Origin of the sequence: Propionimicrobium lymphophilum DSM 4903 (assembly GCF_000423485.1) — a bacterium.
Lineage (GTDB): Bacteria > Actinomycetota > Actinomycetes > Propionibacteriales > Propionibacteriaceae > Propionimicrobium > Propionimicrobium lymphophilum.
Window position 1 is genome coordinate 346029 of record NZ_AUIB01000001.1, and the last position, 57370, is coordinate 403398.

The 57370-nt window shown below is 57.7% G+C and carries 54 protein-coding genes, 1 tRNA gene and 2 pseudogenes (2 of these 57 only partly in view); 46 read left to right on the top strand and 11 right to left on the bottom strand.

Going from position 1 to position 57370, the window contains the following annotated elements; genetic code table 11:
• Positions 1–148 carry the 3' portion of a phosphoribosylamine--glycine ligase gene (purD, locus tag G556_RS0101480; protein ID WP_028821506.1) on the top strand. 1121 nt of this gene lie to the left of the window's left edge, so only the last 148 of its 1269 coding nucleotides appear in the window; its start codon lies off the left edge, out of view; it ends in the stop codon at positions 146–148.
• 15 nt (positions 149–163) lie between these two features.
• Positions 164–1594, top strand: coding sequence for an adenylosuccinate lyase (gene purB, locus G556_RS0101485; RefSeq protein ID WP_028821507.1), 1431 nt, complete (start codon positions 164–166; stop codon positions 1592–1594).
• Here purB and G556_RS0101490 read toward each other — a convergent pair.
• On the bottom strand, positions 1591–2562 hold the full coding sequence (locus G556_RS0101490; protein WP_016456635.1) for a DUF2207 family protein: 972 nt from the start codon (positions 2560–2562) through the stop codon (positions 1591–1593). The genes purB and G556_RS0101490 overlap by 4 nt on opposite strands.
• Before the next feature lie 82 nt (positions 2563–2644).
• Here G556_RS0101490 and G556_RS0101495 point away from each other — a divergent pair.
• The 3 genes and pseudogenes from G556_RS0101495 to purL all read left to right on the top strand — a co-directional run bounded on the left by G556_RS0101495 (position 2645) and on the right by purL (position 6794).
• A pseudogene (locus tag G556_RS0101495) lies at positions 2645–3853 on the top strand (phosphoribosylaminoimidazolesuccinocarboxamide synthase).
• Entirely contained in the window at positions 3850–4527 is a 678-nt protein-coding gene (gene purQ, locus G556_RS0101505; RefSeq protein WP_028821510.1) for a phosphoribosylformylglycinamidine synthase subunit PurQ, read from the top strand. Before G556_RS0101495 ends, purQ begins: the two are co-directional and overlap by 4 nt.
• Positions 4528–4532: 5 nt before the next feature.
• Positions 4533–6794, top strand: coding sequence for a phosphoribosylformylglycinamidine synthase subunit PurL (purL, locus tag G556_RS0101510; protein ID WP_420806054.1), 2262 nt, complete (start codon positions 4533–4535; stop codon positions 6792–6794).
• 56 nt (positions 6795–6850) lie between these two features.
• Here the strand turns inward: purL and G556_RS0101515 are convergent, their stop codons facing one another.
• Positions 6851–7921 carry a polyprenyl synthetase family protein gene (locus tag G556_RS0101515; protein WP_028821512.1) on the bottom strand — a complete coding sequence of 357 codons (1071 nt, stop codon included), beginning with the start codon at positions 7919–7921 and terminating at the stop codon, positions 6851–6853.
• A 29-nt stretch (positions 7922–7950) separates the two neighbouring features.
• On the opposite strand from G556_RS0101515, the gene G556_RS0101520 reads away from it, so the two are divergent.
• Positions 7951–8847 carry a methylenetetrahydrofolate reductase gene (locus G556_RS0101520; RefSeq protein WP_028821513.1) on the top strand — a complete coding sequence of 299 codons (897 nt, stop codon included), beginning with the start codon at positions 7951–7953 and terminating at the stop codon, positions 8845–8847.
• A 49-nt stretch (positions 8848–8896) separates the two neighbouring features.
• On the opposite strand, the gene G556_RS0101525 is transcribed toward G556_RS0101520, so the two are convergent.
• From G556_RS0101525 to eutS, 4 genes are read right to left on the bottom strand one after another with little or no spacing between them, the layout of a single operon-like run.
• The gene (locus G556_RS0101525; RefSeq protein ID WP_028821514.1) at positions 8897–9994 is read right to left on the bottom strand and encodes a 1-propanol dehydrogenase PduQ; all 1098 of its coding nucleotides are present in this window, start codon (positions 9992–9994) and stop codon (positions 8897–8899) included.
• Positions 9987–11336 (bottom strand): PocR ligand-binding domain-containing protein, encoded by a 1350-nt coding sequence (locus tag G556_RS10900; protein WP_028821515.1) that lies wholly within the window; start codon positions 11334–11336, stop codon positions 9987–9989. Before G556_RS10900 ends, G556_RS0101525 begins: the two co-directional genes overlap by 8 nt.
• The gene (locus tag G556_RS0101535; RefSeq protein ID WP_028821516.1) at positions 11324–11758 is read right to left on the bottom strand and encodes a EutP/PduV family microcompartment system protein; all 435 of its coding nucleotides are present in this window, start codon (positions 11756–11758) and stop codon (positions 11324–11326) included. The genes G556_RS10900 and G556_RS0101535 overlap by 13 nt, the downstream gene beginning before the upstream one ends.
• A complete protein-coding gene (eutS, locus tag G556_RS0101540; RefSeq protein WP_016456625.1) occupies positions 11758–12114 on the bottom strand; it encodes an ethanolamine utilization microcompartment protein EutS in 357 nt (118 codons plus the stop codon). Before eutS ends, G556_RS0101535 begins: the two co-directional genes overlap by 1 nt.
• 159 nt (positions 12115–12273) lie before the next feature.
• Between eutS and G556_RS0101545 the strand changes: the two genes are divergently transcribed.
• From G556_RS0101545 to G556_RS0101605, 13 genes are all read left to right on the top strand, one after another.
• Positions 12274–12555: a BMC domain-containing protein gene (locus tag G556_RS0101545; RefSeq protein WP_231376348.1), complete on the top strand. Its 282-nt coding sequence runs from the start codon at positions 12274–12276 to the stop codon at positions 12553–12555.
• 3 nt (positions 12556–12558) lie between these two features.
• Positions 12559–13338: a propanediol utilization microcompartment protein PduB gene (pduB, locus tag G556_RS0101550; RefSeq protein ID WP_028821517.1), complete on the top strand. Its 780-nt coding sequence runs from the start codon at positions 12559–12561 to the stop codon at positions 13336–13338.
• A 12-nt stretch (positions 13339–13350) separates the two neighbouring features.
• Positions 13351–15012 carry a propanediol/glycerol family dehydratase large subunit gene (locus G556_RS0101555; protein WP_028821518.1) on the top strand — a complete coding sequence of 554 codons (1662 nt, stop codon included), beginning with the start codon at positions 13351–13353 and terminating at the stop codon, positions 15010–15012.
• A 7-nt stretch (positions 15013–15019) separates the two neighbouring features.
• Entirely contained in the window at positions 15020–15700 is a 681-nt protein-coding gene (locus tag G556_RS0101560) for a propanediol/glycerol family dehydratase medium subunit (RefSeq protein WP_028821519.1), read from the top strand.
• Between the two features lie 8 nt (positions 15701–15708).
• Positions 15709–16248 (top strand): diol dehydratase small subunit, encoded by a 540-nt coding sequence (locus tag G556_RS0101565; protein WP_028821520.1) that lies wholly within the window; start codon positions 15709–15711, stop codon positions 16246–16248.
• 9 nt (positions 16249–16257) lie between these two features.
• The gene (locus G556_RS0101570) at positions 16258–18069 is read left to right on the top strand and encodes a diol dehydratase reactivase subunit alpha (RefSeq protein WP_028821521.1); all 1812 of its coding nucleotides are present in this window, start codon (positions 16258–16260) and stop codon (positions 18067–18069) included.
• Entirely contained in the window at positions 18070–18438 is a 369-nt protein-coding gene (locus G556_RS0101575; RefSeq protein WP_016456618.1) for a glycerol dehydratase reactivase beta/small subunit family protein, read from the top strand.
• A complete protein-coding gene (locus tag G556_RS11930) occupies positions 18438–19196 on the top strand; it encodes a BMC domain-containing protein (protein WP_051176527.1) in 759 nt (252 codons plus the stop codon). Before G556_RS0101575 ends, G556_RS11930 begins: the two co-directional genes overlap by 1 nt.
• Positions 19197–19248: 52 nt before the next feature.
• Positions 19249–19530, top strand: a complete 282-nt coding sequence (locus G556_RS0101585) for a BMC domain-containing protein (RefSeq protein WP_269146548.1) — start codon at positions 19249–19251, stop codon at positions 19528–19530.
• A 91-nt stretch (positions 19531–19621) separates the two neighbouring features.
• A complete protein-coding gene (locus G556_RS0101590; RefSeq protein ID WP_016456615.1) occupies positions 19622–20353 on the top strand; it encodes a flavoprotein in 732 nt (243 codons plus the stop codon).
• A gap of 2 nt (positions 20354–20355) precedes the next feature.
• A complete protein-coding gene (locus G556_RS0101595; RefSeq protein ID WP_016456614.1) occupies positions 20356–20625 on the top strand; it encodes a EutN/CcmL family microcompartment protein in 270 nt (89 codons plus the stop codon).
• Positions 20626–20627: 2 nt separating this feature from the next.
• A complete protein-coding gene (locus G556_RS0101600) occupies positions 20628–21674 on the top strand; it encodes a cob(I)yrinic acid a,c-diamide adenosyltransferase (RefSeq protein WP_016456613.1) in 1047 nt (348 codons plus the stop codon).
• Positions 21671–23089 carry an aldehyde dehydrogenase family protein gene (locus G556_RS0101605; protein WP_028821522.1) on the top strand — a complete coding sequence of 473 codons (1419 nt, stop codon included), beginning with the start codon at positions 21671–21673 and terminating at the stop codon, positions 23087–23089. Before G556_RS0101600 ends, G556_RS0101605 begins: the two co-directional genes overlap by 4 nt.
• Positions 23090–23141: 52 nt before the next feature.
• Here G556_RS0101605 and G556_RS09820 read toward each other — a convergent pair whose 3' ends face one another.
• Together G556_RS09820 and G556_RS10910 are read right to left on the bottom strand one after the other, a co-directional pair.
• On the bottom strand, positions 23142–25412 hold the full coding sequence (locus G556_RS09820) for a HelD family protein (RefSeq protein ID WP_051176528.1): 2271 nt from the start codon (positions 25410–25412) through the stop codon (positions 23142–23144).
• A gap of 116 nt (positions 25413–25528) precedes the next feature.
• A complete protein-coding gene (locus G556_RS10910) occupies positions 25529–27466 on the bottom strand; it encodes a glucosaminidase domain-containing protein (protein ID WP_051176529.1) in 1938 nt (645 codons plus the stop codon).
• A 308-nt stretch (positions 27467–27774) separates the two neighbouring features.
• Between G556_RS10910 and G556_RS0101620 the strand changes: the two genes are divergently transcribed.
• From G556_RS0101620 to pyk, 21 genes and pseudogenes are all read left to right on the top strand, one after another.
• Complete coding sequence (locus tag G556_RS0101620; protein WP_024111390.1) at positions 27775–28146, top strand: DUF3040 domain-containing protein; 372 nt, start codon at positions 27775–27777, stop codon at positions 28144–28146.
• Between the two features lie 187 nt (positions 28147–28333).
• Positions 28334–28783: a division/cell wall cluster transcriptional repressor MraZ gene (mraZ, locus tag G556_RS0101625; protein WP_028821523.1), complete on the top strand. Its 450-nt coding sequence runs from the start codon at positions 28334–28336 to the stop codon at positions 28781–28783.
• Positions 28784–28932: 149 nt separating this feature from the next.
• Positions 28933–29901 (top strand): 16S rRNA (cytosine(1402)-N(4))-methyltransferase RsmH, encoded by a 969-nt coding sequence (gene rsmH / locus G556_RS0101630; RefSeq protein WP_028821524.1) that lies wholly within the window; start codon positions 28933–28935, stop codon positions 29899–29901.
• Complete coding sequence (gene ftsL / locus G556_RS09830) at positions 29898–30437, top strand: cell division protein FtsL (protein ID WP_036915370.1); 540 nt, start codon at positions 29898–29900, stop codon at positions 30435–30437. The genes rsmH and ftsL overlap by 4 nt, the downstream gene beginning before the upstream one ends.
• 10 nt (positions 30438–30447) lie before the next feature.
• The gene (locus G556_RS09835; RefSeq protein ID WP_051176531.1) at positions 30448–32265 is read left to right on the top strand and encodes a peptidoglycan D,D-transpeptidase FtsI family protein; all 1818 of its coding nucleotides are present in this window, start codon (positions 30448–30450) and stop codon (positions 32263–32265) included.
• A 20-nt stretch (positions 32266–32285) separates the two neighbouring features.
• On the top strand, positions 32286–33710 hold the full coding sequence (locus tag G556_RS0101645) for a UDP-N-acetylmuramoyl-tripeptide--D-alanyl-D-alanine ligase (RefSeq protein WP_028821526.1): 1425 nt from the start codon (positions 32286–32288) through the stop codon (positions 33708–33710).
• A 17-nt stretch (positions 33711–33727) separates the two neighbouring features.
• Positions 33728–34798, top strand: coding sequence for a phospho-N-acetylmuramoyl-pentapeptide-transferase (gene mraY / locus G556_RS0101650; RefSeq protein ID WP_028821527.1), 1071 nt, complete (start codon positions 33728–33730; stop codon positions 34796–34798).
• Complete coding sequence (murD, locus tag G556_RS0101655; protein ID WP_028821528.1) at positions 34780–36264, top strand: UDP-N-acetylmuramoyl-L-alanine--D-glutamate ligase; 1485 nt, start codon at positions 34780–34782, stop codon at positions 36262–36264. Before mraY ends, murD begins: the two co-directional genes overlap by 19 nt.
• A 15-nt stretch (positions 36265–36279) precedes the next feature.
• Positions 36280–37554, top strand: coding sequence for a putative lipid II flippase FtsW (ftsW, locus tag G556_RS0101660; RefSeq protein WP_155941712.1), 1275 nt, complete (start codon positions 36280–36282; stop codon positions 37552–37554).
• A complete protein-coding gene (gene murG, locus G556_RS0101665) occupies positions 37551–38651 on the top strand; it encodes an undecaprenyldiphospho-muramoylpentapeptide beta-N-acetylglucosaminyltransferase (protein ID WP_028821530.1) in 1101 nt (366 codons plus the stop codon). Before ftsW ends, murG begins: the two co-directional genes overlap by 4 nt.
• On the top strand, positions 38648–40081 hold the full coding sequence (murC, locus tag G556_RS0101670) for a UDP-N-acetylmuramate--L-alanine ligase (RefSeq protein WP_028821531.1): 1434 nt from the start codon (positions 38648–38650) through the stop codon (positions 40079–40081). Before murG ends, murC begins: the two co-directional genes overlap by 4 nt.
• Positions 40078–40794: a cell division protein FtsQ/DivIB gene (locus tag G556_RS09840; protein ID WP_051176533.1), complete on the top strand. Its 717-nt coding sequence runs from the start codon at positions 40078–40080 to the stop codon at positions 40792–40794. Before murC ends, G556_RS09840 begins: the two co-directional genes overlap by 4 nt.
• 210 nt (positions 40795–41004) lie before the next feature.
• Positions 41005–41952, top strand: a pseudogene (gene ftsZ, locus G556_RS0101680) (cell division protein FtsZ); the annotation flags it as partial.
• Between the two features lie 306 nt (positions 41953–42258).
• Positions 42259–42984 carry a purine nucleoside phosphorylase YfiH/LACC1 family protein gene (locus tag G556_RS0101685; protein ID WP_338048830.1) on the top strand — a complete coding sequence of 242 codons (726 nt, stop codon included), beginning with the start codon at positions 42259–42261 and terminating at the stop codon, positions 42982–42984.
• Positions 42985–43080: 96 nt separating this feature from the next.
• On the top strand, positions 43081–43536 hold the full coding sequence (locus tag G556_RS0101690; protein WP_028821534.1) for a cell division protein SepF: 456 nt from the start codon (positions 43081–43083) through the stop codon (positions 43534–43536).
• Between the two features lie 8 nt (positions 43537–43544).
• Positions 43545–43835 carry a YggT family protein gene (locus G556_RS0101695; protein WP_028821535.1) on the top strand — a complete coding sequence of 97 codons (291 nt, stop codon included), beginning with the start codon at positions 43545–43547 and terminating at the stop codon, positions 43833–43835.
• A 117-nt stretch (positions 43836–43952) separates the two neighbouring features.
• Positions 43953–45047: a DivIVA domain-containing protein gene (locus tag G556_RS0101700; protein WP_028821536.1), complete on the top strand. Its 1095-nt coding sequence runs from the start codon at positions 43953–43955 to the stop codon at positions 45045–45047.
• A gap of 205 nt (positions 45048–45252) precedes the next feature.
• On the top strand, positions 45253–45675 hold the full coding sequence (locus tag G556_RS0101705) for a TraR/DksA family transcriptional regulator (protein ID WP_016456591.1): 423 nt from the start codon (positions 45253–45255) through the stop codon (positions 45673–45675).
• A gap of 12 nt (positions 45676–45687) precedes the next feature.
• Positions 45688–46245: a signal peptidase II gene (gene lspA / locus G556_RS09845; RefSeq protein ID WP_051176534.1), complete on the top strand. Its 558-nt coding sequence runs from the start codon at positions 45688–45690 to the stop codon at positions 46243–46245.
• Complete coding sequence (locus tag G556_RS0101715) at positions 46242–47159, top strand: RluA family pseudouridine synthase (RefSeq protein WP_028821537.1); 918 nt, start codon at positions 46242–46244, stop codon at positions 47157–47159. The genes lspA and G556_RS0101715 overlap by 4 nt, the downstream gene beginning before the upstream one ends.
• Positions 47156–48619, top strand: coding sequence for a pyruvate kinase (gene pyk, locus G556_RS0101720; RefSeq protein ID WP_028821538.1), 1464 nt, complete (start codon positions 47156–47158; stop codon positions 48617–48619). The genes G556_RS0101715 and pyk overlap by 4 nt, the downstream gene beginning before the upstream one ends.
• 50 nt (positions 48620–48669) lie before the next feature.
• Here pyk and G556_RS0101725 read toward each other — a convergent pair.
• Positions 48670–48753 (bottom strand) — tRNA-Leu (locus tag G556_RS0101725).
• 242 nt (positions 48754–48995) lie between these two features.
• Here G556_RS0101725 and G556_RS0101730 point away from each other — a divergent pair.
• The gene (locus tag G556_RS0101730; protein ID WP_028821539.1) at positions 48996–49634 is read left to right on the top strand and encodes an ANTAR domain-containing response regulator; all 639 of its coding nucleotides are present in this window, start codon (positions 48996–48998) and stop codon (positions 49632–49634) included.
• Positions 49635–49636: 2 nt separating this feature from the next.
• Here the strand turns inward: G556_RS0101730 and G556_RS0101735 are convergent, their stop codons facing one another.
• Complete coding sequence (locus G556_RS0101735; RefSeq protein WP_028821540.1) at positions 49637–50014, bottom strand: PaaI family thioesterase; 378 nt, start codon at positions 50012–50014, stop codon at positions 49637–49639.
• Positions 50015–50065: 51 nt separating this feature from the next.
• On the opposite strand from G556_RS0101735, the gene polA reads away from it, so the two are divergent.
• Positions 50066–52717, top strand: a complete 2652-nt coding sequence (gene polA / locus G556_RS0101740) for a DNA polymerase I (RefSeq protein WP_028821541.1) — start codon at positions 50066–50068, stop codon at positions 52715–52717.
• Positions 52718–52763: 46 nt separating this feature from the next.
• Here the strand turns inward: polA and G556_RS0101745 are convergent, their stop codons facing one another.
• Complete coding sequence (locus G556_RS0101745; protein ID WP_028821542.1) at positions 52764–53408, bottom strand: class F sortase; 645 nt, start codon at positions 53406–53408, stop codon at positions 52764–52766.
• A 284-nt stretch (positions 53409–53692) separates the two neighbouring features.
• Between G556_RS0101745 and rpsA the strand changes: the two genes are divergently transcribed.
• From rpsA to uvrB, 4 genes are all read left to right on the top strand, one after another.
• Positions 53693–55156 (top strand): 30S ribosomal protein S1, encoded by a 1464-nt coding sequence (rpsA, locus tag G556_RS0101750; protein WP_024111597.1) that lies wholly within the window; start codon positions 53693–53695, stop codon positions 55154–55156.
• A gap of 80 nt (positions 55157–55236) precedes the next feature.
• On the top strand, positions 55237–55824 hold the full coding sequence (gene coaE, locus G556_RS0101755; RefSeq protein ID WP_036915375.1) for a dephospho-CoA kinase: 588 nt from the start codon (positions 55237–55239) through the stop codon (positions 55822–55824).
• 49 nt (positions 55825–55873) lie between these two features.
• Positions 55874–56476: a mycothiol-dependent nitroreductase Rv2466c family protein gene (locus G556_RS0101760; RefSeq protein ID WP_036915377.1), complete on the top strand. Its 603-nt coding sequence runs from the start codon at positions 55874–55876 to the stop codon at positions 56474–56476.
• An 83-nt stretch (positions 56477–56559) separates the two neighbouring features.
• Positions 56560–57370, top strand: the 5' portion of a protein-coding gene (gene uvrB / locus G556_RS0101765; RefSeq protein WP_028821545.1) for an excinuclease ABC subunit UvrB. The gene runs 1271 nt beyond the window's last position; only the first 811 of its 2082 coding nucleotides appear in the window; the start codon lies at positions 56560–56562; its stop codon lies beyond the right edge, outside the window.

Consider the following 57370-nt stretch of genomic DNA (forward strand, 5'->3'; position numbering starts at 1 on the left):
CGTGGTGGGCCTAGGAAAGGACGTCCCCGCAGCCCGGAACGCCGCCTATAATCAGCTAACCGAAATCGAATACGCCGACGCAATCTGGCGCACGGATATCGCCAGCGACAAGAAACTGAGCGGCGCAGCCAGCAACCGTCCGGTCTAGAAACTAAGGGAACCAATGTCTATCGAAAACGTACTCGCGAGCCGTTACGCAAGCGCACAGATGATCAACGTCTGGGCGCCAGAAGCTAAAATCATCGCTGAGCGCAAGCTCTGGATCGCTGTTTTGCAAGCGCAACGCGATCTGGGCGTCGACTTTGGTGGCGACGATCCGAACAAGGTGATCGATGCCTACAGCGCGGTCGTTGAGCAGGTGGATACGGAGTCCATCGCCAAACGGGAGCGCGTGACTAGACACGACGTGAAGGCGCGAATCGAGGAATTCAACGCGCTTGCCGGCTACGAGCACATTCACAAAGGCATGACTAGCCGCGACCTGACGGAGAACATCGAGCAGCACCAGGTGCTGGAGGGGCTGAAGATCGTTCGTGACCGCACTGTTGCTGCTCTCTCGCGAATCGCGCAGCGTGCTGTGGAGTACACCGACCAGCCGATCACCGGACGCACCCACAACGTTGCGGCCCAGGTGACGACTCTCGGCAAGCGTTTTGCCAATGCCGCCGACGAGTTGCTGATTGCTTTCCATCGAGTCGAGGAGCTGCTGGACCGCTACCCAGCGCGCGGCATCAAGGGCCCGGTCGGCACCAGCCAGGACATGCTCGATCTGCTCGGTGGAAACGCCGACAAACTTGCCGAGTTGGAGCGCCGAATCGCCGACGAACTCGGTTTCAAAAATATCTTCACTGCAACCGGCCAGGTGTACCCGCGCTCGCTTGATTACGACGTGCTTTCCGCTCTGACTCAGGTCGGTGCGGCGATGAGCAGCCTGGCAACCAGCATTCGTCTGATGGCTGGCAACGAGCTCGTCACGGAGGGGTTCAAGCCTGGCCAGGTTGGCAGCTCTGCCATGCCGCATAAGATGAATACCCGAAGCTGCGAACGCGTCAACGGCATGATGATCATCCTGCGTGGTTACGCGAACATGGCGGCTGATTTGGCCGGCACCCAGTGGAATGAGGGAGACGTCAGCTGCTCCGTGGTTCGCCGCGTCGCGCTGCCCGATGCCTTCTACTGCATCGACGGCATGTTCGAAACGTTCATCACCATCATCGACGACTTCGGTGCATTCCCCGCCGTCATCAATGCCGAGCTGAGCCGCTACCTGCCGTTCCTGACCACCACCAAGGTTCTGATGGCTGCGGTCAAGAAAGGCGTTGGCCGCGAGGATGCCCACGAGGCAATCAAGGAGAACGCAGTGGCCGTGGCGCTCGAGCTGCGCGAGAAGGCTGTCGAGAACGATCTGTTCGACAGGCTCGCGAAGGATTCTCGCGTCGGCCTAAGCCGAGATGAGCTCGACCACCTGGTTAGCGTTCCGCTGGAGCTCACTGGAGCCGCGGGCGCCCAGGTGGCAAAGATCGCCGAGCAGGTCGAAAAAATCGTCGACGCGTACCCGCAGGCGGCGGCCTACAAACCGGGGTCCCTGCTTTAGTCGGCTTCTGAGACTAGCTGGGACAGATCCTCAAGCACCTCTGCGGGGGAGATGGAGTTGGGGGTCTTGTACCAATCCAACTCAAAATTGCATCGTGAGTGGCTCGCCAGGAAATCCTCGTATTTCTGGGCGAGCTGCTCTTGTATTCCAAGACTTATCGCCCATGGCGCGTCCTGAGAGAAACTGCGAGCCAGGGAGCTCGCCTTGATCTTTTGATCTAGCGTCTGCTGCTTGAATCTTTCCAGGTGTTTGGCGACCGCTTCCATAGATTCAGGTCGATACCAGCTGCTGCCCAGGGAGGCCACAACGCCGCCCGCGGCTGCCAGCGCTATCGCGCCGATCAAACCGAACATGCTGGAGGTGGTCAGCCAATCGAAGATCATCGCGGCGGTTAGCACCAACCCGGCAAGCAGCAGGACGCCACCGATAACCCCCCAGACGCTGCTTCTGGGCTCGTCGCCTTCCACCCAATCTTTCTTTCGCAGCTCTTCGATCAGTTGTTTGTGAGCCAGCTCGAGCGGTTTATTGGCAGACAGCAACATCCTCGAGTGCGTGACGGAGTCTTTGCCCGCAAACGGCGCCTCGACGAGTGTGCGTTCGTAGGGCAGAAGCTGATCATCCGCGTCGGCGACCTTAGTGAAGACCCAATCTCGCCAGGAATCCTTACGCTCGTTGAGCGGTGAGATGCACAAGTAGCCCCTCGTAGCTAGATCGATTAGCGATAGGTTTACGTCCTTAGCGGAGACGCCCTGGCCGTTAAGCGTGCTCACCATCGCCGGCGTGGTATCGGCTGGTGGACGGTGTGCGTCCGGCAGCATCTGCTTGAGGCGGTTAGTCAGCTCATGCCTGTTGAATTCGCGTCTGGCGACGATTCGTGGGCGAATTGCCCGGCGAACCATGACGGTCAGAACGACGGCGGCTAACAGAAACACCAGTCCGATCACCAATACGATGATGTCGAGTCGCATATCGAGTCTCCTTATCAGGTCAGGAAACAGTCTAGAACCCTCGAATGACAATTTTGTGGGTGCTCAGCGTACAATATCTAGTATGAGCCAGTATTCCGATCTCGGATTGCCGCTAATCAACGCAGGAAAGGTTCGCGAGCTTTATCAGCTGCCCGATCCGGAACGCATGTTGATGGTGGCTACGGATAACGTTTCTGCCTTCGATTACATCCTCCACACCAAGATTCCTGGCAAGGGTAAAGTTCTTACCCAACTTTCGCTTTGGTGGTTCGAGCAAATTCCGATGGCTAATCATCTGATCTCGACTGACGTCCCAGAACTTGTCGAGGGCAGGGCGATGGTCGTCGAGAAGCTGCAGATGATTCCGGTAGAAGCCGTGGTTCGCGGCTACCTGACCGGGTCTGGGTGGGTCGAATACCAGGCCTCGAAGACCGTATGCGGCATTCCGCTGCCCGATGGCTTGAATGATGGCTCTAAGCTGCCAGCGCCGATCTTCACTCCGGCGGCTAAAGCGGAATACGGCGAACACGACGAGAACATCAGCTACGGTCAGTTGGTCGAGCTGGTAGGCGAAAAGACTGCAGCCGAGCTGCGCGACGCCAGCATCTCGATTTACAAACTGGCGGCAGCCAAGTGCGAAGAAAAAGGTCTGATCCTGGCTGACACCAAGTTTGAATTCGGTCGCCGTGAAGACGGCACCCTGGTGCTCGCCGACGAGGTTCTGACCCCGGACTCGTCCCGCTACTGGGACGCCGAAGACTACGCTGCTGGCAAGCTGAAGAGCTTCGACAAGCAGTATCTTCGCGACTGGCTGAGCAAGGACTCCGGCTGGGACAAGAACTCTACGCCGCCGCCTCTCCCCGAAAAGATCGTAACAGCCACTATCAAGCGCTACCGGGACGCCTATTCCCGCCTAACAGGACGAGTACTTTAAGGTATAACCATGGGTTTTTTCAGCAGGTCTAAGTCGAACAAGTCGGCTGACAACAACAAATCTTCCCAGCCAGAGCAGGTTGCTCCGGGGCAGGTGTCGGAGACCGATCTAGCCAAGCGCGTCGTCGTAAACGTGATGCCAAAGCCTGAGATCCTCGATCCGCAGGGCAAAGCGGTCAGCGCCTCGCTTCGTCGCCTCGGTTACGAGGGCCTCAGCGTTCGCCAAGGCAAGCGCTTCGAGATTGAGGTCGAAGGTGAGATCACGGACGAGCGTCTCGAGCAGATCAGGCACGCCGCCGAGACCCTGTTGGCCAACACCGTCATTGAAAAGTTTGACGTCACCGTGGAGATGGCATGACAAAAATAGGTGTAATCACCTTCCCTGGTTCTCTTGACGATCACGATGCCTTGCGCGCGATCCGCCTTTCCGGGGGCACGCCGGTGCCGCTGTGGCACGCATCCGACGAACTGGGCGACGTCGACGCCGTGGTTTTGCCAGGAGGTTTCAGCTACGGCGACTACCTGCGCTGCGGCGCCATCGCCCGCTTCGCCCCAATCATGGACGAACTCATCCGTCAGGCGAAAGAGGGGCTGCCGGTCCTTGGCATCTGTAACGGTTTCCAGATGCTCTGTGAGACCCACCTGCTGCCGGGCGCGATGATCCGCAACGAGTCGATGAAGTTTATCTGTCGCCCCGAGCGGCTTCGAGTCGAGTCGGTCGATACCGTCTGGACCTGCAACTTCACTCCGGGTCAGGAAATCGAGATCGCGTTGAAGAATGGCGAGGGTAACTTCCAGGCTGATGCCGATACCGTCAAGCGCCTGGAGGATAACAACCAGGTTGTCTTCCGCTACCTGGATAACCCGAACGGCTCGGTCAACGACATCGCTGGCATCACTAACGAGCGTGGAAACGTGGTCGGGCTCATGCCGCATCCCGAGCACAGCGTGGAGACTCTCATAGGCTCGTCGACCGACGGCCTGGGCTTCTTCCAGTCTGCTCTGGCATTCCTGCAACGCGCGGCGAACTGATTTGGATGGCATTCGTGTTAGATACAGTTAACAACGCTAAGCAGACTCCCGACGCCGCCCAGCCTTGGGCTGAGCTCGGGCTTAAAGAGGACGAATACCAGCGCATCCGCGACCTGTTGGGCCGCCGCCCAACCGGCGCCGAGCTGGCGATGTACTCGGTGATGTGGTCTGAGCACTGCTCCTACAAGTCTTCGAAGATTCATCTAAAGAAGTTCGGTGTGGTGGGTAAGGAAACCCCGATGGGGCCGCTGCTCGCAGGCATCGGCGATAACGCCGGCGCCGTTGACGTCGGCCAGGGCTACGCGGTTACCTTCAAGACCGAGTCGCACAACCACCCTAGCTATGTGGAGCCGTATCAGGGCGCAGCAACGGGTGTTGGCGGCATCGTCCGAGACATCTTGGCAATGGGTGCGCGCCCGATTGCCGTGATGGATTCGCTGCGGTTCGGTCCACTCGACGCCCCCGACACCAAACGTGTGCTGCCTGGCGTCGTCGCGGGAGTCGGCGGCTACGGCAACTGCCTCGGCCTGCCGAACATTGGCGGTGAGACAGAGTTCGACCCGATCTACTTGGGTAACCCGCTGGTTAACGCTACCTGCATCGGCATCATGCGTCACGATGACCTGAAGTTCGCGAAGGCCTCCGGCGTCGGCAACTACGTCGTTCTTTATGGCTCCGCAACCGGCCCCGACGGCATCGGTGGCGCCTCGATTCTGGCCTCGGAGACCTTCGAGGAGACCAGCAGCAGCAAGCGCCCGGCCGTGCAGGTCGGCGACCCGTTCATGGAGAAGCTGCTTATCGAGTGCACGCTCGAGCTGTTCCAGGCCGGCGTCGTCACCGCGCTCCAGGATTTCGGTGCCGCGGGCATTTCCTGCGCCACCAGCGAGCTGGCTTCCGCGGGTGACATGGGCATGCACTGCGAGCTCGACAGGGTGCCGCTGCGCGACGAGACTATGACTCCCGAAGAGATTCTGATGAGCGAGTCTCAGGAGCGCATGATGGCCATCGTTACTCCTGAGAACATCGACGAATTCATGGAGATCTGTCGCAAATGGGAGGTCTCCGCAACCATCGTCGGGGAACTCACCGAGGGCAACCGCTTGGTCATCGACTGGCACGGTGAGACAATCGTCGACGTCGATCCCCGCACGGTAGCCCACGAAGGCCCCGAATACGACAGGCCACAGCGCCGTCCGGAATGGATGGATATGGTCATCGCCGACGACGCTAACGCGTTGCCGAGGGATAATGAGACCATCGCCGAGCAGGTAAAAGCCCTGGTAGCCTCGCCGAATCTCTGTTTCAAGACGTGGATCACCAACCAGTACGACCGCTTCGTGCGTGGCAATACTGTGCTAGCTCAGCCGGAGAATTCCGGCATGATCCGCATCGACGAGAACACCGGGCTCGGCATCGCGATGGCTACGGACGCGAACGGCCGTTACTCTTACCTGAACCCTTATTGGGGTGCGCAGCTTGCGCTTTCGGAGAGTTATCGTAACGTCGCAATGACCGGCGCGACCCCGGTTGCGATCACCGACTGCTTGAACTTTGGTTCCCCTGAGAACCCGGAGGTCATGTGGCAGTTTGTCGAGACGATCTTCGGTCTGGTTGACGCCTGCCGCGAGCTCGGCATCGCAGTCACCGGCGGTAACGTCAGCTTCTACAACAACACCGACGGGGTCGATATTCACCCGACACCGGCAATCGGCACCTTGGGCGTAATCCAGAATGTTGCGGATCGAATCCCGATGGGCTTCGCGAATGCGGGCGACGCAATCGTGCTGCTGGGCGAGACCAAGTGCGAACTCGGCGGCTCCGCATGGACCCGCGTGATCCACGAGCACCTGGGCGGCACCCCGCCTGTGCCGAATCTGGACGCCGAGCAGAAGCTGGCGACCTTGATCAGGGAAGCATCCGAGATCCTGGTCAGCGCCCACGACCTCTCCGAGGGTGGCATCGCCATCGGCCTGATCGAAGCTTGCTGGCGAAACGGCTTCGGAGCCCACGTTAGCCTGCCTCACACCGGGCTAGACAACGTTGCGAATATGTTCAGCGAATCGCCCGCTAGGGCAGTCGTCACGGTAGCCGCAGACGATGTCGAGAAGCTTCACGAGCTCTGCGAGTCCATCGGCGTCCCGATGGCGCGCATTGGTACCGTAGCTCAGGGCAACAAGCTCAGCATCGACGGCATCTGCGAACTCGACCTCGACGAGCTACGCGAAGCCAGCGAGGCCACCATCCCGGAGGCAATGAAAGGCGTTTAAGTCAATAAAAATTGGCGGTGCTACTCGGTAGCGCCGCCAATTTTTTGTTTAAGCTCTCATTTTTCTCTGTCCACGCACTGCACCAGCAGCTGCGCGATCGGGGCTCGGGCCTCCTCTGATAGGCAGACCTCGTCCAGCGCCTCGTAGGCGGCCTTGACGTAGCCTCCGATCAGTTCGCCCACGTCGTCCAAAGCGCCACATTCCATGATGATATTCAGCGCGCGCTCGAGCGCGTCGGGGCTCATTTCGCGCCCGATTAGGGAGGCGAGCTCGTTGGCGTGCGGTGACTTCTCCATGGTTATGGCAAGCAGCACTGTCTGCTTGCCTTCCACGAGGTCCCCGCCAGTTGCCTTGCCGGTGACGCCTTCGTCTCCGAGGATGCCCAGCAGGTCGTCACGAAGCTGGAAAGCCTTACCCAGCGCTGAGCCGAAATCGCCTAGCTTGGCCAGCTCGCGTTCGCCGGCACCACCGGCCGCTGCGCCGAACTGCAGCGGACGCATCACGGTATAGCGGGATGTCTTGGCCTCTAGGACGAGCTCGGCCGATTCGCGAGCGCTCATCTCGTCCAACAGCCCGAACTGGTTGGAGACATCCAGATACTGTCCGGCATTAACCTCGTTCTGGACCAGCCGCCAGTAGGGCAGCGCATCCGATAGGCGCTCCAGCCCGCAGCCGTAAACCAGGTCGTTCGCCAGCCCGAGCATGACGTCGCCCAGCACGATGGCCGATTGCCTGCCAAACTCTTCGTTACCCAGCTCGGAGAAATGCTTGTGCGCGCTCGGTTGGCCACGTCGCGTGGGGGAGTTGTCGATCAGGTCGTCGTGTACGAGGATCCCGGCGTGCAGCATCTCGAAGCCGGCGCCCGCTGTGAGGATTGCATCCGGATTCTCTGGCTGGCCAGCGAAGGCGCTGTAACCCCAATACAAAAACGCGGGACGTAGCCGTTTGCCGCCCTCGTAGTAGCGAGCGGCGGCGTCGCTCAGTTCGCCGCATTTTGCATTCAAGCCCTTTAGGTCTTTGTCTGCTTGGGCAGCGGATTTTTCCAGGCGCACGGCGATGGCGTCACGGAAATCTTTCGAAGTGGGATCAACGGCATCGAAGCTCATAACCTGAAAGTCTAGCTGCATTCTTGGGCCTCTCGTCTAAGATATCGGACGTGACCGAACAACGCAGCATGACTACGGTTGCTCAGGTGCTCAACCAGAGCAACGGGCCGACCTACAGCTTTGAATTTTTCCCTCCCAAGACCGAACAGGGCACTTCAAACTTGATGCAGGCGGTCGAGGAACTCGAGCCACTCAAGCCAGATTTCGTCTCAGTTACCTACGGCGCTAGCGGAACCAACCGCGACCGCACTCTGGGCGTCACGGTTGAGCTGGCTAAACGAAGCAACCTGAGGGTTATCGGCCACATCACCTGCACCGCACAAAGCGTAGACGAGGTCAAGCGGGCGATTGACGCATATGGCGAGGCCGGCATCAGGAACATTCTGGCTATTCGTGGCGACATGCCGGGAGGCCCGCGTGTGGCTTGGGAAAAGCACCCACAAGGCCTAGAGAACGCCACCGAACTGGTCGAGCTGATTAAATCTCGCGGTGACTTCTGTGTCGGCGTCGGCGCCTTCCCAGACGGGCACCTGACTAGCGACTTCGAGCTCGACGCGCAAATTTTGCTTGGCAAGCAACAGGCGGGTGCTGAGTTCGCCGTCACCCAGCTGTTCTTCGAGCCTAAACACTACTTCGATCTGGTGGAGAGGGTACGAAATGTCGGCGTGACGATGCCGATCGTGCCTGGCATCATGCCGGTTTCAAGCGTCAAGCAGCTGGGCAAATTCGTTGAACTTTCCGGCGCAGACATCCCAGCTAGGGTCGCCGAGACACTGCTTCGGGTGCCCGACGATCCGATGATGGTTCGAGTCGCAGGTTCCGTCATCGCATCCGACCTGTGCAAAGAAATGCTGACCGGGGGAGCACCCGGCCTGCATTTCTACACGCAGAACCGCTCGGTGGCCACCAGGGAAATCCTGGCGATGCTGAGGGCAAGGGGATACTAATAACGCAGACAAAAGGGTGAGCCCGGTCGGGCTCACCCTTATCGTTTGTCTAGAGAGCGCGCAGAATGATCTGGCGCAGGTCTTCCTCGGTTGGCTTAACCGGGTTCGTCTGCGTGCAACGATCGACCATGGCGCTGGCGGTCATCTCGTCGAGCTTCTTACGGCACTCGTCGGAATCGACACCGGCCAGGTGCAGACTGTCGGGAATCTGCAACTTCTCATTCATCCTGCGGATGTGCTGGACGAACATGCGCACCGCAGATGGGCCGTTAGAGTCGGGCGAAACCATCCTGCCTAGGCGGGCATAACGGCTCATGGCCTGCGGGTCCTGACTGTTGTACTCGATGACGTGCGGCAGCAGGATAGCGTTCAGCCGCCCGTGTGCCACGTGGAAGTGGCCGCCCAGCGCGTGCGCCAGGCTGTGCGTGATGCCTAGCCCCGCGTTCTCGAAGGAGGAAGCTGCAAGGGAAGAGGCGCTGTGCATGTGCTTACGCGCGTCCATGTCGTTGCCATCGACGAAGCACTCATGCAGATTCTCAAAAACCAGCGAGACGGCCTTCTCGGCGAGCGCGTCGGTGAAGTCGTTGGCGTCGGTAGAAACGTAAGCCTCTGTGGCGTGGGTCAGCACATCCATGCCGGAATCTGCGGTGGTTTTCGACGGGCATGAGCGCACGGCCTCGGGGTCCAGGATGGCGATGCGGGCATACATCTTTTCCGACAGCAACGGAATCTTTGTTTCGTTAGCCTCGTCGGTGATGACCGCGTAAGAAGTCACCTCGGAGCCCGAGCCGCTGGTGGTCGGAATGACAACGATTCCGCCCGGTGCACCACGTCCGTCTTCACCAGCGATCAAGTGAACCGCCTTAGCGGTATCGATTGCAGAACCGCCGCCGTAAGCCAGCACGATTTCCGGACCAAACTGCAGGTATTCGGCGACGCCCTGCGCCACCAAATCGACAGTCGGGTTCGGCTCAACCTTGTCGAAAACCTTCACGTCGTCGAGGCGCGCGACGATCTCCTTGAAATGGTCTGTGGTGGCTAAGAAGCCGTCGGTGACGACCAGTACTTTGGCGCCGGCAAATTCGTCCAAAACGTCTAGGCTGTCATCGCCCATATGGACTTTGGTAGGGATCTGGAAATTAGGCATTATTCTCCTCCGAATACTGCTGACGATATTCACCCGGAGTTACTCCGACGTGTTTCTTAAATACTCTGGAAAAGTAGTTTTCTGGCTGGAACTTGAGCGCACTAGCGATGCGAGAGATCGGTTTATCGGTATGCGCGAGTATCATCTTGGCCTTTTCTAGGCGCTTCGCTGTGACGTATTGAATGAACGTGCTGCCCGTGTGGTTTCTGAAGGTTCTAGAGAAGTGCGAGTGTGAACAGTTCAGGTATTCCGCGCCGTCCTCGACGGTCAGAAAAGCGGTCGGATCCTTCTCTATCTCGTTCAACAGTGTGTTGACCGTGCGCTCTTGCACCTTCAGCGTGGGTTCCATCAGGTTGTGCAATGCGATGAGTAGGTTCTCGCAGTACCTGAAGGAATCGTAACGGTTCATCTCGCGCTTGGTGCGCATCCTGTGCTGAATGACCATCTGCGAAATATCGCGTCCAGTGCTCACGGAGTCGCTGCTCGCGATGCCGATCAGCACATCCTCAAAGCGTGCTATGTCGGTTGTTTTCATTTTCATGATCCAACTCGGCAGGGTGGCATCGAGGAATTGTTCGAGCACCTGCATGTTCGCGCCCAGATCGCGGCGAAGGACGTTTCCGGTTATCAGGTACGGGTCGAGGATGGAATCGAGCGCATCGTTTTTTTGCGTGATCGGGCGTAGCGGAAGCGCCTTATGGGTTAGCCTGCCCGCAAGCAGCGGAGCGAACCTGTCTTTTCTCTCCACGTCAGGCACGGAGTTGAGGCGTCCGTAGATTGGGCTAGGAGCCAGGATAGTGAGCTTCTTGCCGTTGTTTCCGATCTTTTCGTTAACCATCTTGATAATGGCATCGGCGCTGCGATGAATGGTCTCTAGATTGACGGTGTTGACGTCACGAATCAGATCTTCAGTCTCATCCGGAATAGCGAACTGGCCTTTGTTAGGCAAAATTTCCTTCGGCATCCGCTCGTTTCGCATCAGCACTTGACCGGCGAGAACCGCTCCGATGAATCTTTCGTCCGAGACGATGGGCACCGCAAAGTCGACTAATCCGGCGTGGCACTTGTAAACAACCGGGCGGCCGTCCAGTGCGCCCTGCAACCCGCCGTGTGCGTCACAACTCATACAGCGCTTACGCACCCACGGGTCTCTACGCAGCAACTGGCAGAGCGCGGAGAAGCCCGAAGCATCGGTGATGGAACGGCCCATGGAGTCAACGGTGATCATTCCCAGGCCGGTCTCCGCAGCGAATTCGTCTTGAATTTTTTGCAGCTTCTCGATGTCGATTACGTCGCGGAGGCTCAGATTGCCGATGCCCGAAAGCTTAATTAGCTCTGCCACAGCACCTCCCGCAGCTCGTCGAGGCCTCTGCCTGTGACGGCGTCAGTGACGAATATTGGGCTAGCCCCACCTTGGGCGAGGGTCTGTTTTGCATTTTCGATCTGCTCTTCGGTTGCGTTGTCTGCTTTCGTGACTACGCCCCAAACCGGGGGAGCGAACGTTCCTGCGATGCCTGGAGGCATCCGGGTCTCGGGCGCAGTCGGGTCCACGAGCAACAAAACGATGCCCACGCTGTTGGCGCTTACCTGAAGAGCCGACCAAAATCTACCGTGATCGAAGTACTCCCCAGGAGTGTCAACAATGTTGCCAAGAGCCTCGATCGCCTGCGTTTTAGCGTACTTAATTGAGGCGTCATTAAGCCTCTGACAGAGCGTCGTTTTGCCAGCCGTGATACTCCCAATGAGCAGAATTGTATCCGACATTACGTTCTGGTTATTTGGGTGGGGGTGAATCCGAGCACATTTTCGAGGGTGTCCACTACGCTGCGTAGCGACGACTCCACGCTTGCCAGGACGCCCGTGATGACCACCGCGCCGGAAAACCTGTCCACGAAAGCCAGTTCAACTGCAGACGCCTTAGTGGCAATGTCTGCCGCGATAATTGCGCCTTCACCAGGGGTAATAGTGAAGATTCCGATGGCCCCATTGTGATCACTAGTTAGGCCAATCTTCTGGTATAGACTCTCGTCGGGGTTAGCGATGACGTGCGCAAGGGTGACCTGTTTGCCCGGCACAAATTCCTGGATTATTCGCTGCTTTGCGAAGACTTCGTCACTCATTTCACTCCATCGTCGTTTGCTTCATGGTATGCCGTGAAAACCGGTTTCCTTAAGCCTGAGCAGGAATTTGTACAAAGGTGCCTGTTTTGTTTCATCAGAGTTGGCGTATTGTCAAATACAAGTTGCCTGTAATTGCAGGTGCCCACAGACAAAGGAGTTCTGATGCAAGAAGCACTCGGCATGGTTGAAACCAAAGGTTTCGTCGGGGCCGTAGAAGCTGCAGACGCAATGGTCAAAGCAGCAAATGTGACGCTTTGCGGCAGCGAAAAAATCGGCGCCGGCTTCGTCACAGTTACTGTCAGAGGCGATGTAGGCGCAGTTAAGGCAGCTGTTGACGCAGGTGCCGCATCCGCGTCTCGAGTTGGCGAACTTGTAAGTCAGCACGTGATCGCTCGTCCGCACGGCGATGTAGAGACCATCCTTCCAAAGAACGCGGAGTAAAAAATGTCCAATGAATTAGTTGACCAGGTAATGAAGGAAGTAATGAAGCAGATGGGTAGCGAGGAAAAGCCCGCAAGCTCTTCATTTAAGGTAAATCCCGGTATCACCGAGTTTGTCGGTACCGCAGAGGGCGACACTATCGGCCTCGTTATTGCAAACCTGGACGCTCAGGTAGCTAAGCTGTTCGGGCTCGACAAGAAGTACCGCTCAATCGGTATTCTCGGTGCACGCACCGGCGCCGGCCCACAGATTTTCGCAGCCGATGAGGCAGTCAAAGCCACCAACACTGAGATCGTAAAGATCGAGCTTCCCCGAGACACCAAGGGCGGGGCAGGCCACGGTTCGTTGGTGGTTTTTGCGGCTGAGGATGTTTCCGACGCCCGCCGCGCCGTAGAGGTAGCTCTCGAAGACATCGACCGCACCTTCGGTGATGTCTGGGGCAACGACGCGGGCCACCTGGAATTCCAGTACACAGCCCGCGCCTCGCATGCGTTGAACATGGCATTCGGTGCCCCGATCGGCAAGAGCTTCGGTATCACCGTTGGCGCCCCCGCCGCCATCGGCGTCGTGCTGGCTGATACCGCAGTTAAGGCATCGACCATCGACGTCGTGTCGCTCGCCACGCCGACCAACGGCCAGAGCTTCTCCAACGAGGTCACCGCTACCTTCAGCGGCGATTCCGGAGCTGTTCGCCAGGCGATTATCGCCGCTCGCGAGGTCGGCATCAAGCTGCTCGGCGCGCTCGGTGATACCCCGACTTCGACCACCACTCCGTACATTTAAAGAGGACGCTAAATGAGATCAAAGAGGTTTGAGGCTCTCGATGCGCGTCCCGTCAACCAGGACGGGTTCGTCACCGAGTGGCCAGAAGTTGGTCTAATCGCGATTGATTCGCCTAGCGACCCTAAGCCGTCGATCAAGATCGAAAACGGTGAGGTCGTCGAAATGGACGGTAAGCGAGTCGACGAGTTTGACATGCTCGATTCGTTCATCGCTCGTTACGGCATCAACCTGGAAAATGCCGAAAAGGCGATGTCCGTTGATTCCGTCGACATGGCTCGGATGCTTTGTGACATCAACGTTCCGCGTGCAGACGTTATCGCTTTAACTACTGCCATGACCCCGGCCAAGCTGACCGAGGTCATCAGCAACATGAGCGTGCTGGAAATGATGATGGGCGTCACGAAGATGCGCGCCCGCAAGAAGCCGGCTAACCAGTGCCACGTGACTAACGTCGCCGACAACCCGGTGCAGATTGCGGCAGATGCCGCAGAGGCTGCACTTCGTGGCTTCGCTGAGATGGAGACCACGATGGGTGTCGCCCGTTACGCTCCGTTCAACGCGATTTCGTTGATGGTTGGCGCTCAGACTGGCCGTCCGGGCATTCTCACGCAGTGCTCCTCTGAGGAAGCTACTGAGCTTCAGCTCGGTATGCGCAGCCTAACGGCTTACGCTGAGACCGTTTCGGTGTACGGCACTGAGGACGTCTTCATGGACGGCGACGACACTCCATGGTCGAAGGCTTTCCTAGCTTCCTGCTACGCCTCTCGCGGCATGAAGATGCGTTTCACTTCGGGCACCGGTTCTGAGGTTCAGATGGGCTTTGCCGAGGGCAAGTCGATGCTTTACCTTGAGTCCCGCTGCTTGTTCGTCACGCGTGCTGCCGGCTCGCAGGGCATCCAGAACGGTTCCGTTTCTTGCATTGGTGTTCCTGCTGCTGTTCCAGGCGGTATCCGTGCGGTTCTCGGCGAGAACCTGATTGCCATGATGCTCGACCTGGAATGCGCATCCAGTAACGACCAGACGTTCACGCACTCCGATCTGCGCCGTTCGGCTCGTACTCTGATGCAGTTCGTTCCGGGTACCGACTTCATCTGCTCCGGTTACTCTTCAACCCCGAACTACGACAACATGTTCGCTGGTTCAAACTGGGATGCCGAAGACTTCGACGACTGGAATATCATCCAGCGTGACCTTCGTGTCGACGGTGGCTTGAACCCTGTCGAAGAAGATGACGTGGTTGCGGCACGTAACAAGGCGGCCCGTGCTCTGCAGGCAACCTTCCGTGGCCTGGGCCTGCCTGCCATCACCGATGAAGAGGTTGAGGCAGCCACCTACGCTAACGGCTCGAAGGATATGCCGAAGCGTGATGTCGTTGAGGACCTTAAGGCTTGCGCCGAAGTCCTCGAGCGTGGCCTTACCGGCCTGGACGTCTGCAAGGCTCTCTACGAGGGTGGCTTCGACGACGTCGCAAAGGCGATCTTCGATCTCAACGTCCAGCGTTGCGCGGGCGACTACCTGCACACCTCGGCGATCTTCGACGAGAACTGGGGCGTTGACTCTGCAGTTAACAACCCGAACAGCTACGAGGGCCCGATGACCGGCTACCAGATCAGTGAAGAGCGCTGGGAGCAGATCAAGACCATCCGCAACGCGGTAAGCCCGGAAAGCATCTGAGGTAATCATGGACCAATCAACGCTTAAAAGCCTTATCGAAAAGGTAGTTTCTGAGGTTGTCGCCGGCCAGGCGAGCAAGCACGCACCGGCACCCAAGTCTGAGAAGCCTGAGTCCAAGGCGATCAGCTACTCAGATCCCGGCGATATCGAGGTTGTTGAGACCGGCGTAGCCGAGCGCGGTACCGACCCGAAGGAAGTCGTAATCGGTCTTTCTCCGGCATTCGGCACTGAGCTGACTAGCACGATCATCGGCCTGAAGCACGGCGAGGTTCTTCGCCAGATCTGCGCAGGTATCGAGGAAGAGGGCCTGAACTACAGGTTCATCAAGGTGTACCGCACCGCAGACGTCGCTTTCATCGGTCTGGACGCAGCAAAGCTGTCCGGATCCGGAATCGGCATTGGTTTGCAGTCCCGCGGCACATCGATCATCCACCAGCGCGACCTGGCACCGCTGAGCAACCTCGAGCTGTTCAGCCAGGCACCGTTGATGGACCTTGAGACCTTCCGCGCGCTAGGCCGTAACGCCGCGCAGTACGCCAAGGGTCTGTCGCCCAACCCGGTACCGATTCGTAACGACCAGATGGCTCGTCCGAAGTACCAGGCTGTTGCGGCTCTGCTGCACAACAAGGAAACCCGACTGACTGACACGCACAAGAAGGCGCAAGCAGTCACCATTAAGTACAAGTGAGGCAAAGCATGAACCAAGAAGAACTGATCCGTCAGATCATGTCTGAGGTCATGAAAGACCTCGGAAGTAACAACGTCGAATTCACCAAGAATTCTCCGGCACCTTCAACTTCTTCCGCTCCAGTATCTTCAGGCACGAAGTTGACTGTGGCAGACTATCCGCTGGCGCAGAAGCACCCGGATAGGGTTAAGTCCAACACCGGCAAGGTGCTGTCTGATCTGACCTTCGAGAAGGTTAAGAGCGGAGAGTTGAAGGCGGACGACTTCAAGATTTCGGCTGACACCCTTGAGCTGCAGGCCGAGGTCGCTGAAGCGGCTGGACGTCCGACGCTGGCGCGTAACCTTCGTCGCGCTGCAGAGCTGATCGCGATTCCCGACGATCGTCTTCTGGAGATCTACGACGCTCTACGTCCTTACCGAAGCAGCAAGCAGGAACTGCTTGACATCGCAGACGAGTTGCAGAACGTACACAAGGCCGCCATCTCGGCAGACTTCGTGCGCGAGGCAGCTGACGTTTACGAGAAGCGCGACCGTCTGCGTCGCGACTAAGGAGTCGAAATGTCTGTAGTGGCAGGAATAGATATCGGCAACGCAACCACCGAGGTTGCGCTGGCGCGTCGTCGCGGCCCCGATCTTGAATTCCTCGCGTCCTCTACGGTCAGAACGACTGGCATGAAGGGCACCAAAGACAACATCAAGGGTGTCTTTGGTGGTCTTAAAGATGCCCTCGGAAAGGCAGAGCTTAACCTCGACGACGTCGATCTGGTGCGGATCAACGAAGCCGCACCAGTTATCGGCGACGTCGCGATGGAGACGATCACTGAAACGATCATCACCGAATCGACGATGATCGGTCACAACCCGTCCACACCGGGCGGGTTGGGCATCGGTGTCGGCACCACGATAAGCATCGACGATCTGGCCTCTGCTAACCAGGGGCCATACATCGTCGTTATTGACCGCAGCCACGATTTCGCGGATGCCGCGCAAACAATCAATAACGCTTCGGCGAAGGTTGCCGGCGCGATTTGCGAACTCGATGACGGTGTTCTGGTGCACAACCGGCTCGATGAGAAGATCCCGATCGTTGACGAGGTTGCCTACATCGATAAGGTGCCTTTAGGGATGTTGGCCGCGGTGGAGGTGGCCGATGTTGGTCGAATCGTGGAGACGCTGTCCAATCCGTACGGCATCGCCACTCTCTTCGAGCTCAGTTCCGAAGACACCAAGCAGGTAGTACCGTTGGCCCGCTCGCTGGTTGGCAACCGCTCCGCAGTTGTCATCAAGACCCCGAAGGGAGACGTCAAGGAACGCAGGATTCCTGCGGGCAAGTTGACGTTTCACGGGCCTACCAGGAAGAACACCAGTTTCGTCGAAGTTGATGTCGATAACGGTGCAGAGAAGATCATGGCGGCCCTCGGTGAGGTGACTGATGTCACCGACATCACGGGCGAACCGGGCACCAACGTCGGTGGAATGATGGAACAGGTTCGAGTATCGATGGGCACGCTCACCGGTCAGAACCCGAAGGACATCAAGATTACCGATCTGTTGGCGATTGATACCCGCACTCCTAAGCAGGTTGCGGGCGGTATCGCTAACGAGTTTTCGATGGAAGCTGCCGTCGGTATAGCCGTCATGGTGCACGCCGATCGGCTGCAGATGCAGATGATTGCCGACGAGATTTCTGCTGAAATAGGCATTCCCGTCGAGGTGGGTGGCGTTGAGGCAGACATGGCCATTCAGGGTGCATTGACAACTCCTGGTGTTGCTGCCCCGATCGCGGTTTTGGATATGGGTGCGGGCTCCACAGATGCGTCTGTAATGCATGCGGATGGTTCGATCGTTTCGACCCACCTTGCCGGTGCAGGCAATATGGTGACGTTGATGATAAAGACCGAACTCGGCCTTTCTGATACGCACATTGCCGAGGACATCAAGCGCTATCCTCTGGCCAAGGTGGAAACGATTTTTTCCATCAGGCATGAGGACGGTACGGTCCAGTTCTTCAACGACCCGCTACCGCCGGAGACGTTCGCTAGGGTCGTAATCATGAAGCCCGATGGTTTGGTTCCTCTGGACATCGATCTGCCTGTCGAGACTATCGGGCAGGTGAGAATCCGCGCTAAGCAGCAGGTGTTCGTCACAAACGCGGTGCGTGCTTTGCGCAAGGTCAGCCCGACAGAGAACGTGCGAGACATCGATTTCGTTGTTTTAGTTGGTGGTTCCGCTCTCGACTTCGAGATTCCCCAGCTCGTAACTCATGCGCTGGCCGACTATCGAGTCGTCGCAGGACGCGCAAACATCCGGGGCAGCGAGGGCCCACGAAACGCGGTAGCAACCGGCCTAGCCCTGAGTTGGGAGGGCTAAATGCGAAACGTTCCGGCCCAGGTGCCAACAATCAAACTCCACGCGAACTCCAAGATCACCGACGATCAGTTGACTCAGGTGTTGCTTGGAGTTGAAGAGGAGAGCGTACCCATTGAGGTCGTTCGTGAAGACGAGCTCAACCCGCTCGAACTGGCCCACAACGCAGCGATTGCTTCGAGTTTGGGTATCGGCATCGGTATATCGCTGGACTACGTAGTAGTGACGACGGAGAAGTTGCCCACTGAGCGGCCATACATGGCCACCTGGTTGGGTGATAGCTGGATCAACGACCGCCACGTGGGGGAAAACGCCGCACGGTTGGTCAAAAGGACGCCGCTACTGCGGCTAGCTTTGGAAAGGAGTGCTTAATGCAGGCGCTAGGAACCATCGAAACGCTTGGGATGGTCGCAGCTATCGCAGCAGCCGATGCAGCGGCTAAAGCCGCAAACGTTGAGCTGATCGGCTACGAGCTGACTCGCGGCGGCGGTTATGTCAACGTCAAGGTGCAGGGCGCGGTCGACGCGGTCCAGTCTTCTATGGACGCAGCCAAGATGGCAGCCGAAAGGATCAGCAAAGTGATCAGCTTGTCGGTCATCGCCAGGCCAAGCTCTCAGATGGAAAAGATTATTTTCAGTGCTGACACAGTCGGTGCTGGAGCTCCTGAGCCACAGAAGGCTCAGGAGACAAAGGAAACTAAGGCTCCTCAGCAGGCGAAGGTCGCAGCTCCCAAGGCTCCGGCTGTAAAGGTCTCGGCCACGAAGGTCGCAGCTCCCAAGGCTCCGGCTGTAAAGGTCTCGGCCACGAAGGTCGCAGCTCCCAAGGCTCCGGCTGCAAAGGCCTCGACCACGAAGGCAGTTGCCACCAAGACTGAGAGCATAACGACTTCGGCCGCTAAGCCTGAGCTACAAAAAGCTCCGGCTGTGAAAGCCGAGGCTCCCAAAACGGAAAAGCTAAAGTCTGAATCGAAGCCGAATAGCCAGCCGGCAAAGTCCGAGTCTGGCGAGAAGGCTACGACGAAGGCGAGCACTCAGCAGCCTAAGGCTGCTCCGGTGAAGAAAGAAACCGCGACCAGCAGGCCGGCGGCTAAGAATAATCACGCCACTCGCAAGGTGGCCGCTAAAAAATAGTCAGCCGCTGGTTGACGCAATAGGGCTCTAAAACAATAACTAACTAGGAGGAATAATGAGCCAGGCACTAGGTCTAATCGAGACCAAGGGATTCGTAGGTTCGATTGAAGCTGCTGACGCCATGGCCAAGGCCGCAAACGTCGAGCTGATCGGCAATGAGAAGATCGGTTCCGGTTTGGTGACCGTCATGGTACGCGGTGACGTCGGTGCTGTTAAGGCAGCTGTTGACGCAGGTGCTGCTGCAGCTAGCCGCGTTGGCGAGCTCGTCAGTCAGCACGTCATCCCGCGCCCGCACGCGGACGTCGAGAAGATGCTGCCGCACCCGGCTAAGTAATCGACTTCGAAATTATGTTGTCCGGCGGGGGATAACCCCGCCGGCGACATCCGAGTAATACAGGTAATTCGTGGAAGGAAGGAATGCTCTAATGACCCAGGAACAGCTCGTCGGGTTAGTGCAGCAGATCGTTAAAGAGGTGCTCAACCACGAAAAATTATCTGACGTGCAGGCAGCACCGAGTGACAAGAAGATTCTCGTCTTGTTCTCCGGTGCGCTCATCGGCTTCGATGACGCGATTGAGTCTCTAAAACAGATCCGTGAAGTTGACATTGAAACCATTCAGACCGATTCCGCTCTGCGAATTCTCGATCAATCGAAGATCGAGCAGATTGGGCGAAAGGTCGACCCGAAGCACCTCGTTGAGACGCACGACGAGCTGGTCGTCGCAACTTTGACACTTAATCTGGCAAGCAAGGCCGCCCACGGCATCTGCGATTGCTTGGGCTCGAATTTGATATCTGACTTTTTGCTGGCAGGTAAGAAGGTGACCGCTGCCATCGATGGCGTTTGCCCAGACGGCGCAGAGAAGCGCAAGTGGTTCCCGAACATTCCTGCCGGTTACGCGGCGATGATGCGCAGGAATCTATCCACACTAAAAGACATCGGGGTGCAGACGGTTCGTGCAAAAAACCTTTGTAGAGCCTATAGCGCACCAAAGACGCAGGAGGCGCCGGAGGGTAAGCGCAAGCTGATAACTGCCGAGGTGGTAGAGGGGTTAGCGCCTGGAAGCGTCCTAGAGATCGGCGAAAATGACATCGTCACCGATCTAGCCAAAGAAGTCGCTGCCGATGCGGGCATCGAACTGTTGAAAAGGAATTAGAGATGTATCTAGCTAAGGTCGTTGGCAACGTCGTCTCGACTAGCAAGGACGAGCGGCTGGTCGGCTTCAAGCTGCTGCTAACCTGTCGGCTGGATGACCAAGAAAAGCCGGTGGACAACCCGGAGGTATGCGTCGACACGGTTGGCGCCGGCACGGGTGAGGTCGTCATAGTGACGAAGGGCTCCAGCGCTAGGTTCGCCGCAGATCGCGAACACGCTCCGATCGACGCCACGATCGTCGGAATCGTCGATACCGTAGAAATGGACGACTGATCATGCCAGCTATCTACACACGCACGGGGGACAAGGGCGGCACTGGCCTTTTCGGCGGTTCTAGAGTACCCAAGCAGAGCTTGCGAGTTGAGGCCTACGGCTGCGTAGATGAGGCCAACGCTTGGCTCGGCGAAGCTAAGGTGCTGTTACCAGCCGATGAGCGAGAGAAGCTTAACCACATTCAAAAAAGGCTGTTTGTTCTCGCAGCTGAACTGGCATCTGACGCGAAGGGCACCCAGATCCTCGCTAACAAAATCAGCGATGCCGACGTCGTTTATTTAGAGAATCTAATCGACGAGTGCCTAGAGATTACTGGCCCGCAAAAAAATTTCGTGATTCCCGGTCGCGACGAGCCTTCCGCAAAGTTGCACGTTGCCAGGACGGTTGTGCGCAGAGCGGAGCGACAAGTGCTTCGACTTGCAGAGCAAGAGAACGTTCGGCCCGAGGTAATCAAGTACTTGAATCGCTGTTCCGACGCGATCTATTCGTTGGCGAGACTCAGCGAGCATCGTTGGGACGTCGAAAGACTGACGAAGATGGTTCGTGGCGCCGTCGAGCGTGTGCTCGGCGTCAGCCTGGAAGAGTCCGCAAAGGTAAAGCCGGCAGAAAAGAAGCCGGAAGTTCCGCAGCACTTCGTAATGAACCTGGAGCTTGCCAACAAACTTGCCGAAGCCGCAAAGCAGAAGGCCGAGGCGATGCAGGTCCCGATCGTTTTCGCGGCGGTAGACCAGCACGGAAACCTGGTTTGCATGCAGGTCATGGAACGCACACTGTTGGCCAGCCACGATATCGCCATGAACAAGGCCTGGACCGCGTTGGCGTTCAAACAGACCACGCAAAACCTCGGCAAAGCAGCTGCGGGGCCTAACGGCGTGATGCCAGGTGTGGAGGCCGGGAACAAGGGCAGGGTAGTGCTCTTCGGAGGCGGCGCACCAATCTACTGCAACGGAACCATCGTGGGTGCGATCGGCATCTCCGGCGGCACCGTCGAACAAGACGTAACAATCATGAACTCGGCATTAAAAAAGATATTGGGAGTAACAAAATGAGTATCGATCCTCAACTAATCGAGAAGACCATTCGCCAGGTGCTCTCCGAGCTTCCGGGCAACAAATTCGATAGTGAGCCAGAAAAGTCAAGTGATGTCGCCACCGGTGACGGCATCTTCGCCGACATGGACAGCGCAGTGAATGCTGCTCAGAAGGCCTGGAAGGAGTACATGGGCTGCTCTATGGCAGACCGTGAGCGCTTCGTGCAGGCCATCCGTGACACAATGAGCAAGCCGGAATCCATTGCCTACATGTCCGAGCAGGCGGTTGCTGAATCCGGCATGGGTAACGTCGAACACAAGAAGATCAAGAATCGTATAGCCGCCACTCAGACTCCCGGCACTGAAGATCTGACCACCGAGGCTTGGTCCGGTGACGACGGCCTGACCACCGTCGAATTTTCGCCGTTCGGCGTGATCGGCTCCATCACACCGACGACGAACCCCACCGAAACCATCACCTGCAACTCGATCGGCATGCTCGCCGCGGGCAACGCGGTCGTGTTCAGCCCGCACCCGCGTTCCAAGAACATCTCGCTGTGGCAGATCAGGGAGATTAACAAGGCTCTCGCAGCCGTTGGTGCTCCGAAGAACCTGGTTGTCACTGTCGCCGAGCCGTCCATCGACAACACCAACAAGATGATGGCCCACTCGGACGTCCGCATGCTCGTCGCCACCGGCGGCCCCGGCATCGTCCGCACGGTTCTCTCCAGCGGCAAGAAGGCCATCGGTGCTGGCGCAGGTAACCCGCCGGTTGTCGTGGACGAAACCGCCGATCTCGATCTGGCCGCGAAGTCCATCGTCGACGGCGCAAGCTTCGACAACAACCTGCCGTGCACCTCCGAGAAGGAATGCCTGGTTGTTGAGGACGTCGCAGATCTGCTCAAGTTCAAGATGACCAGCAACGGCGCATACGAGCTGAGCGCCGATCAGATCTCCAAGCTTGAGAAGATCATCGTCAAGAACAACAAGGCTGCCACCGAGTGGGTGGGCAAGTCGGCTGAGAAGATTCTTGCTGAGGTTGGCGGGAAGGCTCCGGCTGGTACCAAGCTGCTGATCGCCGAGGTAGACAAGGACCACCCGTTTGCTCAGGTCGAGCTGATGATGCCGGTTCTGGCCATCATCCGCACTCCTGATGTGGATACCGCGATCGATTGGGCAGTTGATCTCGAGCACGGCAACCGTCACACGGCGATCATGCATTCGAAGAACGTGAATTCGCTGACTAAGTTCGGCAAGCTGATCCAGACCACTATCTTCGTCAAGAACGGCCCGTCGTACGCTGGCATCGGCATCACTGGCGAGGGTTACCCGACCTTCACCATTGCAGGCCCCACTGGCGAGGGCCTGACGAGCGCTCGCTCTTTCGCTAGGAAGCGCCGCTGTGCCTTGGTTCAGGGCCTAAACGTTAGGTAACAGAGCAGCCATAGTAATGGCCGGTGGGTGAAAACCCTCCGGCCATTATTTATTAGTTGACTTCGGTTAACGTTCTGCGCCACCTTGCGACGTGCTTTCCGCTTAGGTCGATGGTCACCAGACGCTGCGTCGGACGGGTCAGTGCAACGTATAGGACGCGTTCCCCACCCGGGGTTTGCTCGACGATGTCGTCGGGGCTGATTACGATTGTCGCGTCGAATTCCAGGCCCTTCGACTGGAGAGCTGTGATCACGACGACGCGCTGGTCCACCTCTTCTGGCAGCTTCATTTGCTCGACCAGCTCGATGAACTTGCGGTAATCGTCTGGGGCAGTGATCAATGAGATCGACCCGGCCACCTGCTGCGAAAGGTTCATGATCTGCTTTTTGAGCTCACCGGCCAATTCATCCGGGATGACGCTGAGCAGCAGCGGCTCCACTCCTGTTTCGCGGACGGAATTCGGCAATACCGCGTCCGGGTAGGCGGCGCGAACTACCTTGCCCGCGAGATCCATGATCTCGGTTGGGGAGCGGTAGTTGGTGGAGAGCCTGAATTCTCGCATGGGAGCGCGGCCGATAAGGTCGCGGATCGCGCGGTCGGACTCTTCTTGCACGGGGTAGGAACTCTGAGCTGGGTCGCCGACCAGTGTCCACGACGCCTGTGGCCCGCGGCGGCGAAGCATCCTCCACTGCATCGGTGTGATGTCCTGACATTCGTCGACAAGCACGTGAGAGTAATTCCTGGGTTGTGTCTCGTCGATCTCTCGATCATCGCGCAGCTTGTCTGATATAGTGACGATCTCGTTTGCATCGGCGACGGAGTCTAGAAAGAGCAGGGGATCGTCCTGCTCGGATGCTGGCACCGGGCCGAGCATGTGGGCGAGTTCGTCGAGAAGCGCCATGTCGCTCATAGACCAGTCTGGTCTCGGCTGTCCAGAGTCGGGCACGTACCCGCGAGCGTGTGCGAGCGAGTCGGTCAGCACGCCCTCTTCCTCGTCGCTCATGTGTCCGTGAGCGATGGAGTTCAAGAACTTTGGATCGGCGAGTCTGGCAAGTACCTGTTCGGGGGAGAGCATCGGCCACCAGGCATTTAAGAACATGGTGTAGCTTGCCTGGTCGGTGATCTTCTCGTCGAAGATTTCTCGATCGATATCCAGCAGCGCGGCGATCTCCTCGGGGAGCTTCGCCCACAGCGCATCGAGCAGCGCCTGCTGCGCGGCCTTCTTGGCCTGGTTCAGCTTGTTGTTGAGGAGGATGGCGCGCCTGATCTTGTTAAGCTCGTCTTGCTCCAGAGTTAGCACCTCACCCTTGATACTGACGCGCAGGCGGTTCAACTCCGGGCCGGAAACCAACGGCTCGTTGACGGCGGCCCTGAGCACCGGAAGCATCCGCATGCTGCCCTTCAAAATGGCGGCCTGGGCATTTTCGGCTCGTGCAGAGGTGAAGCCGAGCACGTCGCCCGGAACATCGCCAACCGCGCGCAGCACGACGGCGTTTTCGCCGAGGCTGGGCAGAACTCGGGCGATGTAATTGACGAATAGATCTGATGGTCCGACTACCAGCACGCCACCTTGTTCGAGACGCTTGCGGTGGGTGTACAGCAGGTAGGCCGCGCGGTGCAGAGCAACCACGGTCTTGCCCGTGCCAGGCCCGCCAGAAATGAGCGTGACGCCCTGGTAGGGAGCGCGGATTGCCTCGTCCTGCTCGGCTTGAATCGTGGCGACTATGTCCTTCATGTGGGGGCCGCGGGCTCGTTTGAGGGAGGCCATGAGAGCGCCCTCGCCGATTACCACCAGGTCGTCGCCGGCTCTCTCATCTAACAGGTCGTCTTCGATGCCAACCACTTTTTCGCCGCGGCAGCGAAGCACACGCCTGCGCACGACCTCCATCGGATTCGACGCCGTCGCCCGGTAGAAAGGCTCCGCAGCGGGGGCGCGCCAGTCGATTACCAGGGGCTCGTAGTCGTCGTCCCTGACGCCGAGCCTGCCAATGTAGCGGATCTCTTCCTCAGTGAGATCTAGTCGGCCGAAAACTAGGCCGTCGTGTTCCGCGTCCAAAACCGCCAGCCGCTTCGCCGCCTGGTAGGCGAATGCGTCGCGCTCGAAGATGGCCGTGCCGTCCTCTTCACGCATCCAGTCGGAGCGGTCGGTTTTGAACTTGGCTTCGGCCTCTGCCTCAACGTTGCGGGCAGATTCCGTCAGCACGTCGAGCTGCTCGTAGACCCTATCTACGTGTTTCTGCTCTTTGGCTAATTCCTTCGTCAAGATATCCGCAGCGTCGCTGGCGCTCGCCTCGCCGTTAACCGTGTCGATTTCAGAACTCAACAGATTATCCTCACAGTTTGATGGTCGCCCCTAAAAGGCTGACTACCTAGTTTATGCCCAAATACAAGACCGCCGAACTTTATTGGCAAGTTCGGCGGTCTTTGAGGGTTTACGGGCTAGGAAATAGTGACGGTGATCGATCCGTTCTGGAACACCTGGCTGATCTGCGTCTCGGTGATTTCGGCCGGTGCGATCGGCTTGCCTAGCTCCTTGGCGCGCTGTTCGTAGCGTTCCATGATCTGGCTTGGGACGAAATTGAAGTCAGCGCTGCCGCCGCCAAGCACACTGCCGTTTTCGAAATCTTGGCGCCAGCCGTCGTTCCACTCGTATTCGTTCCTAAGCGGGGCACCGGTTGCCTCGGCTCCACCAGCGGAGTCATAGCCTGCAAAGATAGCGCCACGAACGACGATTGTCTCGACGTTGCTAATGCGGATCTCTCCGTGACGGAACTTCTGGACGACGGTATCGCCAATAGTGGTTTCCTCCGAAGTCGGAACGCCCAGCTTTTCGACGCCACCGAACTCTTTGAACTTTTTGGCGATGTCGCCGGAAACGAGGAAGCTGCCGTATTTGCCGGTGAAGACGGTGCCATTTTCGAATTCTTGAGACCAGCCGCCCGGCACTGCCTTCTCGGCGGAAAGCGGCATTCCGACCTTGTCTGCGCCGATGGACTCGACCGCCGATGCGATGCCACCGGTGACTGCAGCCCCGCCCTGCTTCGGCTTATTGGAGAAGAAGACCTGGCCGTTGTCGAATGTCTGCACCCAGCCGCCCTTGGTGGAGGTTTCGGCAGATTTCGCGGCCCCCAGCTTGTCGAACCCGCCGGCGGCGTTGAAAGTGGTGTAGATACCGCCGACAACGGGCTGATAGCCGTTCTCGGCCGACCAGGTGATGGCGCCCCGCTCGAATGTCTGCGCGCCGGCGCCCTCGGCGTTCTCCTTCTGCTCGGCAGTAGGTAGGCCGTAGCGACCGACACCACCGTTAGCCTTGAACTGTTCGTAGGTCTTTCCAACGACGGCGATACCACCACGCTGCGAGGTCCAAAAGATCCTGCCGCCGGTGAAGTCCTGAACGATTGCATTGCCTTCGGCGTGCTCATTATTGAGCGGCACTCCCAGTGTTGGCTTATTCGTATCGCGATAGCGAGTAGCCATGCCGTTACGGACGTTCAGCGATTTGCCGCCGGTCGTGTAAAAAATATCGCCGTACTGGAATGACTGCTTCCAACCGCCCGTTACAGAGCCTTCGTTGCCTAGCGGCAAACCCAGCTTCACGCCTTGGTTAACTGCATTCCGATAAGACGTGTAGATGCCGTTACGGATGACGAACTGGCCGTTCGGGGTCTCGACGAGCAGGCCATTGTCGAACTCCTGCCAGGTGCCACCGTTGGCGTTCGTAGAGTTAGCTCTGACGGAACCCAGCATGCCAGAGTACTTGCCAGCCAGGTCCTTGAATTTTTCGTTCAACTTCGGCTTGGCAGGGACGGCTGAGGCATCGAACCTGCGCAGGTCGTACTGATTCATTAACCTAATTAGCGCGTTTGCGTAGTTCGGGTCCGTCGCGTATCCAGCCCTGGCGATTGCTCGCGCGAAGTCGTCTGCGCTCTTCGTCTGGAATGCCGGCGCATATCGCGAGTTGACGCGTAGGAAGTGTCCGTGGTCTCGGAACGAGTCGGCGCCGGTCGCATATGTGCGGAAGCCGTCAACGATCATGATGCTTCGACCGTTGATTACCTCGCGGGTCGGCATGGAAGTGCATCCGGCCTGGTGCGGGCTACGCTGTGCTGTGCATTTGATGCCGAAGTACGCGTTTCCGCTGCGGGTTAGCCCACTTTGGCCCCAGCCAGATTCCAGGATTGCCTGAGCAATAGATACGGACGCCGGAACGCCGTACTGCTGCTGGCCTGCTTGCGCCATTGGCGCGACTGCGTTAATAAACCCCTGGTTCGCGGAAGCGTCAGGTGCTGCGCCGATTATTGTTCCCGTCGCCATGCTGGCGGGAAGTAGCATGGACAGCAGCTTCCAGCTCTTGGGTTTCTCGTTGTTGGATTGCAAAGTTATTCCTCCCCTTTAACCCTCGAAGCCGAGTATTAAGGGTTTGAGCGAAATTAGCTAGAAAAACCCTAAAGCCTAGATTTAGCTAGAGACTCCTGAGCGTGGAAAAGCTCAACCTCTGTAATTGAGGGTTTCTAGTTGAGCTGTAGCTTTCGAAGAACGCCGTTGACTTGCGCTGACACCTTATTAATAAGGGCGTCAATAACAATCTTCTACGACTCACCACTCAAGCGCTGCGATTCATCATCTTCTCGATTACCTGCGGTGATGTAGGCTATCTTTCATACAAAGCCTAAGGGAGGGTGATCGTGGCGCTATCCGAAGAAGAACAGCGGCTTCTTGACCAACTGGAAGCCTCGCTTACTGCTGACGACCCTAAACTTGCCTCCAAGATGGGCAATCGCTCGTCGTATCGTGTGCAACGAAAGCGTGCCACGCTGTCGGGAATTGTCTTTGTGGTAGGAGTTGCCCTCCTAGTTCTGGGGCTAGCTAACTCATGGTCTTTCGGTTGGGTTATTGGCCTTGTCGGATTCATCGCGATGTTTGCGGCCACCGTTCTAGCCCTAACCGCGTGGCAGAAGGTCGACGGTGCTCAGGCCCCGAGCCTAAAGGACTATCCACCGCCCAGTAGGCCCTCCTCGAGCCTGGAGGACCGTTGGCGTCGTCGCCAGGGTTTTTAATAGACAGATCTTAAATATTTAGAGCGCCGGTTCGCCCGGCGCTCTTTTTTCATGCCTTTTGCCGGAAAGTGGAGTGTTTTTGGGTCTAAATGTGGCCCCGAGGTGCATTGGTGGAGGAAAAGGGAGTATTGTGGAGCGAAATGGATGACTTGGGATCTATTTAAGGTGCGAAAGGGGGTGCCTTGGAATGTTTTTGGGAACGTACACACCCAAACTCGACGACAAGGGACGCTTCTTTCTGCCTGCAAAGTTCCGTGAAGAACTAGCCGATGGCCTCGTAATCACTAGAAGCCAGGAGCACTCGCTGGCCATCTACCCGATGGCTACGTTCGCCGAGATGACGAAGCAAGTTACTACCGCCCCTTCAACCCTCAAGCAGGTACGTGACTTTCAACGCATGTTGGCGGCAGGCGCAAGCGACGAGGTGCCCGATAAACAGGGCAGGCTGACGATTCCGCCGATGCTGCGCGTATACGCAGACCTTGAATCGAAGATCGTCGTCATCGGCGCTATTAACCGGCTCGAGGTTTGGGACGAGGCCGCATGGCAGCGCTACATGGCCGAGCAAGAGCCGGGCTTTGCGGAACTCAACGATCAGATCCTGCCGGACTTCGGCACGGTTGGTGCCGATGGCTAGCGCAACTTGCCGGTTGGCTGCCGATCAGGCCTGTGCACCCTGGCGCAACTTCCCCTGTGCCAGGTGGCATACGGTCTGGTCGGTAACCTGCCGGCAAGTCGCGACTTCGACTGATTCCATGCCCAGTTAGCTCAATTATGAACAAGGAGATGAAGTTGCAAGACGAAAACGACCGTGCGCTTCACGTCCCTGTCATGTTGTCTGAAATTCTCGAGCTGCTGGGGCCCGCGCTGAATAGGCCCGATTCCGTTCTGGTGGATTGCACACTCGGAATGGCTGGCCACAGCTCGGCGCTATTGAAGGCCAATCCTCAGGCGAAGCTCGTGGGTATAGATCGCGATCCGCAGGCGCTAGAGGTAGCCTCTCGCAACCTTGCAGAGTTTTCGGACCGCACGACGTTCGTGCAGGCGCGTTTCGATGAATTGGTGAACCTGGATTTGCCGAGGGTAGACGCCGTCCTGTTTGATCTCGGGCTTTCCAGCCTGCAGATCGACCGCACTGGCAGAGGATTCTCCTACTCCCACGATTCCGCACTGGACATGAGAATGGGTGGCAACGAACTGACCGCAGCCCAAATCGTCAATACGTACAGCCAGCAGGAGCTAGTCAAGATCTTCAGGGCGTACGGCGAGGAACCGAATGCTAAGCGAATCGCCACGGCGATCGTAAAAGAGCGGGAGAAGGAACCCTTCGAAATGTCGGGCCGGTTGGTCGAAGTGATCGCTGATTCGCTTCCGGCTGCCGTGCGTCACCGCGGTGGACATCCGGCTAAGAGGGTGTTCCAGGCCTTGCGGATCGAGGTTAACGGAGAACTTGATGCCTTCTCAGCCGCGCTTCCCGCAGCTTTGGAGAAGGTGAACCTCGGCGGACGTATCGCCGTTTTGTCGTACCACTCTCTCGAAGACCGGATCGCCAAGAAGACGTTCGGCAAAGCATGTAGTGACGACGTTCCGAAAGATTTACCTATTGTGCCGCTGGATAGGGCGGCAAAGTTCAAGCTGCTCACGAAGGGGGCACAGAAGCCGACAAGGTGCGAGGTGGAGGAAAACTCTCGCTCCGCATCAGCGAGGCTGCGTGCTGTTGAGCGAATTAGACAGGATGAAAAGGGGGAAATATGAGTGCTGCGCCTGTGGAGCACGCCGAAACTAGTTCTAAGCTGCGGTTGATACCGCTGATTGGTTCTAACGGTCGGATTCCTGATAAGTCGTTTTTAATTTTTATTATTTGCTTGCTCGGATTGGGCGTGGCTTTGATCTACGGACTCGCCACTACCGTTCAAAACGAGTCCGCGAAGCTCGCCGAACTGAAGGTTCAGGCAAACGAATTGCGTTACCGAGAGGCCGCGCTGCAGAGCCAGGTTGAGGAGCAGGCGTCCGGGCAGTATCTGTCTGCAAGGGCGTGGGAGCTCGGCATGCGACCTAATCCTTACCCCGCAGTGCTGAACGTCGAGGACGGTTCCGTCGTCGGTGTCCAGCAGCCTGTAGCTGGCAATGAGGTGCCACTTGCCGAGCCGCCCGCGCTTCCCGTCCACACCATGCCTAAGCCCGAAGGCGAGCCTGCGGCCGCGGAAAAAGTTAACGAAGCCAAGGAACAGGAAAAAACCGACGAGAAGACTGACGACGGTGAAGAAGCACCGAGCGGTGACGCCGCCTGAGAGTGAGTAGATGAGACTTAAGTTGGCCTCCAGCGCCAGGCGAATCAACGTATTTATCGTGTTGTTCGCCATGGCGATATCAGTGCTTGCCTGGAGAGCCATCTCGATCCAGGGAATCGACGCCAACGCCAATGCCCAGGCGGCTGCGGAAAAACTTACTCAGACAAAAACCATCAAAGCCAAACGTGGCGAGTTAGTTGATCGCAACGGTGTGGTGCTTGCTCAAAGCCAGCCAGCTTTCAGCGTTATCGCGGACCCAACCTCGATCAGCACCAACGGTTACAACCCTGCTTCGATGACCGATGAGCAGGCGGAAAAAGCTAAGAAGGCCCCCGAAGCTATTGCGGACATCTTGATCAGTTATTTGGGCGGTAAGAAGGACGAGTACCTGCCAAAGCTCGAAAACACCACGAACGAGGACGGCACGCCTAACCGTTACGTTGTGATCAAGCGCAAGGTTTCGGCCGACATCTATCGGCAGATGGCTGAGAAACTCAAAGAAGGCGGATGGTACGGCGTCTATTCCGTTGACGATCCTGTTCGCTACTACCCGAACGGTACGCTGGCGAGCTCCGTCTTGGGCTACACGAATTTCGAAGGCGACGGGGCGATGGGCCTAGAAGGTTCGCTGAACGACAAGCTTGCAGGCGTCGATGGCAAGCAGACATTCCAGAGGTCTGCGTACGGCACTATTCCGCTGGGCGAGAATACGCTCAAGCCCGCGGAGGACGGCGTCGATTACCAGTTGACGATCGATTCAGAGCTGCAGCTGCTCGCCGAGCAACAACTGAACAAGACCGTCAGAGATACCGAAGCGCTTGGCGGAAGCGTCGTCGTTATGTCGTCGAAAACCGGCGAAGTGCTCGCGATGGCCAACAACCCAACATTCGATCCGAATGAGCCCGGAAAGGCCGACACCTCTCACCTCGGTAATAAAGCGGTTAGCGACGTTTACGAGCCGGGGTCTGTCGAGAAGGTGCTGACCGCCGCGGCGCTGCTTGATGCAGGTCTGATTAGTCCCGACACGCAGGTTCAAGTGCCGGCTCAGATCTCCTCCGGCGGCGGATACATTCGCGACGCTTGGGGGCACGGCACAGAACCGATGACCGTCAGGGGAGTGATCGCGCACTCGTCGAACATCGGCACTGTTCAGCTTGCCAGGTTGATGGATAAACAACAGCTTTCTGATTATCTGCACTCCTTCGGTTTGGGTTCACCCACCGGAATCGAGGTCGTTGGAGAACAGCCACAGATGGGCATTGTTCCGGATGGGAACATGGCCGATTACACACGTGATCAAATTTCTTTTGGTCAAGGTCTGTCTGTTAGTGCCTTGCAGATGACAACAGCCCTGGCATCGGTGACGAACGGTGGCGTATATCACGCGCCGACTCTTCTGAAGAGCGCCACCGACGCCAACGGCAAAAATGTCGAGATCGCCCGTAAGGAGCCGCGAAGGGTTGTCAGCGAGGAAGCGTCGAAGCAACTCGTCGATATCATGGAGGCGGAGATTGCTTCACCAGAGATTTTGACCTCGCCTAAGAAGAAAATGCCCGGCTATCGGGTCGGAGGTAAATCGGGTACGGCGCAGAAGGTCGGTGCCAATGGTGGATACGACGGCACATATATTGCCTCATACGCCATGGTCGCTCCGGTTGAGGATCCGCAATTCGTCGTTTACGTCATGGTTGATAGGCCCCGCAAGGGGATTTATGGCGAGGCGGTTGCCTTTCCAGTTGCCAAGAATCTGATGCAATATCTTCTACCGCGTTACGGAGTTTTACCCCAAGAGGCGGTTCCGGAGTATTCTCAGCCACTGTCGTATTAAGTCGTTTAAGGAGAGCCTAGATGCGTAAAACCACCGCCGCGGAAATAGCGCGGCTGGTTTCCGTCGCGACGCCGTGTCGTCTTTTAGGTGACGACCGCACGGTCGTTGGCCCTGACGTCGTTCGAGATAACCGGGAAGCCACGAAGGAGTCGCTGTTTGTTGCTTTGGTGGGCGAGAAGTTCGACGGTCACGATTTTGCGTCCAAAGCCGTTGAGGCCGGCTCCAGCGTTATTTTGGCTAATCGCGCCACCGACGCTGACGCCACTCACGTCATCTGCCCCGATACTCTTGTTGGGCTCAGCGGTTTGGCCAGGGGAGTGGTGGCTCGCGAGATCGAGCGCGGTCTGACCAACTTCGCCATCACAGGCAGCTCCGGCAAGACCTCCACCAAAGATTTGTTGGCTCAGATTCTCGAGCACAGCGCCTCGGGCAATGTGGTCAGCCCGCAGGGCAGCTATAACAATGAGATCGGAGTGCCTCTAACCGCCTGCCAGGTGGACGAGGCAACCCAGTATTTTGTTGCGGAGATGGGCGCTGACGCCAAGGGCGACGTAGCAAAGCTCTGCCAGATAGTGCCGCCGAAAATCTCGATGATCATCAACATCGGAATGGCCCACCTCGGCAAGTTCGGCTCGCGCGAGGCCATCGCCGAGGCCAAATCCGAGATTTTCGAGGCGCTGCCGCAAGACGGCTGGGCAGTGCTGAACGCCGACGACGACTTGATCTCGAAGATGTGTCCTAACGCCAACTTGGCTGCGTTTAGCATCAGGGAACTCCCGGATTACGAGATCGCGGTTAGCGTCGAGGACGTCGAGTGCGACGATTACGACCGTTACTCTTTCATTCTGGTCACGTCCGTGCGACGTGACATACAGCGTCATCCTGTCAAGCTGAAAGTGCTTGGCAAAGCGCAGATGATCGATGCCGCCGCCGCAGCCACTGCAGCTCTCGCGGCTGGGCTGGCACCTGAGAAGATCGCGGAGGGGCTGAGCCTTGCAGAAGCAAGGTCGTCTTGGCGAATGGCGTTGACAGAGCTTTCAGACGACATCGCCATCATCAACGACGCATACAATGCCAACCCAGGCTCGATGGCCGCAGCGCTAAATAGCCTGTCGGGTATGGGATCTCGCAATGGCAGGCGGAGGCGAACAATCGCGATTCTCGGCGACATGCTCGAATTGGGCGATAAGTCCTATGACCTGCACCGCAACGTTGGACGAATGGCTGCGGAGTTGGGTATCACCAAGGTTTATGCAGTCGGCGAGTTCGCATCCTACATTTCCGAGGGCGTAACTAAAGCCGGCGGATCGGCTGAGGTGGCGGATCCTGCAAAGATTGCCGAAATACTCGAGCTGAGCGCAGGCGATATTGTGTTGGTGAAGGCCAGCCGCGGGTTAGCCTTAGAGAAGGTGGCCGATAGGCTCACCGAACGGTTTAGCAACTAGGTTCAGGCGAGGAGAACATGAAACTCATCGTTACGGCTGGCGTGCTTACGCTGCTGATGGTGTTGGTCGGCACTAGATTTTTCATTAAGTTTCTGACCAAACACGAGTACGGCCAGTTCGTCCGCGATGATGGCCCGACCACTCATAAAACCAAGCGTGGCACCCCGACGATGGGTGGCATCGTGATCATCTTCTCTGTGGTTTTGGCCTACGCAATTTCTCACCTTGTCTTCTGGACGCCACCCTCGATCAGTGGGCTTCTACTATTGTTCTTGCTGGTTGCCGCGGGGCTGTTGGGGTTCATCGACGACTGGACGAAGATCAGCCACCAGCGTTCGCTAGGGCTAACGGGCAGGGGAAAGCTGATCGGCCAGGCGCTGATCGGTGGCGTGTTCGGGTTTTTAGCCCTCCAATTTCCCGACGGTTATGGCGTTCGTCCGGCATCACAGATGATCTCGTTCACCAGGGACATCTCCTGGTTGAAGCTGCCGATCGTGCTCGCGATCATCTTTATGATTGTTTTAATTACGGCGTCCTCCAACGCGGTGAACCTCACTGACGGCCTGGATGGCCTAGCTTCTGGTTCGTTGACGATGGTTTTCGGCGCGTACACACTGATCACCATCTGGCAGCGAAACCAGTGGTGTGGCTCCGGCGCAGGTGCGGATCCCCAGTGCTACATTTCGCGAGATCCCTGGGACCTGGCAATCATCTCTGCGGCACTCGCGGCAGGATGTTTTGCGTTCCTTTGGTGGAACGCGAAGCCTGCGAAGATCTTCTTGGGCGACTCTGGTTCTCTGGCTCTTGGAGCGGCAGTCGGCGGTCTCGCCATCATGACGCGCACCGAGCTGCTCCTAGTCATTCTCGGCCTGCTCTTTGTCATCGAGGCGGCCTCCGTAATCATCCAGGTTTCGTACTTCAAAGCCACTAAGGGCAAACGAGTCTTCAAGATGACTCCGCTCCACCACCACTTCGAGTTGCTCGGGTGGGAAGAGGTAACCGTGGTGATTCGATTCTGGATCATCTGCGGCATCTCGGTCAGCATGGCCCTCGCAGTTTTCTACACGGGATGGGTAATAGGACAGTGAAAGATTGGCTAGCTGACGCCGACCGTAATTCGGATTGGTCGGCGGCCAACGTCGTCGTAGCGGGCATCGGAACCGCTGGTTACGCCTGCGCGGACGCGCTACTGGAGGCGGGCGCAAACGTTACCGTGCTCGACGATAACGACTCCGACGTCAACAGGGAGCACGCCCAGATTATTGAGGCTTTGGACGGCAAGGTTTGTCTTGGGCCAGGCGCCTCGGCGAAGCTTCCTGGAGGCACCGATCTAGTGGTCACCTCTCCGGGCTGGCGTCCCAGTTACCCGCTTCTTGCTCAGGCCGCTGAGGTTGGCGTTCCGATTTGGGGCGACGTCGAACTTGCTTGGCGTTTCATGCACCCCGATCGTGTCGTGCCGTGGCTGGGTGTAACCGGCACTAACGGCAAAACGACCACCACTCAGATGCTCACCTCGATGCTTCGCGCGGCTGGGCTTAAGGTTGCCGAGGTCGGCAATATCGGTCGTCCGATCATCGAGGCCATCAACGACGAGATCGACTACGACGTCTTCGCCATCGAGCTGTCCAGCTTCCAGCTGCACTGGTCTCATTCGCTGAGTCTCCACTCGGCGGCGGTGCTAAACCTGCACGAGGACCACCTGGAGTGGTACGAGCCGTGGACTGCTGACAAGGCGCACGCTTATCGCGCATATCGCGACGACAAGGCTCGAATTTTCGAACACGTCACGCACAGCTGCGTATACAACGCTTCTGAACCTGAAACCATGAAAATGGTAGAGGAGGCCGAAGTCGTCGAGGGCGCAAGGGCCATCGGGTTCACTCGAGGCATCCCTGGTTTGAGCATGATCGGCGTGGTGGACGACGCGATCGTCGATCGAGCTTTCGTCGAAAAACGGCAGAGTTCCGCGCTTCCGCTAGCCGAGCTTTCGGATGTGGTGCCGTTCGCGCCGCACAACGTGGAGAATGCACTGGCTGCGGCTGCTTTAGCCCGCAGCTTCGGAGTTCCCGGCGGTGCCATCAAGAAGGGTCTGAACGACCTGCACATTGGCGGGCACCGAATCGCGACCGTGGCCACTAGCGATGGCGTCACCTGGGTCGACGACTCGAAAGCGACGAATCCGCACGCCGCGAACAGCTCTATGCAGGCTTTCGACAGCATCGTGTGGTTGGCCGGTGGCCAGACCAAAGGCACATCCTTTGACGAACTAGTCACTGAACACGCCGACAGGCTGGCCGGGGCGGTCGTTTTTGGCATAGACCGCGAGGTAATCGCGGACGCGTTGAGACGACACGCGCCCGAGGTTCCGCTGATCGTGCTCGATCGAGGCGACACTGGAGTTATGGCCGACGCGGTTGCCGAAGCAGCCAAAATGGCCAGACCCGGCGACACAGTATTACTGGCACCGGGAGCAGCCAGCCGCGACATGTGGACCGGCTACGACGCGCGCGGAGACGATTTCGCAAAAGCAGTTAAAGACATCACTTCGAGATAAACGGGAGGGGCTCGGATGGCGAGTGTACGGCGTTCGACGAATATGCGAGCACAAAATCCCGTCATTGAGGAACGCCTGCGCGCCAACAATAGGCTTAAGAGGCTGACGAACCGGCTGAACGATCCGATGGCCGACTACTACATGCTTATGGTCGTCGCCGGTCTGCTGATCGCTATCGGTCAGGTCATGGTGCTTTCTGCCAGCACGGTTTGGTCGAGCGTTAACTATGGCAATCCGTATCACTTTTTCGTCCGTCAGCTCGTGTTCCTGATTCTTGCGCTGCCGGTTGCCTGGTTGCTCTCTCGGCTCAAAATGGTGCACTATCACGCGCTCAGCTGGATCTCCCTGAGTGTTAGCATCTTTCTTCTTGTGCTCGTCTTCACACCGCTGGGTCATGCCGAGTACGGAAACCGGTCTTGGTTGCGACTAGGGGCATTGGGCTCCATCCAGCCTTCCGAGTTTGCGAAGTTTTCTTTGGTGCTGTGGGCAGCGAGCATATTCGCTAACCGCAGGCAAACGCTCGACGAGCCTAAGCGGCTGCTCTTTCCGCTGCTGCTGGGCTACGGCGTGGTGCTGGGTCTGGTTTTGGCCCAGCACGACCTCGGCACCGCTGTGATCATCTTCATCATCATGTTCGCCACACTGTGGTTCGTCGGAGCTCCGCCACTGATTCTGCTCAGCCTGGGCGGGGCGGCGGCTGTTGGGGTGGGCGCGCTAATCCTCTTCGATTCCGAGCGAGTGAAAAGATTCACCAGCTTCTTGGGCAATTCCACCGACGGCTCGGATCAGCCCCTGAACGCCATCTACGGGCTCGCCAGCGGTGGCTGGTGGGGGCTCGGGCCGGGTCGTTCCCTGCAAAAGTGGGGAGGCCTCTACAACGGCGCTCAGACCGACTACGTCTTCGCGGTTTTGGGCGAGGAACTCGGCCTGATGGGGTCGATGATCGTCATCGGTTTATTCGCGTTGCTCGGCTATGTGGGGATGCGCATCGCGCTTCGTTCTGCGCAGCCGTTTTTCCGTTATGCAGCCGCAGGGATTACGGCATGGATCTGCCTGCAGGCTGTGTTGAACATCGCGGTGGTCATGCGGCTGCTGCCGGTGTTCGGTGTGCCGCTGCCGTTCCTGAGCCAGGGAGGATCCGCGCTGATCTCTAACGTGGCTGGCATCGGCGTGTTGCTGGCTGCTGCCAGGAACGAGCCCGCAGCAATAGAATTTAGAAAGGCAAAGACGGCGAAGCATCCCAAACTGATTAGCGTCGTCGATACCGGTAAAGGCGGTCGAAAAAGATGAGCACCCCTAGCATTGTTTTGGCCGGTGGCGGAACTGCCGGACACACGTCGCCATTGATCGCGACTGCACAAGCGCTTAAGGACGCCTGCCCCGATGTGAAGCTGACCTGTATTGGTACTGAGCGCGGGCTCGAAACCAAGGTCATTCCCGCGGCCGGATTGGATCTTGAGTTAATCCCCGCAGTCCCGATGCCCAGGCGCCCAAACGCGGACCTAGTGAAGCTGCCAGTGCGACTCTCTAACGCAATGCGCAGGAGCCGTAGGATTTTGCGTGAGTCCGGTGCCAACGTGGTCGTCGGATACGGCGGTTACGTATCGACGCCGGCTTATCTTGCCGCCCGTAGTCTGAGGATTCCAGTGGTCATTCACGAGCAGAATGTTCGTCCCGGCATGGCTAATAAGCTAGGTGCCAGGTTCGCGGCAAAGGTGTTCACCACTTTCCCGGCGACGGCGCTGCCCGGCGGGGTTCGCATCGGGCTGCCCGCGCGCAAGCAGATCACTGAGCTTGCCCTTGCCGAAGATCGAGACGTGGTCAGAAAGCTTGCCCGTAAACAGTTTGGTCTGCCCGAGGACGGACCGGTGCTGCTCGTCAGTGGTGGTTCGCAGGGCGCAAAGACGCTAAACGATGCCACGATTGGCGCGTTGGATCAGCTGCTGTGGAAAGGCATCAGCGTCCTACACGTGTGGGGGCCAAAGAACTACCCAAAGGACGCCGTGATCCGTCAGCACGAGTCCGGTGCGCGTTATGTGCCGGTTGATTACGTGGACAACATGCCCGATGCCTATGCCGCAGCAGATTTCATGCTCGCACGTTCAGGCGCAGGCACCGTTGTGGAAACCGCGATGGTGGGGTTGCCTGCCATCTTTGTTCCGCTGGCGATAGGAAATGGCGAGCAGGCACTGAACGCCCATGAGAGCGTCGCAGCCGGGGCCGCAGTTTTGATTGCAAACAGCGAGCTGAGCGCAGCCCGGCTGATGGATGAGGTGCACGTTCTGCTTGAACCCGGAAGACTTCGCAAAATGCGTAAGGCAGCCAGCGCCTTGATGCCTGCTGATGCCGCGAAAAAGTTAGCTCACGAGATTTTGGAGTTGGCATGAGTCTGATCGAACCAGTTGAGTTGGTGCCTGCTAGCCAGGCGGGGTCGCTACATTTTCTGGCGATTGGCGGTGCTGGCATGAGCGGCCTCGCGTTCGCGTATCAGGAGCTTGGTGCTTGCGTCAGCGGCTGTGATCAGGTCGAGTCTAAGAACCTCCGCAGGCTAGCGGCCGCGGGCGTTCCCGTCAGCGTCGGCCACGACGTCAACCATCTGGACGGCGTCGACACGCTGGTGGTTAGCTCTGCGATCCGCCAAGAAAACGTCGAGCTCGTCGAAGCCAGGAAGCGCGGCCTACGCGTTTGGCACAGGAGCGCTGCACTGGCGGCCCTTATGATCGGAAAGATCGGTATCTCCGTGGCCGGTACACACGGTAAGACAACCACGAGCGCGATGATCGCCGAGATCCTGACCGAGGTGGGTGCCAAGCCCTCATATGTCATCGGTTCTCCGCTGGCGTCAACTAGCTCCAGCGCTGAACTTGCGGAGGGGGACGCGTTCGTCGTCGAGGCGGACGAGTCGGACGGTTCGTTCTTGCAGTATCCGACCAATATCGCGGTGGTCACGAATATCGAGGCAGACCACCTAGATAACTGGCACACTACCAACAACTATCACGACGGTTTCACTAAGTTTGCGACGGCAACCTCCGTACGCCACGTCGTTGCTTGCGCCGACGACCCTGGCGCCGCAGAACTGGCTGAGATCGTCCGGTCGGGAGGCGGCAAGGTCACGACCTACGGCGAATCCGAGAAAGCAGATGTTAGCTTAAGCGACTTTAACTTCGATGGCCTGCACGCCCAGACGACGCTGCACACCGCGGACGGCGACTTCCGGTTGGCCCTGCAGGTTCCCGGCAAGCACAACCTGCTAAACGCTGCTGCCGCGTTCATCGTGGCGCGTTTACTCGGTTGCGAGCCTGCGGAGATCTCGGCTGCTGCGGCGAAATTCACTGGCACGTTCCGGCGCTTTCAGGCGGTCGGCGCGGTTGACCTGCCCGATGGTCGCGTCCACATCTACGACGACTATGCCCACCACCCGACGGAGTTGCGGGCCGCGCTGAAGGCTGCCCGAAAGGTGAACCCGAATGGCCGCTTGATTGCCTGTTTCCAGCCCCACCTGTACAGCAGAACCCAGGAATTTGCCGAAGAGTTCGGCCAGGCGCTGTCCCTGGCGGATGTTGCTGTAGTGACTGACGTCTACGCCTCCAGGGAAGACCCCATCGAGGGTGTCACCGGTCGGTTGGTCGTGGATAAGATAGACGGTCCCGAGGTGCATTACGTCGAGGACAAATCTGAGCTGCCCGCACAGCTTGCCCGGATCTGCAGGGGAGGGGACCTTGTGCTGACGCTAGGCGCTGGAGACGTAACGATCGTCGGTCCGCTTCTCGTCGATCAGCTTGCCGAAGCCGGAGCGAGTGTAGTAGCCCGATGAGCGATGTTCGAGACATCAGGCCCAAGATTGATTTAAAGAGGCGTGCCGCCAGAAAGACGAGGCTTAGGCGGTTAGCTGTCTTGCTGGTCGTTCTGTTGCTTTCAGCAGCGCTGGCTTGGCTCGCCTTTTTCTCGTCGGTTTTTACCGCGAAGAACGTTAAGGTGACGGGCAATTCGCTGGTCACTAGCGAGCAGGTTGTCGAGGCCGCGCAGGTGCAGATGGGCATTCCGTTGGCCAGACAAAATCTGGGCGAGCTCGGGGAGCGTGTCGCGACGCTGCCGCCGGTCAAATCGGTCAAGGTGAGCCGTGGCTGGCCTAGCTCGATTAAAATTAAGGTCACAGAGCGAACTCCGCTCTTCCAGCTTCGCGTGGGCGAGCAGTGGCATTGGGTGGACGAGGAGGGCGTTGCCTTCTACTCGGCCAGCGAGCCCAATGAGGAGCTGCCCAGGGCACTCGCGCAGTCTCCAGATGCTGAGTTGCTGGTGGACGTCGCAGAGGTGCTCAAGGTGCTGCCCGCAGAGGTCTTGGAACAGGTGACGGCGACGAATGCCATGAGCCCCGAACACATCGTTCTCGAGCTCACGGGCGATCGATTGGTCAACTGGGGAAGCTCAGACAACAGCGCAGAGAAGGCCAGGGTTCTCGTGCCACTGCTAGCTCAGCCGGGACAAAATTACGATGTGTCGGCCCCATCGAATCCCGCAATTAGCTAAAAGTCTTGAGTTGAGCTTTAGGCTTTTTAGATTTAATCCGCCTCCAATAGACAGTTTTCGCCCAGGCGCATAACCTTTCGAGTGGATACCCGTGTGGGCTGGCCATTTGTTTTGGTAATTTTGACACAATGAAGATCAGCCCAACTGGCGGGCTATCTGCCCTGAAATGATGGGTTTTGTACTTTCGATATAAGGAATGAGGCGGGCTCGGTGGCTACTGCGTCGCAGAACTACTTAGCGGTCATCAAGGTTGTCGGCGTCGGTGGCGGCGGCGTCAATGCTGTTAACCGCATGATTGAAGCAGGCCTGAAGGGTGTTGAATTCATCGCAATCAACACCGATGCACAGGCTCTATTGATGAGCGACGCTGACGTCAAGCTCGATATTGGTCGCGAGTTGACGCGCGGTCTTGGCGCTGGTGCCGACCCAGAGAAGGGCAGGCAGGCCGCTGAGGATCATTCCGATGAGATCGAGGAGACCCTTAAGGGTGCCGACATGGTCTTCGTCACCGCAGGCGAGGGCGGCGGCACCGGCACCGGCGGCGCGCCCGTCGTGGCTAAGATCGCCCGTTCACTCGGCGCGCTGACCATTGGTGTTGTGACGCGTCCGTTCAGCTTCGAGGGTAAGCGTCGTTCTCGTCAGGCCGAGTCTGGCATCGAGACGTTGCAGCAGGAAGTCGACACCTTGATCGTCATTCCAAACGACAAGCTGCTCGAGTTGACCGACAAGCGCATTGCGATCCTCGAGGCCTTCCACGAGGCCGACCAGGTGCTGATGCAAGGTGTTTCCGGCATCACCAATCTGATCACCACTCCAGGCCTGATCAACCTAGACTTCGCCGACGTCAAGTCGGTCATGAGCGACGCAGGATCCGCCTTGATGGGCATCGGTTCGGCCCGTGGCGAGTCACGAGCCCAGGAGGCCGCAGAGCAGGCAGTTAATAGCCCGTTGCTCGAGGCCAGCATCGACGGCGCCCGTGGCGTCTTGCTGTCCATCGCGGGTGGTTCCGATCTCGGCCTGTTCGAGGTCAGCGAAGCCGCAAGCCTGATCGAGGAATCCGCCCACGACGAGGCGAACATCATCTTCGGTACCGTCATTGACGACAGCCTCGGCGACGAGGTCCGCGTAACGGTCATCGCTGCTGGCTTCGATGGTGGCGCACCCAAGCCCAAGGCGCAGGCTCAGCAGATTCGTAAGCCCGCAGAGCGCAAGTCTGCCGAGCAGTCCGCTCAGCAGAACCAGCACTCTGAGGCTCCGACCGAGCACAAGCGCACTCCGATCGGTTCTGCCCAGCCCCAGATTCCGGGCACCGGCTCCGATGAGGTCACTCACATCGCGGAGCGCCCGCCCTTCACTCAGGCGGCGAAAGTCGAAGAGGACATCGAGGACGACGGCCTGGATATTCCAGAATTCCTGAAGTAGTAAATGTTCTGCTTCGAGCTAAGCCCACGTCGCAATGGCGGCGTGGGCGTTGCTTTTACCGACCGCAATGATGGCTTCTCTGAAGGCCCGTTGGCCAGTTTCAATCTGGGCAAAACCGACGAGGATGTCCCGGAGGTCTTGCGCTCCAACATGGCTGCATTAAAGTCCAGACTGGGGTTCGATTCCGTCGTCGCGCTCCATCAGGTGCACGGCGTCACCGTATTCGATGCTGACGCCGACCAGCGCGATTGGCTTGGCGACGAATGGTTAGGTGATCGCTTCGGTGCGCCGCTTCCGCAGGCTGACGCCTCGATAACCACTATTCCTGGACGAACCCTGATGATCAGGGTCGCCGACTGCGTGCCGGTCGTTTTCGCGGCCGACGGTTGCGTCGCAGCCGCCCACGCGGGAAGGGCTGGGCTGCTGAACGGCGTCCTGGAAGAGACCGTCAAAGCGATTCGGGAGCGAACCTCCGGCCAGATAAAGGCTTGGATCGGGCCACACATTTGCGGATCCTGCTACGAGTTGCCCGAGCAAATGGTCCAAGATGCAAAGAAGGATTTCCCCGAGGCTGTCGCAACCACGTCCTGGGGCACCCCGTCCTTGGACTTGGGTGCCGGGGCTAAGGCTCAACTCGAGCGGCTGGGCGTTGAGGTAGAGGCGGTGGGGAAGTGCACCCGGGAATCCGCCGACCTTTTCAGCCACCGCGGCAATGGTCCGCAGACGGGTAGGCAAGTCGGGCTAGTGTGGCTGGAAGCTTTAAAGTAGCGTTAAACTTTACTTAGAGTTTCGCGCGCCGGGCGTGCCCGTCGCTACGGTTACCAGGTAACCTTGTGTCACACGTGTTCTCGAAGGTGGGTTTTGATGGCAGGGTTTTTGAAGAAGACAGCGGCTTGGCTCGGTTTAGTCGCCGACGACGAGACGGTCGACTACGACGCCGAGGAGTTCAGTGAGCCGATCTATCGTTCCGAGAACAAATCGGGGCGCTCCACCGTAACCCAGATCAGGCCCGTCGAAAGCGAAGATGGCCCGCAGATCACCGATCTATCTCGCATAATCACGGTTCAACCGCACAGCTACAACGAGGCTCGTACCATTGGCGAGCAGTTCCGCGATGGGGTGCCGGTAATCATGAACCTAACAGACATGGAGGGCGAGGACGCCAAACGCTTGGTGGACTTCGGCTCCGGTCTGATCTTCGGACTTCGCGGAACCATCGAGCGAGTGACCAACAAGGTCTTCCTGCTCTCGCCCAACAACGTCCAGGTGACCGCCGAGGACAAAGAGCGCATCAAGGGCGATTTTTTTAACCAAAGCTAAGGAGACTAATGGTCGTTATCGGCCTAGCTATCTATTGGGTGCTGAGGATCTATCTGTGGGCTTTAATCGGCCGAATGGTCATCAGCTGGGTGCCTCTCTTCGCTCCCGACTGGAGGCCAGGAAAACTGCTCGCCTCCCTTTTCGAAATCGTTTACACGCTTACAGATCCGCCGCTTAAGTTCTTGAATCGCTACATCAAGCCTCTTCCTCTGGGCACTGTAAGTCTCGACCTTGGCTTTATGGTTCTCTTCGTAATTGTGCTTTTTGCGCAGCGTTTGACCCTTTTTATTTTCTTTTAGCCGCGTTTCTTGGCCTATCCTGATTAAGTATTAGTTGAGTCAAACCCCGCGAGGGTTTGGCCAAAAACACCGAGGTACTGCCAGACAGGGCAGTGCGTGAGAACTACTGGAGCCTTCATGACGCTGTCATTAGACGAAGTGCGCAACATCCGCTTTCCGATGGTGCGCAAGCCGAACGAGGACGGCTACCGTGCTAGCGCGGTCGATAATTTCATGGACAAGCTGGAAATCAGCTATGCCGATCTCGTCGCCGAAATTGAGAAGCTGAAAGCAGATCAGGGCCAGGCCGCGGACACCGAAGGCTTGACCAACGAGATAAACTCGCTGCGTTCCGAGAACGAAAACCTGAAGGAAGCCAAGCAGCGCGCGGACGAAGAAGCCGATTCGCTGCTGGCGCAGTTGAACGAGCTTCGTGAAAGCTCCGACGTCGCTAAGACCGGCGACGAGCAGCTGCGCAAGGAGAACGAACGGCTGCGCTCCGAGAGCGAGCAGCAGCGTGACGAGATCGAGAATTTGCGCGCCCAGCTAGCCGCCGCGACCCAGCAGGTTGCCAATGCTCCGACCGCCGACGAGATCACCAGCTCCAACCTTGGTCTGGTCACCGACGGCGTTCAGCACATCGAGGTCACCACTAGCCAGCAGGCAAGCCCCGCTGTTGTTCGTCTGGTTGAATTGGCCACTCAGCAGGCAGAAACCCTGCTAAACGACGCCAAGGCCGATGCGCGCAACCGCCTCGACACCGCCAAGACCGAGGCCGAGCGCGTAACCAACGAGGCCAAGTCCAACGCTGAGCAGACCACCGCTGAAGCTCAGGCAACTGCCGATCGTCTGGTCAACAACGCTCAGAACGAGTCCGATCGTCTAAACACCGAGGCTCGTGAGAAGGCCGAGAACCTGCTTGCCGACGCCCGCGGTCGCGCTGATCGCCTCGACACCGAGGTCACTAACCGTCGCTCCGAGCTGTTCAGCCAGCTGGAGTCCGAGCGTGACGTTTTGGCTCGCCGCGTAACCAACCTCCGCAACTACGAGGGTGCTTTCCGTGAGTCTCTTAACAACCACCTGCAGAACCAGTTGCAGGCGCTGGAACAGCTAAACCTCGCTCCCGATGAAGCTCCGAACATGAACGCCATGTACGGGCTGGGCAAGCTGAATGCATCCACTCCGCGCCTCGATGCGCTGCTCGAAGAAAGCAAGCTTGAGGAAAACAAATAATTAACTTTTGCTAAACAAGTTGAGGGCAGATCCCGATGGGTTCGGCCCTCAACTTCTTTTTGCGGATATTTTTTACCTTTTAATCCGAATATCTTTGTTTAGCCTGCTTTTGTCTAAGCCGAGGCTAATATGGCATTTTCAAAAACTCCTTTGCACATCTGCAAAAAGAGTGTAAGGTTCACGCAAGTTATTAAGGAGGTCATCGATGGCTACCAAGACTTCTAGCGCGAAGGAGAAAGCGCTTCCGGTTCTCCCCGGGGAAGATCCCTGGACCGAAGAGGAGATCGCCGAGGTTCGTTCGGAACTGGAGGCCGATCGCGCCAAGCTCGAGGCATCTTTGGCCGAGTCTGAAAAAGACCTTGACGAGCTTCTGCGCGAGGGTAGTGGCGGCGCTGGTCGCGACCCGGTCGACGTTGGCTCGTCCAACTTCGAGCGCGATCAGGAGCTGAGCCTGCACGCCAATTCCCGGGACATGCTCGAGCAGACGATCATCGCTCTTCGTGCCCTTGAAGACGGCACTTACGGCCGTTGCGAGCTGTGCGGCGAGCCGATCGGTAAGCTGCGTCTTTCCGTGTTTCCCCGCGCAACCACCTGCGTCAACTGCAAGAAGCGCCTGGCTAGGCACTAGCATTGACTCTCGATGAGTGCGAAAGGTTCTGATCAAGGATTTATAGCGGCCCTGAATGCTGGCCCGAAGCTGTCTAAAGCGGCCTCTTGGGCTGTGCTTTTGGGGCTCGCTGTAGTTTTCTGGGGCATAGACCGGGCCTCGAAGATGTGGGCGATCTATGAATTGAGCTCCGGCCAGCAGATCCCGGTCATCAACGGCCTGCTCAAATTTGAGCTTTACTTCAACCCTGGTGCTGCGTTCAGCATGGGGGAGTCCTTCACGGTCGGTCTGACTATATTTTCTATCGTTATTTTTGGCGCAGTGCTGGCGTTTCTGGCTCCCAAGCTCAGGGGTATTTGGTGCTGCTTTGGTTTCGGTCTTTTGCTCGCTGGAATTGCTGGAAACGTGACGGATAGGTTGTTCTGCCCGCCCGGCCCGTTTAGGGGGCATGTTATCGATTTCATCTCGCTTAAATACTTTGCTGTGTTCAATGTGGCTGACATGTGCATCACTGGCGCAGCTATCCTTTTCATAGTTTTGCTCTTGTTTTTCGATCGCAAAGCCAAGAAGCTAGACGAGGATGCGGCATGAAGGTTCTGCTAATTCCTGATGGCCTGGAGGGAGAGCGCGTCGACGTTGCAGCCTCGCGGATGACTGGCCTGACCCGTTCGCGGGTCTCCACGCTCATCGATGAGGGCAAGGTTCGCCTAGACGGTGGGCCCGTGAAGCCTTCGGTTAAGGTGCTTGGCGGTCAGATGCTCGAGATCGATCTTTCCGAGCCGGTGCGCAGAGCAAAGGTGCGTCCCGCGCTCGCTGATGGTCTAAAGGTCATTTACGACGACAGCGACATCATCGTCGTCGACAAGCCTGCGGGAGTCGCCGCGCACCCGTCCCTCGGCTGGGACGGTCCCGACGTGGTAAGCCACCTAGCAGCAGCTGGTTATGCGATCTCAACTTCCGGCACCCCTGAGCGCCAAGGCATCGTCCAACGCCTAGACGTGGGCACGTCGGGTCTGATGGTGGTCGCCAAGAGCGAACACGCATACACTCTTCTGAAACAGGCTTTCCGCGACAGGACGGTTAACAAGATTTATTTCGCTCTGGTCCAGGGGCACCCGGACCCGTTCAACGGCACTATCGATGCCCCGATCGGCAGGCACCCTGGTTCCGCCTGGAAATTTGCCGTCACCACCGACGGGCGACGTTCGGTGACTCACTACCAGACGATCGAGGCCGCTCCCGCCGTAACTCTTCTGAGGATTCACCTGGAAACTGGGCGCACCCACCAGATCCGCGTTCATATGTCTGCCTTTGGACACCCTTGTGTGGGCGATCCGCTCTATGGCTGCGATCCGATCCTTGCTGAAAAGGTGGGTCTGGACAGGCAATGGCTACACGCTGCAAAATTGGGCTTTATTCATCCTGGAAGCGGTGAATATGTCGAATTTCGGAGCAATCCACCGCGTGAGTTGTCGTCAGCTTGGCACCAGCTACGCGATAAATGAATTTCTCAGGTAACCTAGAGACTGTGCGTAGAGCGAAAATTGTTTGTACTTTAGGTCCCGCTACCTCCACGCAGGAGCGGATGGAAGAGCTAATGAAGGCTGGCCTCGACGTTGCTCGTTTTAACATGAGCCACGGCGACCACAGCGAGCACCTTGTCAGGCTGCAGGAAACCCGTGCAGCCAGTGAGGCGGTCGGCAAGACCATCGGTCTGCTGGCCGACCTGCAGGGCCCCAAGATTCGTCTTGGTGTCTTTGCCGAAGGCAAGGTAGAGCTGAGCTACGGCCAGAACTTCACCATTACTGTCGACGATGTGCTTGGCGACAACCAGCGCGCCTCGACCACTTACAAGGGCCTGCCGGGCGACGTCAAGGTCGGCGATCAGATCTTGATCGACGACGGCAACGTTGCGCTGGAGGCCGTTGAGGTTACCGACACCGACGTTGTTGCCAAGGTCACCGTTGCCGGCCCAGTCAGCAACCACAAGGGCATTAACCTGCCGGGCGCCATCGTTAACGTTCCCGCGCTGAGTGAGAAGGACGAGAACGATCTGCGCTGGGCGCTGCGTAATGACTTTGACATGATTGCATTGTCGTTCGTGCGTCAAGCATCTGACATCACCCGCGTCCACGAGATCATGGACGAAGAGGGCGTGCGCCTTCCGGTCATCGCCAAGCTGGAGAAGCCGCAGGCCATCGCAAACCTTGACGAGATCATCGACGCATTCGATGGCTTCATGGTTGCCCGTGGCGACCTGGGCGTCGAAATGCCGCTCGACGAGGTCCCGCTGGTCCAGAAGCGCATCATCCGTAAGGCGCGTAAGTTCGCAAAGCCGGTTATCGTAGCAACTCAGATGCTGGATTCTATGATCACCTCGCCTCGCCCGACTCGCGCTGAGGCTTCCGACGTTGCCAACGCTATTCTCGACGGCACCGACGCGGTCATGCTCTCAGGCGAGACCTCGGTTGGTTCTTACCCGGTCGAGACTGTTCAAACGATGGCAAGGATTGTCGAGAGTACCGAGCGTCGCGGTATTAAGCAGATCTCCAAGATTAAGTGGGATCCGCACACCACCGGTGGCGTTGTAGCTATGTGCGCAGCTCAGGCAGCAGAGCAGATTGAAGCCAAGTTTATGGTGGCTTTCACCCAGTCTGGCGATACTGCTCGCCGCCTATCGCGACTGCGTAACCGTATTCCGCTTATCGCGATTACCCCCGATGAGCAGACCTCACACTGGTTGACCCTATGTTGGGGTGCTCAGGTATTCCAGAGTCCTGATTTCGCAACTAACGAAGAGATGGTCACTCATGCCAATAAGATGCTGCAGGAACAGCTAGGCGGCGAAGAAGGCCAGTATAGCGTTATCGTCTTCGGTTCTCCGATTGGTGTTGCTGGTAAAACCAACACCATGCGCGTTCATAAATTGCGTGATAAGAATTGGAAAGAAGGCGGCAAGGAGTAATCCTTAAGCTAAAAGATCCCTAGCCAATTGGCTAGGGATCTTTTAGCTTGTGCCCGAGGTGGGAGTCGAACCCACACGACCTTTCGGGTCAAACGATTTTGAGTCGTTCGCGTCTACCATTCCGCCACTCGGGCTAAGGAGTGGGCTGCTCGTTGCAAAACGAACGACAGATAGCTTACTAGCTAACGACGGACTTGCAAATTGATGATTTGTTTTCCATAAGTTGCACAGATTTTTGCGAATAGAGTTAATGTCGTAGCCGAAAGCATATTTGTTTCGCTGATTTTTCATTTTCAATGGAGTAATGAAAAATTGTTATCGTTTGCTTTCGCAAATGATCTGTATTTGTTTTTATTCGTTGGGTATGGCCCAGTAGATGAGCGAGGATGAAGTGGCTAAAACCGCTGATAAGAACGAGAAAGAAGAGAAGGTGACCCGCCCCCGCGTGCTTGTCGCTGAAGACGAGGCGCTGATCAGGCTTGATTTGGTTGAACTTCTCGAGGAGCAGGGCTACGAGGTGGTAGGCCAGGCTGCAGATGGCGAGAAAGCCGTCGAAATGGCCAGGGAACTTCGGCCCGATTTGGTTGTGATGGATGTGAAGATGCCGAAAATGGACGGCATCACTGCGGCTGAGAACATCACAGACGAGCGCATCGCGCCCGTCGTCATGCTCACTGCTTTTAGCCAGCGCGAGTTGATCCAGAAGGCGAAGACCGCGGGGGCGATGGCTTACGTCGTTAAACCGTTCGATGCGTCCGACGTCGTTCCGGCGATTGAGATCGCTATGGCGCGGTTCCAAGAGATGCAGGCCCTCGACGATGAGGTAGCTAGCTTGGAAGAGCGTCTGGAGTCTCGCAAGATCATCGATCAGGCGAAGGGCATCCTCCAGGAGGCCCTGGGCATGACTGAGCCGGAGGCTTTTCGTTTCATCCAGAAGACCGCCATGGATCTGCGTAAGTCGATGCGCGAGGTGGCGAGTGGGGTTATCGCCCACGAGAACGGCGAGAAAGAGTAGGTCTAGGCCGAGATAAGTCTGCAGGTCAGCCGGCCGACTGCTATCAGCCGGTCTTCGCTGTCTGTCAGCTCCACGGTGTATACCGCGCTGGTCGAGCCCAGGTGCTGCGCATTGGCGACTCCTTGAACGTAGTCGCCACGCGCTCCTTTCAGGTGGCTGACGGATAATTCAGTACCAAGCGCAATTTTTCCGTCACCTGCCCATTCGCTCGCGCCGATTGAGCCGAGCGTCTCGATCATGGCAGCGCTGGCCCCGCCATGCCACCTGCCTGCCGGCTGGGTGTTTCCGGCTATCGGCGCCTGGCCCCGAACTTCCTCGGCGGTTGCCTTTGTAATCTCGAGGCCGAGCTTTTCGTCGAATGCGCTGTTCAGCTGATCCATGCCTCCATAATGGCACGAGCTGGTTTTTACTCTGTGCGATAGAGTCGGGCCATGGCCGAAAACAGACCTAAGCTCATTCTGATCGACGGACATTCGATGGCTTTCAGGGCTTTTTACGCCTTGCCGCCGGAGAATTTCTCTACGAATACCGGGCAGTACACGAATGCTGTTTACGGCTTCACCTCGATGCTCATCAACCTGCTGCGCGACGAGCAGCCGACGCACATCGCCGTAGCTTTCGATCTGTCTCACGTCACCTTCAGGACGAAGGAGTATTCCGACTACAAGGGGACCCGTCCGGAGACTCCGCCCGAGTTTAAGGGCCAAGTGGACATGATTCGCGAGGTCTTGACGGCGTTGAACATCGTCTATGTAGAAAAGGAAAACTATGAGGCAGACGATGTCATAGCAACCCTCAGCAAGCAGGCGAACGACGCTGGCTGGCAGACCCTGATCGTCAGCGGCGACCGCGATTCGTTCCAGCTGATCAACGAGAACACCACCGTTTTGTATCCGAAGCGCGGTGTTTCGCAGATGGATCTGATGACCCCGGAGGCCGTCGAGGCTAAGTACGGTGTGTCACCGCAACGCTATCCCGAGTTGGCGGCCCTCGTCGGTGAGACCAGCGACAATCTGCCCGGTGTTCCGGGCGTCGGCCCGAAGACAGCTGCCAAGTGGATTGTTAATTACGACGGCCTGGAGAACATATTGGCCAACCCTGATCAGATCAAGGGCAAGGTTGGCGACTCCCTGCGTGCCCACCTCGACGACGTAAAGCGCAACAGGAAGCTGAACAGGCTCGTCAGGGATTTGGAGCTCTCAGCTGGTCTGAATGATTTAAACATGCGGGAGTACGATCGCGAGCAGGTGCACGAGATTTTCGATGCTCTCGAGTTCCGCACCCTACGTGAACGGCTCTTTACCACGTTCCCGCAGGAGGGTGAAGAGGTCGCAGAGCAGGTGGAAATCGACGGTTCCGTTCTGCAACCCGGTGAATTGGCCGATTGGCTCGAAGAAAACGGCGATCTGCTCGGCATGGATCTTGAGATCGTTGAGGGCGATATAAATTCAATCGCGCTCGCAACCCCTGACGGCAAAGCCGCCTGGTTCGATGTTGCTGAGTCGAATTCCACGGAGGAAAATGCTTTCGCCAATTGGCTAGCGGATCCTCAGAAGAAGAAGGTCATCCATTCCGCAAAAACGGCATGCCTGGCCTGCTGGGACAGGGGATGGCAGATCGAGGGGTTGGCCTGCGATACAGAACTTGCAGCCTATCTGCTGCATCCGGATCAGCGCAGCTATCAGCTCGCGGATCTCTCTATCCGTTACCTGGGCCGAGAGCTTAAAACCGATGAAGATGCCGGACAGGCGACCCTAGATTTTGGTGGGGCAGAAGCCGCAGAGGCAGCCATGAATCGAGCGGCTGCGGTAATTGGGTTCCGCAAGGCGCTGACCAGTGAACTCGACAAGGTTGGTCAGGTCTCGCTGCTCAACGACGTCGAAATGCCGCTGCAGAAAGTCCTAGCGAAGATGGAATTCACCGGCATAGCCGTCGACACTGACGGCCTAGAAAAGCTGCGCGACGACTACGACGCCAGCGTGGTTGAGGCTCAGAGCAAGGCTTTTGAGTCGATTGGTCACGAGCTGAATCTCGGTTCTCCGAAACAACTGCAGAAGGTTCTTTTCGAAGAGCTGGAGCTGCCAAAGACGAAGAAGATCAAGTCTGGCTACACCACGGACGCCGAGGCATTGAATACGCTTTACGCCTCCACCCGGCACCCGTTTTTGGAGCACCTCCTGGCATATCGCGACTCCATCAAACTGCGTCAGACGGTCGATGGTCTGCTTGCCGCAGTTGCATCAGATGGCAGGATCCACACGACTTTCCAGCAGACCGTGACGGCAACCGGCAGGCTCAGCTCTACGGACCCGAACCTGCAGAACATTCCGACGCGCACCACAGCGGGGGCCAGGGTTCGTGATGTTTTCGTCGTCGGCGACGGCTTCGATGGCTTGATGAGTGCCGATTACTCGCAGATCGAAATGCGCGTAATGGCCGATGCCTCGGGCGATGAGCACCTGATCAACGCCTTCCGCAGCGGCGTCGATTTCCACACCGATACTGCTGCGAAGGTTTACGGGGTTGACGCCAGCGAGATCACTCCGCAGATGCGCGCACACGTCAAACAGATGAACTATGGTCTGGCCTACGGGCTGAGCGCATACGGCTTGTCGAGCAGGATCGGCGTCTCCGTCGCTCAGGCGAACGAGTTGATGGAGGACTACTTCGCCACATTTGGCCAGGTTCGCGACTACCTCGAGGGGCTTGTCGAGCAGGCCAGGAAGACCGGATACACCCAGACGTTGCTGGGCAGGCGCAGGTATCTGCCAGACTTGAACTCGTCGAACTGGCGACGCAGACAGATGGCAGAGAGGGCTGCGCTGAACGCTCCGATTCAAGGCTCGGCGGCCGACATCATCAAGATAGCCATGCTGCGGGTCGACGAGAAACTGAAGGCAGGCGAGTTCAAATCGCGGATGCTGCTTCAGGTGCACGATGAACTCGTGCTCGAGGTGGCAGAGGGCGAACGTGAGCACGTCGAGGAACTGGTCGTCCACGAGATGGCCAACGCTGCCGAGCTGAAGGTGCCGCTAGATGTTTCCGTCGGTTATGGAAAGACGTGGCATTCCGCGGCTCATTAGAGCAAAAAAATAGCGCTGGAAATCAGTGCTATTTTTATTTAAAAGTTTAACCGGTGATCAGATCGCCGTAGAAGATCATGCGGCCCAGAGTCACGTCCGATCCGTTGTCCGGATAATCGGAGCAAACCGTAAGAGAGAACCTCGGGGAGCCCTCGTCGTCGTAGATCAGGTCTCCGTTTACCTCCGGGTTGTAGTCGGCAACCCACAGGTGCTTGGAGCCGGAGTAGCGGTAGCAGGCTGATTTGCCCTCGTCGTTGCTGATCTTGATTACGGTTTTACCCTCGGTCCAGGCGCCGTTGATCAGGTCGTTTCCAAGGCCACCACCATAGCGATAGGTATGGGCGCTCAGAGTGGCCATACCTTCGGGCGAGCCTACCTTGGGCCCACCAGTAAACCACGCGACTGTGTGGCCTTCGTTCGGCGGGGGAGCCTGAGCAGCGCCCTCGCTGTCGAGGCCGAGGGACATCATCTTCAGGGGAGTGTCTGTGCCGATGACCAATAGCTGGGTTGGGTCATCGACAATATCGGGGGTCGTAGGGCAACCTTCAGGGATCGCAGGTTGGGTAGGCGTCTGCACGTTAGCCGGCGTGGGTGTGTCGACCTTGCGATTGTTTAAGGCGTAGATGGCCCCGGCGACAATCAACAAAAAAATGACCAGGAGTGCCGCTGCTTTGCCTATTTTTCCACTCATTTTTCCCCTAGCAATGGTTAATTTCAGGCGCTCTGTAAGGGTAACAAATGACTTTGAATATCTAAATGAATTGGAAACGGGTAAGAAGCTGGGGAAAGGCAAATGCACACTCGATTGACCCCACAGAGGTTGGCAGTTAAGCTTGAGTTTGCTGTGTTTTCGCGTGCCCAGACGTAGCGGCAACGCCAGATTTCGAGTAATGCATTAAGCGTAAAATGAAGTCCGGAGCTTAGCTTGATTCGCAGCAAAACGAACTATTCAACCAAATCGGAGCCCTACTACACATGACGTCCTCCACTGAGGCCTCACAGGTCGCTATCGACGACATTGGAACTCCTGAGGCCTTCGAGGCTGCAGTCGATTCCACCATCAAATACTTCAACGACGGAGATCTTGTTAAAGGCACTGTCGTAAAAGTTGATCGTGATGAGGTGCTGCTTGACATCGGTTACAAGACCGAAGGTGTCATCCCCTCCAAAGAACTTTCCATTAAACATGATGTCGACCCCTTCGACGTCGTCCAGGTTGGAGACGAGATCGAAGCTCTCGTCCAGCAGAAGGAAGACAAAGAAGGTCGCTTGATTCTGTCCAAGAAGCGCGCACAGTACGAGCGCGCCTGGGGCACTATCGAGAACGTCAAAGAAGAAGACGGCGTTGTCACTGGTAACGTCATTGAGGTCGTCAAGGGCGGCCTCATCGTCGACATCGGCCTTCGTGGCTTCCTTCCGGCATCGCTGGTCGAGATGCGCCGCGTCCGCGATCTTCAGCCCTACGTTGGCCGCGAGATCGAGGCCAAGATCATCGAGCTCGACAAGAACCGCAACAACGTTGTACTGTCGCGTCGCGCCTGGCTGGAAGAAACCCAGTCGGCAGTCCGTCAGCAGTTCCTGCAGGATCTTGCCAAGGGCCAGATCCGCAAGGGCACCGTTTCCTCCATCGTCAACTTCGGCGCTTTCGTCGACCTTGGCGGCGTAGACGGCCTGGTTCACGTTTCCGAGCTGTCCTGGAAGCACATCGACCACCCGAGCGAGGTTGTCGAGGTTGGCCAGGAGGTCACCGTCGAGGTTCTCGACGTGGACTTCGATCGCGAGCGCGTTTCGCTGTCGCTTAAGGCAACCCAGGAAGATCCGTGGCAGGTCTTTGCTCGCACGAACGCCATTGGCGAGATCGTTCCGGGCAAGGTCACCAAGCTCGTCCCGTTCGGCGCTTTCGTTCGCGTCGACGAGGGCATCGAGGGCCTGGTCCACGTTTCCGAGTTGGCCGAGCGCCACGTCGAGATCCCCGAGCAGGTTGTTTCCGTCGGCGATTCCGTCATGGTCAAGGTCATCGACATCGACCTCGAGCGTCGTCGCATCTCCTTGAGCCTCAAGCAGGCCAACCAGGGCGTTGACGTTCAGGCCGACGACTTCGATCCGTCGCTGTACGGAATGACCGCCAGCTACGACGAGCAGGGTAACTACATCTACCCCGAGGGCTTCGATCCGGAGACCAACGAGTGGAAGCCGGGCTATGAAGAGCAGCAGGCTGCTTGGGAAGCCCAGTACGCCGAGGCCCAGGCACGCTGGATGGCTCTCAAGAAGCAGGCCGCTGAAGCCGAGCACACCGAGGAAGAGCTGGTCGAGGCCGCTCCCGCCGCCGGTTACTCCTCTGCTTCCAAGCCGAGCACCGAGGACAGCTCGCCTAAGGGCGCGCTCGCTTCCGACGAGGCGCTGCAGGCTCTGCGCGAGAAGCTTTCGAGCAACAAGTAAGCAGTAAGAAAATTGCCCCCTCAAGTGAGGGGGCAATTTTTTTGTCGGAAATCAGTGAGTCTTTGCGGTATGGTGCGCACATGTTGAAAGTTGGCCTGACGGGTGGAATCGCGTCCGGCAAGACCTCCGTGGCTAACCAGTTGAGAGATCTTGGCGCAACGATCATTGACTCCGATGTTTTGGCCCGCGAGGTAGTAGAGCCAGGTACGGATGGTTTTGCCGAGGTTGTGAAAAGATTCGGCAACAGGGCGATAGGGCCCGATGGTGGTTTAGATAGGCAATGGCTGGGGTCGGTGGTTTTTCTCGACGAGAATGCCAGGCGAGACCTCAATGCGATTATTCACCCCAGAGTCCGAAAAGCAGCCCAGCTGATGGAAGCCCAAGTGCCCGACGACGGGGTAGCGGTGCAGGTAATTCCGCTCTTGGTCGAGACCAATCAGCAGGACGACTTCGATTGCCTGGTCGTCGTCGATGTGCCGGAAGAGGTGCAAATAAAACGTCTGATGGCTCGAAATGGCTTCACTCGGCCGCAGGCTGAATCGCGGATTCGTTCGCAGGCGAGCCGGCAAGAACGGTTGGCGGTGGCAGACTTCGTCATCGACAATTCCGGTTCGTTCGAGCATACGAGGATCCAGGCTGAGGAGCTTTGGCGCAGACTGGTCGGTTGATTTAGAGGAAGCCCTTTGGCCGATTTTTTGATTGGCTAGCATTGAGTACATGGAAAAAGTTGATTTTTGGTTTGATCCGTCATGTCCGTGGACTTGGGTAACCTCCATATGGATGCGCGAGGTGGCCAGCCTCCGAAGCCTCGAGGTTAATTGGCACCCTTTCTCGCTTTACATTCTGAACGAGGGCCGCGAGCTGAATCCCGACTACCGCAAGCTGACCGATTACAACTTCATCGGCTCCAGGGTCACCGGCGCAGTAGCCGCGGAAGCCCCGGAAAAGCTCTCCGACTTCTTCACCGCAGTCGGAACTAAGTACCACAATGAGGGCCGTGGCAAGGAAGATTACGCAGGAATCTTGAAGGAGGCGCTCGCCGACTGCGGTCTCGATGCACAGTTGTTCGAGCGAGCCGAAGCAGGCGAGTTCGACGAGTCGCTTCGCGAATCCACTAAGGCTGGTCTGGACATCGTCGGCGACGAGGTCGGCGTCCCGATCGTTTCGTTCAACGGCGTGGGTTTCTTCGGCCCCGTAATCGCCAAGAGTCCCCGTGGCGACGAAGCCCTCAAGCTTTGGGACGGCTGCCTTGCTGTTGCGAGTGTCGACAACTTCTATGAGCTCAAGCGTTCCAGGAACGTTCGCCCGCAGTTTGACTAGCTAAATATTTATGCGGCCCGAAGCGTTTGCTTCGGGCCGCTTTTTATCTGTGCACCCTGGGCTTACCGCGTAGTCTGGGATACATGCGTCCTAAGGAAAAAATTTCTCGCAGGGTGGCCCCATTCAAGGTGCACTCGGAGTTCGAGCCCGCCGGCGATCAGCCAGAGGCCATCAAGCAGCTAGCAGAGCGCATTAATGCGGGTGAAAAGGACGTCGTTCTGCTTGGTGCGACGGGCACGGGTAAAACAGCAACGGTGGCGTGGCTCGCTGAGAAGATCCAGCGGCCGATGCTCGTCATGCAGCCGAACAAGACCTTGGCGGCGCAATTCGCTAACGAACTGCGAAACTTCTTCCCGGAAAACGCGGTTGAGTATTTTGTTAGCTATTACGACTACTACCAGCCAGAGGCGTACATCCCGCAAACGGATACTTACATCGAGAAAGATTCCTCGCTAAACGAGGAAGTCGAACGGCTCAGGCACTCCGCAACCAACTCGCTGCTGACCAGGAGAGACGTCATCGTGGTTTCCACGGTTAGCGCCATCTATGGTTTGGGTACTCCTCAAGAGTATGTCGACCAGATGCTGACCCTAAAGGTCGGTGAGGATTGGGATCGAAGGGATCTGTTGAAGCATTTGGTGACAATGCAGTACACCAGAAACGACGTGGCGGCTCTCAGAGGCACGTTCCGGGTTAGGGGAGACACGCTGGAAATTTTCCCGATGTATGAGGAGAACGCCGTCCGCGTCGAGTTCTTCGGCGATGAAATTGATGCGCTTTCCACGCTGCATCCGCTGACGGGCGAGTTGATCAGCTCCGACGACGAGATCTATGTTTTTCCGGCTAGCCACTACACCGCGAGCAAAGACCGCATGGAACGCGCGATGCGCGACA

Bases quoted from the DNA above. Each gene is read 5' to 3' on its own strand.
- purB (WP_028821507.1), top strand. From the start codon at position 164: ATGTCTATCGAAAACGTACTCGCGAGCCGTTACGCAAGCGCACAGATG.
- G556_RS0101490 (WP_016456635.1), bottom strand. From the start codon at position 2,562: ATGCGACTCGACATCATCGTATTGGTGATCGGACTGGTGTTTCTGTTA.
- purQ (WP_028821510.1), top strand. From the start codon at position 3,850: ATGACAAAAATAGGTGTAATCACCTTCCCTGGTTCTCTTGACGATCAC.
- purL (WP_420806054.1), top strand. From the start codon at position 4,533: ATGGCATTCGTGTTAGATACAGTTAACAACGCTAAGCAGACTCCCGAC.
- G556_RS0101515 (WP_028821512.1), bottom strand. From the start codon at position 7,921: ATGCAGCTAGACTTTCAGGTTATGAGCTTCGATGCCGTTGATCCCACT.
- G556_RS0101525 (WP_028821514.1), bottom strand. From the start codon at position 9,994: ATGCCTAATTTCCAGATCCCTACCAAAGTCCATATGGGCGATGACAGC.
- G556_RS0101535 (WP_028821516.1), bottom strand. From the start codon at position 11,758: ATGTCGGATACAATTCTGCTCATTGGGAGTATCACGGCTGGCAAAACG.
- eutS (WP_016456625.1), bottom strand. From the start codon at position 12,114: ATGAGTGACGAAGTCTTCGCAAAGCAGCGAATAATCCAGGAATTTGTG.
- pduB (WP_028821517.1), top strand. From the start codon at position 12,559: ATGTCCAATGAATTAGTTGACCAGGTAATGAAGGAAGTAATGAAGCAG.
- G556_RS0101555 (WP_028821518.1), top strand. From the start codon at position 13,351: ATGAGATCAAAGAGGTTTGAGGCTCTCGATGCGCGTCCCGTCAACCAG.
- G556_RS0101560 (WP_028821519.1), top strand. From the start codon at position 15,020: ATGGACCAATCAACGCTTAAAAGCCTTATCGAAAAGGTAGTTTCTGAG.
- G556_RS0101565 (WP_028821520.1), top strand. From the start codon at position 15,709: ATGAACCAAGAAGAACTGATCCGTCAGATCATGTCTGAGGTCATGAAA.
- G556_RS0101570 (WP_028821521.1), top strand. From the start codon at position 16,258: ATGTCTGTAGTGGCAGGAATAGATATCGGCAACGCAACCACCGAGGTT.
- G556_RS0101575 (WP_016456618.1), top strand. From the start codon at position 18,070: ATGCGAAACGTTCCGGCCCAGGTGCCAACAATCAAACTCCACGCGAAC.
- G556_RS11930 (WP_051176527.1), top strand. From the start codon at position 18,438: ATGCAGGCGCTAGGAACCATCGAAACGCTTGGGATGGTCGCAGCTATC.
- G556_RS0101590 (WP_016456615.1), top strand. From the start codon at position 19,622: ATGACCCAGGAACAGCTCGTCGGGTTAGTGCAGCAGATCGTTAAAGAG.
- G556_RS0101595 (WP_016456614.1), top strand. From the start codon at position 20,356: ATGTATCTAGCTAAGGTCGTTGGCAACGTCGTCTCGACTAGCAAGGAC.
- G556_RS0101600 (WP_016456613.1), top strand. From the start codon at position 20,628: ATGCCAGCTATCTACACACGCACGGGGGACAAGGGCGGCACTGGCCTT.
- G556_RS0101605 (WP_028821522.1), top strand. From the start codon at position 21,671: ATGAGTATCGATCCTCAACTAATCGAGAAGACCATTCGCCAGGTGCTC.
- mraZ (WP_028821523.1), top strand. From the start codon at position 28,334: ATGTTTTTGGGAACGTACACACCCAAACTCGACGACAAGGGACGCTTC.
- rsmH (WP_028821524.1), top strand. From the start codon at position 28,933: ATGAAGTTGCAAGACGAAAACGACCGTGCGCTTCACGTCCCTGTCATG.
- ftsL (WP_036915370.1), top strand. From the start codon at position 29,898: ATGAGTGCTGCGCCTGTGGAGCACGCCGAAACTAGTTCTAAGCTGCGG.
- G556_RS09835 (WP_051176531.1), top strand. From the start codon at position 30,448: ATGAGACTTAAGTTGGCCTCCAGCGCCAGGCGAATCAACGTATTTATC.
- G556_RS0101645 (WP_028821526.1), top strand. From the start codon at position 32,286: ATGCGTAAAACCACCGCCGCGGAAATAGCGCGGCTGGTTTCCGTCGCG.
- mraY (WP_028821527.1), top strand. From the start codon at position 33,728: ATGAAACTCATCGTTACGGCTGGCGTGCTTACGCTGCTGATGGTGTTG.
- murD (WP_028821528.1), top strand. From the start codon at position 34,780: ATGGGTAATAGGACAGTGAAAGATTGGCTAGCTGACGCCGACCGTAAT.
- ftsW (WP_155941712.1), top strand. From the start codon at position 36,280: ATGGCGAGTGTACGGCGTTCGACGAATATGCGAGCACAAAATCCCGTC.
- murG (WP_028821530.1), top strand. From the start codon at position 37,551: ATGAGCACCCCTAGCATTGTTTTGGCCGGTGGCGGAACTGCCGGACAC.
- murC (WP_028821531.1), top strand. From the start codon at position 38,648: ATGAGTCTGATCGAACCAGTTGAGTTGGTGCCTGCTAGCCAGGCGGGG.
- G556_RS09840 (WP_051176533.1), top strand. From the start codon at position 40,078: ATGAGCGATGTTCGAGACATCAGGCCCAAGATTGATTTAAAGAGGCGT.
- G556_RS0101690 (WP_028821534.1), top strand. From the start codon at position 43,081: ATGGCAGGGTTTTTGAAGAAGACAGCGGCTTGGCTCGGTTTAGTCGCC.
- G556_RS0101695 (WP_028821535.1), top strand. From the start codon at position 43,545: ATGGTCGTTATCGGCCTAGCTATCTATTGGGTGCTGAGGATCTATCTG.
- G556_RS0101700 (WP_028821536.1), top strand. From the start codon at position 43,953: ATGACGCTGTCATTAGACGAAGTGCGCAACATCCGCTTTCCGATGGTG.
- G556_RS0101705 (WP_016456591.1), top strand. From the start codon at position 45,253: ATGGCTACCAAGACTTCTAGCGCGAAGGAGAAAGCGCTTCCGGTTCTC.
- lspA (WP_051176534.1), top strand. From the start codon at position 45,688: ATGAGTGCGAAAGGTTCTGATCAAGGATTTATAGCGGCCCTGAATGCT.
- G556_RS0101715 (WP_028821537.1), top strand. From the start codon at position 46,242: ATGAAGGTTCTGCTAATTCCTGATGGCCTGGAGGGAGAGCGCGTCGAC.
- pyk (WP_028821538.1), top strand. From the start codon at position 47,156: ATGAATTTCTCAGGTAACCTAGAGACTGTGCGTAGAGCGAAAATTGTT.
- G556_RS0101730 (WP_028821539.1), top strand. From the start codon at position 48,996: ATGAGCGAGGATGAAGTGGCTAAAACCGCTGATAAGAACGAGAAAGAA.
- G556_RS0101735 (WP_028821540.1), bottom strand. From the start codon at position 50,014: ATGGATCAGCTGAACAGCGCATTCGACGAAAAGCTCGGCCTCGAGATT.
- polA (WP_028821541.1), top strand. From the start codon at position 50,066: ATGGCCGAAAACAGACCTAAGCTCATTCTGATCGACGGACATTCGATG.
- G556_RS0101745 (WP_028821542.1), bottom strand. From the start codon at position 53,408: ATGAGTGGAAAAATAGGCAAAGCAGCGGCACTCCTGGTCATTTTTTTG.
- rpsA (WP_024111597.1), top strand. From the start codon at position 53,693: ATGACGTCCTCCACTGAGGCCTCACAGGTCGCTATCGACGACATTGGA.
- coaE (WP_036915375.1), top strand. From the start codon at position 55,237: ATGTTGAAAGTTGGCCTGACGGGTGGAATCGCGTCCGGCAAGACCTCC.
- G556_RS0101760 (WP_036915377.1), top strand. From the start codon at position 55,874: ATGGAAAAAGTTGATTTTTGGTTTGATCCGTCATGTCCGTGGACTTGG.